52 protein-coding genes, 2 other RNA genes and 1 pseudogene (1 of these 55 running past the window's edge) are annotated in these 57,671 nt (G+C 55.6%); 22 read left to right on the top strand and 33 right to left on the bottom strand.

All coding sequences use genetic code 11. The features are described 5' to 3' along the window. The 5 genes from AB3175_RS11520 to AB3175_RS11500 all read left to right on the top strand — a co-directional run. Nucleotides 1-178: the final stretch of a J domain-containing protein gene (locus AB3175_RS11520; protein WP_367361084.1), read on the top strand. 536 nt of this gene lie to the left of the window's left edge; the window shows 178 of its 714 coding nt (coding positions 537-714); its start codon lies off the left edge, out of view; it ends in the stop codon at nucleotides 176-178. 268 nt (nucleotides 179-446) lie between these two features. Then, complete coding sequence (speD, locus tag AB3175_RS11515; protein WP_367361083.1) at nucleotides 447-1,523, top strand: adenosylmethionine decarboxylase; 1,077 nt, start codon at nucleotides 447-449, stop codon at nucleotides 1,521-1,523. Nucleotides 1,524-1,552: 29 nt separating this feature from the next. Next, the gene (gene uvrC / locus AB3175_RS11510) at nucleotides 1,553-3,397 is read left to right on the top strand and encodes an excinuclease ABC subunit UvrC (protein WP_367361082.1); all 1,845 of its coding nucleotides are present in this window, start codon (nucleotides 1,553-1,555) and stop codon (nucleotides 3,395-3,397) included. Nucleotides 3,398-3,475: 78 nt separating this feature from the next. Next, nucleotides 3,476-4,330: a flavodoxin family protein gene (locus tag AB3175_RS11505; protein WP_367361081.1), complete on the top strand. Its 855-nt coding sequence runs from the start codon at nucleotides 3,476-3,478 to the stop codon at nucleotides 4,328-4,330. A gap of 24 nt (nucleotides 4,331-4,354) precedes the next feature. After that, nucleotides 4,355-4,702, top strand: a complete 348-nt coding sequence (locus AB3175_RS11500) for a hypothetical protein (RefSeq protein ID WP_367361080.1) — start codon at nucleotides 4,355-4,357, stop codon at nucleotides 4,700-4,702. A 22-nt stretch (nucleotides 4,703-4,724) separates the two neighbouring features. Here AB3175_RS11500 and AB3175_RS11495 read toward each other — a convergent pair whose 3' ends face one another. From AB3175_RS11495 to AB3175_RS11455, 9 genes are all read right to left on the bottom strand, one after another. Continuing rightward, nucleotides 4,725-6,893 carry an acetate--CoA ligase family protein gene (locus tag AB3175_RS11495; protein ID WP_367361079.1) on the bottom strand — a complete coding sequence of 723 codons (2,169 nt, stop codon included), beginning with the start codon at nucleotides 6,891-6,893 and terminating at the stop codon, nucleotides 4,725-4,727. 14 nt (nucleotides 6,894-6,907) lie between these two features. Next, a complete protein-coding gene (locus AB3175_RS11490) occupies nucleotides 6,908-7,324 on the bottom strand; it encodes a hypothetical protein (protein ID WP_367361078.1) in 417 nt (138 codons plus the stop codon). Between the two features lie 656 nt (nucleotides 7,325-7,980). After that, complete coding sequence (locus AB3175_RS11485) at nucleotides 7,981-9,156, bottom strand: DUF3322 domain-containing protein (RefSeq protein WP_367361077.1); 1,176 nt, start codon at nucleotides 9,154-9,156, stop codon at nucleotides 7,981-7,983. Beyond that, nucleotides 9,153-12,518: an ATP-binding protein gene (locus AB3175_RS11480; RefSeq protein WP_367361076.1), complete on the bottom strand. Its 3,366-nt coding sequence runs from the start codon at nucleotides 12,516-12,518 to the stop codon at nucleotides 9,153-9,155. Before AB3175_RS11480 ends, AB3175_RS11485 begins: the two co-directional genes overlap by 4 nt. Continuing rightward, nucleotides 12,511-13,146, bottom strand: a complete 636-nt coding sequence (locus AB3175_RS11475; RefSeq protein WP_367361075.1) for a DUF4194 domain-containing protein — start codon at nucleotides 13,144-13,146, stop codon at nucleotides 12,511-12,513. Before AB3175_RS11475 ends, AB3175_RS11480 begins: the two co-directional genes overlap by 8 nt. Beyond that, on the bottom strand, nucleotides 13,146-14,591 hold the full coding sequence (locus AB3175_RS11470) for a DUF3375 domain-containing protein (RefSeq protein ID WP_367361074.1): 1,446 nt from the start codon (nucleotides 14,589-14,591) through the stop codon (nucleotides 13,146-13,148). Before AB3175_RS11470 ends, AB3175_RS11475 begins: the two co-directional genes overlap by 1 nt. Nucleotides 14,592-14,603: 12 nt before the next feature. Continuing rightward, nucleotides 14,604-15,614, bottom strand: coding sequence for a Fic family protein (locus tag AB3175_RS11465; protein ID WP_367361073.1), 1,011 nt, complete (start codon nucleotides 15,612-15,614; stop codon nucleotides 14,604-14,606). Next, nucleotides 15,611-16,921 (bottom strand): type I restriction enzyme HsdR N-terminal domain-containing protein, encoded by a 1,311-nt coding sequence (locus tag AB3175_RS11460; protein ID WP_367361072.1) that lies wholly within the window; start codon nucleotides 16,919-16,921, stop codon nucleotides 15,611-15,613. Before AB3175_RS11460 ends, AB3175_RS11465 begins: the two co-directional genes overlap by 4 nt. Nucleotides 16,922-16,929: 8 nt before the next feature. Next, complete coding sequence (locus tag AB3175_RS11455) at nucleotides 16,930-17,124, bottom strand: helix-turn-helix domain-containing protein (protein ID WP_367361071.1); 195 nt, start codon at nucleotides 17,122-17,124, stop codon at nucleotides 16,930-16,932. Between the two features lie 241 nt (nucleotides 17,125-17,365). Here AB3175_RS11455 and AB3175_RS11450 point away from each other — a divergent pair, with 241 nt between their 5' ends. Then, a complete protein-coding gene (locus AB3175_RS11450) occupies nucleotides 17,366-17,566 on the top strand; it encodes a hypothetical protein (protein ID WP_367361070.1) in 201 nt (66 codons plus the stop codon). Between the two features lie 99 nt (nucleotides 17,567-17,665). Here the strand turns inward: AB3175_RS11450 and ssrA are convergent. The 3 genes from ssrA to AB3175_RS11435 all read right to left on the bottom strand — a co-directional run bounded on the left by ssrA (nucleotide 17,666) and on the right by AB3175_RS11435 (nucleotide 19,513). Continuing rightward, nucleotides 17,666-18,022: a transfer-messenger RNA gene (gene ssrA / locus AB3175_RS11445) on the bottom strand. A 121-nt stretch (nucleotides 18,023-18,143) separates the two neighbouring features. After that, on the bottom strand, nucleotides 18,144-18,620 hold the full coding sequence (gene smpB, locus AB3175_RS11440) for an SsrA-binding protein SmpB (protein ID WP_367361069.1): 477 nt from the start codon (nucleotides 18,618-18,620) through the stop codon (nucleotides 18,144-18,146). A gap of 83 nt (nucleotides 18,621-18,703) precedes the next feature. Beyond that, nucleotides 18,704-19,513 (bottom strand): ATP-binding protein, encoded by an 810-nt coding sequence (locus AB3175_RS11435; RefSeq protein ID WP_367361068.1) that lies wholly within the window; start codon nucleotides 19,511-19,513, stop codon nucleotides 18,704-18,706. Nucleotides 19,514-19,825: 312 nt separating this feature from the next. Here AB3175_RS11435 and selB point away from each other — a divergent pair, with 312 nt between their 5' ends. Both selB and AB3175_RS11425 read left to right on the top strand, forming a co-directional pair. Continuing rightward, nucleotides 19,826-21,736, top strand: a complete 1,911-nt coding sequence (selB, locus tag AB3175_RS11430; protein ID WP_367361067.1) for a selenocysteine-specific translation elongation factor — start codon at nucleotides 19,826-19,828, stop codon at nucleotides 21,734-21,736. Nucleotides 21,737-21,822: 86 nt separating this feature from the next. Further along, nucleotides 21,823-22,821 carry a 3'-5' exoribonuclease YhaM family protein gene (locus AB3175_RS11425; protein WP_367361066.1) on the top strand — a complete coding sequence of 333 codons (999 nt, stop codon included), beginning with the start codon at nucleotides 21,823-21,825 and terminating at the stop codon, nucleotides 22,819-22,821. 93 nt (nucleotides 22,822-22,914) lie between these two features. On the opposite strand, the gene AB3175_RS11420 is transcribed toward AB3175_RS11425, so the two are convergent. Continuing rightward, nucleotides 22,915-24,057: a hypothetical protein gene (locus AB3175_RS11420; protein ID WP_367361065.1), complete on the bottom strand. Its 1,143-nt coding sequence runs from the start codon at nucleotides 24,055-24,057 to the stop codon at nucleotides 22,915-22,917. A gap of 397 nt (nucleotides 24,058-24,454) precedes the next feature. Between AB3175_RS11420 and AB3175_RS11415 the strand changes: the two genes are divergently transcribed. Next, on the top strand, nucleotides 24,455-24,991 hold the full coding sequence (locus AB3175_RS11415) for a hypothetical protein (protein ID WP_367361064.1): 537 nt from the start codon (nucleotides 24,455-24,457) through the stop codon (nucleotides 24,989-24,991). An 81-nt stretch (nucleotides 24,992-25,072) separates the two neighbouring features. On the opposite strand, the gene AB3175_RS11410 is transcribed toward AB3175_RS11415, so the two are convergent. The 11 genes from AB3175_RS11410 to AB3175_RS11360 all read right to left on the bottom strand — a co-directional run bounded on the left by AB3175_RS11410 (nucleotide 25,073) and on the right by AB3175_RS11360 (nucleotide 36,844). Beyond that, nucleotides 25,073-25,885 carry an amidohydrolase family protein gene (locus tag AB3175_RS11410; protein WP_367361063.1) on the bottom strand — a complete coding sequence of 271 codons (813 nt, stop codon included), beginning with the start codon at nucleotides 25,883-25,885 and terminating at the stop codon, nucleotides 25,073-25,075. 189 nt (nucleotides 25,886-26,074) lie between these two features. Beyond that, nucleotides 26,075-27,028 carry a hypothetical protein gene (locus AB3175_RS11405; RefSeq protein WP_367361062.1) on the bottom strand — a complete coding sequence of 318 codons (954 nt, stop codon included), beginning with the start codon at nucleotides 27,026-27,028 and terminating at the stop codon, nucleotides 26,075-26,077. Between the two features lie 251 nt (nucleotides 27,029-27,279). Next, nucleotides 27,280-29,325 (bottom strand): CHASE2 domain-containing protein, encoded by a 2,046-nt coding sequence (locus AB3175_RS11400; RefSeq protein ID WP_367361061.1) that lies wholly within the window; start codon nucleotides 29,323-29,325, stop codon nucleotides 27,280-27,282. A 9-nt stretch (nucleotides 29,326-29,334) separates the two neighbouring features. Then, nucleotides 29,335-29,964 (bottom strand): OmpA family protein, encoded by a 630-nt coding sequence (locus tag AB3175_RS11395; RefSeq protein WP_367361060.1) that lies wholly within the window; start codon nucleotides 29,962-29,964, stop codon nucleotides 29,335-29,337. A gap of 30 nt (nucleotides 29,965-29,994) precedes the next feature. After that, the gene (locus AB3175_RS11390; protein ID WP_367361059.1) at nucleotides 29,995-30,447 is read right to left on the bottom strand and encodes a FecR domain-containing protein; all 453 of its coding nucleotides are present in this window, start codon (nucleotides 30,445-30,447) and stop codon (nucleotides 29,995-29,997) included. 393 nt (nucleotides 30,448-30,840) lie between these two features. Further along, nucleotides 30,841-31,983 (bottom strand): glutamate 5-kinase, encoded by a 1,143-nt coding sequence (proB, locus tag AB3175_RS11385; protein WP_367361110.1) that lies wholly within the window; start codon nucleotides 31,981-31,983, stop codon nucleotides 30,841-30,843. Further along, nucleotides 31,976-33,004: a GTPase ObgE gene (gene obgE / locus AB3175_RS11380; RefSeq protein ID WP_367361058.1), complete on the bottom strand. Its 1,029-nt coding sequence runs from the start codon at nucleotides 33,002-33,004 to the stop codon at nucleotides 31,976-31,978. Before obgE ends, proB begins: the two co-directional genes overlap by 8 nt. 228 nt (nucleotides 33,005-33,232) lie before the next feature. Further along, a complete protein-coding gene (gene rpmA, locus AB3175_RS11375) occupies nucleotides 33,233-33,490 on the bottom strand; it encodes a 50S ribosomal protein L27 (RefSeq protein ID WP_367361057.1) in 258 nt (85 codons plus the stop codon). A gap of 12 nt (nucleotides 33,491-33,502) precedes the next feature. Continuing rightward, nucleotides 33,503-33,814: a 50S ribosomal protein L21 gene (gene rplU / locus AB3175_RS11370; RefSeq protein ID WP_367361109.1), complete on the bottom strand. Its 312-nt coding sequence runs from the start codon at nucleotides 33,812-33,814 to the stop codon at nucleotides 33,503-33,505. 126 nt (nucleotides 33,815-33,940) lie between these two features. After that, nucleotides 33,941-36,433: a TIGR03960 family B12-binding radical SAM protein gene (locus AB3175_RS11365; protein WP_367361056.1), complete on the bottom strand. Its 2,493-nt coding sequence runs from the start codon at nucleotides 36,431-36,433 to the stop codon at nucleotides 33,941-33,943. 15 nt (nucleotides 36,434-36,448) lie between these two features. After that, entirely contained in the window at nucleotides 36,449-36,844 is a 396-nt protein-coding gene (locus AB3175_RS11360) for a hypothetical protein (protein WP_367361055.1), read from the bottom strand. A gap of 298 nt (nucleotides 36,845-37,142) precedes the next feature. On the opposite strand from AB3175_RS11360, the gene AB3175_RS11355 reads away from it, so the two are divergent. The 4 genes and pseudogenes from AB3175_RS11355 (at nucleotide 37,143) to AB3175_RS11340 (ending at nucleotide 39,499) form a co-directional block, all read left to right on the top strand. Beyond that, entirely contained in the window at nucleotides 37,143-37,811 is a 669-nt protein-coding gene (locus tag AB3175_RS11355) for a hypothetical protein (RefSeq protein ID WP_367361054.1), read from the top strand. Between the two features lie 102 nt (nucleotides 37,812-37,913). Next, nucleotides 37,914-38,432 (top strand): hypoxanthine phosphoribosyltransferase, encoded by a 519-nt coding sequence (gene hpt / locus AB3175_RS11350; RefSeq protein WP_367361053.1) that lies wholly within the window; start codon nucleotides 37,914-37,916, stop codon nucleotides 38,430-38,432. A gap of 35 nt (nucleotides 38,433-38,467) precedes the next feature. Further along, nucleotides 38,468-38,563: pseudogene (locus AB3175_RS11345) on the top strand (zinc-ribbon domain-containing protein); the annotation flags it as partial. Nucleotides 38,564-38,593: 30 nt separating this feature from the next. Beyond that, nucleotides 38,594-39,499 carry a DUF3426 domain-containing protein gene (locus tag AB3175_RS11340; RefSeq protein WP_367361108.1) on the top strand — a complete coding sequence of 302 codons (906 nt, stop codon included), beginning with the start codon at nucleotides 38,594-38,596 and terminating at the stop codon, nucleotides 39,497-39,499. Nucleotides 39,500-39,672: 173 nt separating this feature from the next. Here AB3175_RS11340 and AB3175_RS11335 read toward each other — a convergent pair whose 3' ends face one another. From AB3175_RS11335 to AB3175_RS11320, 4 genes are all read right to left on the bottom strand, one after another. Then, nucleotides 39,673-40,050, bottom strand: a complete 378-nt coding sequence (locus AB3175_RS11335; protein ID WP_367361052.1) for a DUF1667 domain-containing protein — start codon at nucleotides 40,048-40,050, stop codon at nucleotides 39,673-39,675. Continuing rightward, entirely contained in the window at nucleotides 40,047-41,288 is a 1,242-nt protein-coding gene (locus tag AB3175_RS11330) for an NAD(P)/FAD-dependent oxidoreductase (protein WP_367361051.1), read from the bottom strand. Before AB3175_RS11330 ends, AB3175_RS11335 begins: the two co-directional genes overlap by 4 nt. Before the next feature lie 13 nt (nucleotides 41,289-41,301). After that, nucleotides 41,302-42,762, bottom strand: a complete 1,461-nt coding sequence (locus AB3175_RS11325; RefSeq protein WP_367361050.1) for an NAD(P)/FAD-dependent oxidoreductase — start codon at nucleotides 42,760-42,762, stop codon at nucleotides 41,302-41,304. A gap of 217 nt (nucleotides 42,763-42,979) precedes the next feature. Continuing rightward, nucleotides 42,980-44,416, bottom strand: a complete 1,437-nt coding sequence (locus AB3175_RS11320; RefSeq protein WP_367361049.1) for a 4-hydroxyphenylacetate 3-hydroxylase N-terminal domain-containing protein — start codon at nucleotides 44,414-44,416, stop codon at nucleotides 42,980-42,982. An 810-nt stretch (nucleotides 44,417-45,226) separates the two neighbouring features. On the opposite strand from AB3175_RS11320, the gene prxU reads away from it, so the two are divergent. Continuing rightward, nucleotides 45,227-45,949: a thioredoxin-dependent peroxiredoxin gene (prxU, locus tag AB3175_RS11315; RefSeq protein ID WP_367361048.1), complete on the top strand. Its 723-nt coding sequence runs from the start codon at nucleotides 45,227-45,229 to the stop codon at nucleotides 45,947-45,949. Nucleotides 45,950-46,038: 89 nt separating this feature from the next. Here prxU and AB3175_RS11310 read toward each other — a convergent pair whose 3' ends face one another. From AB3175_RS11310 to purD, 5 genes are all read right to left on the bottom strand, one after another. Then, nucleotides 46,039-47,214, bottom strand: coding sequence for a hypothetical protein (locus AB3175_RS11310; protein ID WP_367361047.1), 1,176 nt, complete (start codon nucleotides 47,212-47,214; stop codon nucleotides 46,039-46,041). Nucleotides 47,215-47,291: 77 nt separating this feature from the next. Then, the gene (locus tag AB3175_RS11305) at nucleotides 47,292-47,945 is read right to left on the bottom strand and encodes an L-threonylcarbamoyladenylate synthase (protein ID WP_367361046.1); all 654 of its coding nucleotides are present in this window, start codon (nucleotides 47,943-47,945) and stop codon (nucleotides 47,292-47,294) included. Further along, nucleotides 47,942-48,454, bottom strand: coding sequence for a 5-(carboxyamino)imidazole ribonucleotide mutase (gene purE, locus AB3175_RS11300; RefSeq protein ID WP_367361045.1), 513 nt, complete (start codon nucleotides 48,452-48,454; stop codon nucleotides 47,942-47,944). Before purE ends, AB3175_RS11305 begins: the two co-directional genes overlap by 4 nt. Nucleotides 48,455-48,626: 172 nt before the next feature. Then, complete coding sequence (purH, locus tag AB3175_RS11295; protein ID WP_367361107.1) at nucleotides 48,627-50,198, bottom strand: bifunctional phosphoribosylaminoimidazolecarboxamide formyltransferase/IMP cyclohydrolase; 1,572 nt, start codon at nucleotides 50,196-50,198, stop codon at nucleotides 48,627-48,629. Nucleotides 50,199-50,213: 15 nt separating this feature from the next. Continuing rightward, nucleotides 50,214-51,545: a phosphoribosylamine--glycine ligase gene (purD, locus tag AB3175_RS11290; protein ID WP_367361044.1), complete on the bottom strand. Its 1,332-nt coding sequence runs from the start codon at nucleotides 51,543-51,545 to the stop codon at nucleotides 50,214-50,216. A 217-nt stretch (nucleotides 51,546-51,762) separates the two neighbouring features. On the opposite strand from purD, the gene AB3175_RS11285 reads away from it, so the two are divergent. The 8 genes from AB3175_RS11285 to tyrS all read left to right on the top strand — a co-directional run. Next, on the top strand, nucleotides 51,763-52,542 hold the full coding sequence (locus AB3175_RS11285; RefSeq protein WP_367361043.1) for an NTP transferase domain-containing protein: 780 nt from the start codon (nucleotides 51,763-51,765) through the stop codon (nucleotides 52,540-52,542). Between the two features lie 14 nt (nucleotides 52,543-52,556). Further along, entirely contained in the window at nucleotides 52,557-53,588 is a 1,032-nt protein-coding gene (dusB, locus tag AB3175_RS11280) for a tRNA dihydrouridine synthase DusB (protein WP_367361042.1), read from the top strand. A gap of 181 nt (nucleotides 53,589-53,769) precedes the next feature. Then, a complete protein-coding gene (gene zapB / locus AB3175_RS11275) occupies nucleotides 53,770-54,000 on the top strand; it encodes a cell division protein ZapB (protein WP_367361041.1) in 231 nt (76 codons plus the stop codon). A gap of 24 nt (nucleotides 54,001-54,024) precedes the next feature. Beyond that, nucleotides 54,025-54,306, top strand: a complete 282-nt coding sequence (locus tag AB3175_RS11270) for a cell division protein ZapA (protein WP_367361040.1) — start codon at nucleotides 54,025-54,027, stop codon at nucleotides 54,304-54,306. Between the two features lie 4 nt (nucleotides 54,307-54,310). Beyond that, nucleotides 54,311-54,508, top strand: a non-coding RNA gene (gene ssrS / locus AB3175_RS11265) — 6S RNA. A 226-nt stretch (nucleotides 54,509-54,734) separates the two neighbouring features. Continuing rightward, on the top strand, nucleotides 54,735-56,297 hold the full coding sequence (rny, locus tag AB3175_RS11260; RefSeq protein WP_367361039.1) for a ribonuclease Y: 1,563 nt from the start codon (nucleotides 54,735-54,737) through the stop codon (nucleotides 56,295-56,297). Between the two features lie 94 nt (nucleotides 56,298-56,391). After that, entirely contained in the window at nucleotides 56,392-57,183 is a 792-nt protein-coding gene (locus AB3175_RS11255; RefSeq protein WP_367361038.1) for a TIGR00282 family metallophosphoesterase, read from the top strand. Between the two features lie 68 nt (nucleotides 57,184-57,251). Then, nucleotides 57,252-57,671 (top strand): tyrosine--tRNA ligase (tyrS, locus tag AB3175_RS11250; RefSeq protein WP_367361037.1); only part of this gene is annotated, 420 nt, incomplete at its 3' end.

The following is a 57,671-nucleotide window of genomic DNA, read 5'->3' as shown; positions in this document are numbered from 1 at the left end:
TAAAATTCATCATCCCGATCTCGGGGGCGACGCGGAGATGTTCCGGAGAATACAGACAGCCTATGAATCGCTGATTCTCTGGGCTAAAAATCCAACCTTCGTCAAGCGCCGCGGTTTTCCGGACAAGTGGTTCTACGACGGGAGCACGAACAAGTGGCTGCAACCCATCTCCCTGTAATTCGAAAGGGGGTCTGCGCCACGGTTCTTTCATCCCGCGCGTAAGGAGACTCTTTTCTTCAAAATCCATTTCGAGGCCACAGCCAGCCCGCAGGCTTCCGCCCATCAGGCTCCCGTTTTTCTATTGACAGGGCAAATCGTTTTTTATATAGATAGCCTTCTACGTGAGAATCCTCTGTATAACTATTTGAATTTCTTGATGTATATCTGAGCTGATTGCCGTGTCACAAATGTGACGTGGGGATTCATTGAGTAATGAAGGGACAGCCATGAAACCCACGGGTACCCAAATCCTTGCAGAATTTTTTGATTGTTCTGTCAATATCCTGAACGATCCCGGTGCGCTGGAGACAATCCTCGCGGAAGGCATCGAAGCCTGCAATCTCGGGCTGGTCGGCATCAACAGCCACTGTTACGATCCTATCGGTGTTACCTCCATCGCCGTTATTCAAGAATCCCACGTTGCCATCCACACCTACCCGGAAGCCCGCCATGCCTCTGTGGACGTATTTACCTGCTCCCGGGTCAGCCACAAATCGATGGACCTGCTGCACTATCTCGAAGAGAAACTTCTGCCGGGGACCACGCGGGTCGTTGAGGTGTCCCGTGGAAATCCCATCGAGGTGGCCAGGACCAACTGGATCACCGATGATAACAGTTCGGCCGGTTTTGATGTGCGGTACCGCATCGATCGGGAACTGTATTCCGGGATTTCAAGGTACCAGGACATCAAGGTCATCGAAAACCAGGATTTCGGACGGATGCTCTTTCTTGACAACGATCTGCAGATTGCCGAACGGGATGCCCATCTCTACAACGAAGCCATGGTGAATCCTCTCCGGGAAAGAGGGGAAGGGTTCGCCTCCGTGGCGATTCTGGGAGGAGGCGACGGCGGCGTCCTTTATGACGTCTTGAAATTGAATCCAGGCCGCGTTTCTGTCATCGACATCGATGAAGAGGTCATCCACGTGGCGAAAACCTACCTCAGGAGCATCTGTCATTCCGCCTTCGAGGACGAAAGGGTCGAGATTGTCATCGGCGATGTGTTCGATTTCCTTGACGGAAGCCACTGCTTTGACGCCATGATCTACGACCTCACCATGCACCCGGAGTCCTTTATCGTCATGGACCGGAAAGCCTACCTGGACCAGCTCTTCACGAAGATGAAGGCGGATCTGAAACCCCGGGGAGTCCTTTCTCTCCAGTGCGCTTCCGAATATGACCACAGGACGATTGAACTGGTGGACAGTCTGCTCAAGCGGCATTTTGATTCCGTGAAACTGGCAAAGAAATTTATCCCCTCCTATGGCAGCATGTGGATGTTTGCCTCCTGCATCAAAGCCTGAAAAAGCTCGCACCTTTTCGAAAGCCGTCTATGAACAGGGAATTGGAGAGCCGCATTTCCTCTGCACCAAGAGCCCCCGGCGTCTATCTCATGAAGGATTCTTCCGGCAGAATCCTCTACGTGGGAAAGGCCAAGGATCTCAGAAGCCGGATCCGCGCCTACTTCGGCGGGACCGATTCCCGCGCGATGATTCCCTTCCTCGTTTCGCGGATTTCCGATCTCGAGTTTATCGTGACGGAAACGGAAAAAGAGGCCCTTCTTCTTGAAAACAACCTCATCAAGGAACACCGCCCCAGGTACAACGTCTATTTTCGCGACGACAAGGCCTATTTCAACATTCGTGTGGATCTGAACGAACCCTTCCCGCGTTTCCAGATGGTGCGGCGCCCCCGGAAGGATGGGGCGAAATATTTCGGACCATACCCTTCCAGCGCCTCGGCCCGTGAAACCCTCCAGTTCCTTCAGACCCTCTTTCCGCTCCGGACATGCCGGAATGGGGAGCTCAGCGGGCGCACCCGCCCCTGCCTCGAATACCAGATCCGGCGATGTCTTGCCCCCTGCGTCGGCCGCGTTCATCCTGAAGAGTATCTGCGACTGGTTCGCGATGGGATCGCCTTTCTCGATGGCCGCGGAAAAAGGCTCCTCGGCGAGCTGAAAGCGAGGATGATGAAGGCGGCACAGGAGCTGAATTTTGAAGAGGCGGCCCTGTTGCGTGACCGGATCGCAGCGATCGAAAGGACGCTGGAAAAGCAGCACATGGTCTCAAGGACGGCCAGGGATCAGGACATCTTCGGCCTTTACCGGGAAGGGGCGCTCATCCAGGTCTGCGTTCTCCTGATCCGCTCCGGGAAAATTCTGGGAAGCCAGCCCCTGCCGATGCTGAAATTTGAAGGCGAAACAAAGGACATGCTTTCTTCCCTTCTCATGCAGTATTACGATTCCACCGCGGAAATTCCCCGGGAAATTCTGATTCCCGATCTTTTTGAAGACCAGGAACTCATGAGGGAGTACCTTGAGGAAAAGCGGGGCAGGGCCTTGTCGCTTCTCGCTCCCCGCCGGGGCCGGAATCTGGAGTTACTCCGGATGGCCGGGCAGAATGCCGAGCACCGTCTGAAGATGGAGCGGAAGTCTCTGGAAGATCCCGCGGAGTCTCTTTCCCTGATGGCGGATAAACTGCAGCTTCGCCGCTTTCCAAAGAGGATCGAGGCCTTTGATATCTCCAACATCGGTGGCCGGCTGGCCGTTGCCTCCATGGTGACCTTTCTTGAAGGCCGACCCTGGAAATCGGGCTATCGGCGCTTCCGCATCCGCACGGTCGAAGGGGCTGATGATTACGCCATGATGTACGAGGCCCTGAAGAGAAGGTATTCAAAAGGGGAGAATCTGCCGGACCTGATCGTCGTGGACGGCGGGAAGGGTCAGCTTGCCGTGGCCCTTTCTGTGCTGAAGGACCTGTCTCTTCCGGGATTGGATGTCATCGGCCTGGCCAAGGAACGGGCCGAGGACCTGCCACCGGGGGGGGGAGTCAACAGGAGTGAGGACAGGGTGTACCTCCCTCACAGGAAAGAGGCGCTGTACCTGAGCCGCTGGCCTTCAACCCTCTTCCTGCTCCAGCGCATCCGGGATGAAGCCCACCGCTTTGCCGTTTCCTATCATCGCCGTCTGAGGACGAAGCGTGACTTCCTGTCCCTGCTGGATGAAATACCGGGGGTGGGGGAAGTCCGCAAAAAGGCCCTTCTCCTGTCTTTCGGAGATCTTCAAACAATCAGGGAAGCTTCCGTCGACGAGTTGGTGGCCGTCAAGGGAATCGGCAGGGACTTGGCGGAAAAGATCTCTGCGTTTTTCCATGACGGGAAGGGCGAGGCGGCCGGGTGATCCGGGGAAAAGCGCTTAAGCATGGACTCAACATCCCGTTCATGCTATAGAAATGTTCAAAAAAACGAGGGAAACGGCATGAAGATACTGGGGCTTGTTGGGAGTGTTCGAAAGAGTGGCAATTCGGAAATTCTGACCAAGGAAGCGCTGATGGGGGCTGAAGAAGAGGGCGCCCAGGTCGAAATTCTGCGCCTGACCGATTATCGCGTGGAACCCTGCACGGGATGCGCTGCCTGCCTTCTTCAGGAAAGGGACTGCGTCATCAAGGACGATGCCAATTTTATTTTCGCCAAAATGGCCGAAAGCGACGGCATCATCGTAGGCGTTCCCTGCTATATCCTGGAGGCCACGGCCATTGTCAAACAGCTCATCGATCGCGGATTCGCCCCCATGCAGCAGAATACCCTCCGGGGAAAGGTGGGCGGCGTGATCGTGCCTTACGCCACCCGGGGCTGGACCCAGAACGCCTTTCAGCAGACCAACACCTGGATGCTTGCCATGGGGATCCACGTTGTCGATCAGCTGTTGATCCATGTTCAGGGTCTCAGTGAAGCGCCTCTGATCCAGGATGCCCTGGAGAAGTCCCGCAACCTGGGAAAGCAGGTCGTCCGGGCCATACAGACCGGCGATACCTCCTTCCAGGGGGAAGAAGGGATCTGCCCCATCTGCCATGACCGGAATATCCGGATCCTGAAGGACATGGAAACCGTCGAGTGCCCTGTCTGCGCGGTGAGGGGCAGCCTGAAAATCGAGGACGGCAAGATCAGTGTCGTCTTTACTCCCGAGGCCATTGCCAGGCACCGCTGGACCGTGGAAAACCTTCAGCGCCATTTCTCCTACCATCTGAAGCCGTCCAAGGATTTCTTCATCAAGACGAAGGAGCAGCGAAAGGAGATGGCCCAGAAATACAAGGATTATCTGAAGAAGTCCTGAAAAAGAGGATCGAGGAGGCGAACCATGCAATATCGAGTCAAGCTGAGATACTACCCCGGAGACGCCCTCCAGGCGATCCGGAAAGAGGACCTTCAGACCATTGCCGCCAAGTGGTCGCTGCAGGTGAATCTTGAGAACATTGAGGGGGAAATGACGCCCAAGGGAGAGAAAACCCTTGACAAGAATATCGAAAGCATCAGTCAGACCGTCATCTCCCTGGAAACCGATTCGGAGGATATCCTGAAAAATTCCCTCAGGGATGTGATCCGCAGGTACCGTTCGCCCCGCACGGTCTTTTCCCTCTGGGGCAGCAGCCAAGAGGGGGAAAAGGTCGCCTGGCGGGTGATCGAGGAACTGGACGGCTGGTGGTAGGGACGGCAAACCCAAAGGGCCATCAACTGCGGTTGCGCCGGCGGGAGCCGTACCATTCCATTCGGTCGAGCGCGAGCGCCGCAGCCTGGGGCGACGAGAGGACAATCGGGCTGTAGCGCCTGCCGAAATCGAACACCGAACCCCGAATCGGGGAGTCGGGCACGTTGAGGATCGGTTTGCCCGTCGACTCCATGAGCTCCGCCACGGACAGCAGGAATGAACTCTCCCAGGGGATGAGCCCGGCAAACTCGCCATCGGCGGTCATGGCCCGGTCATCTGTGGCGCTTGTGGGAACGCCCAGGAAGGAAAGCACGATGACCGCATCCACGGCGTCGCACTCGGCCACCGCCTTGATAACCCGCGGGCCCACATCCCCCCCGGCGGAGGCCACCAGATCCAGCGGGTTCCGCCGGCTCCAGAACGGGGGAAGCATCGCATCGAGAGAGGCATAGAGCTGGGCGGGGAGTTCGGCCAGGTTCAATCCATGACGGGCGACTTCATCCGCCGCCATGACGCCGGCTCCGCCCCCCTGGGTCACCACCGCAATCCTCCGTCCCTCGGGCAGCGGCAGGCAGGCCAGGCAGCTTCCGAGATCAACCACCTCCTGCGCCGTGGTGCAGGTGACGACTCCCGCCTGCCGGGCGGCCGCCTCCCATACGGCCGCGGAACCGGCCAGGGCGCCGGTGTGAGATGCCGCCGCTTTGCCGCCGAATTCGGTCAGGCCGGCGCGCAGAACCACCACGGGCTTGACCGCTGAGGTGCGCCGGGCGACCTCCAGGAAGCGCCGTCCGTCGTCGATGCCCTCGACGTACATCATGATGCACGCCGTGTTGGGATCGTCGCGCAGGTATTCGAGAACGTCCACCGCGCCGATCTGGGCTTCATTCCCCACGCTGGCGAACTTGTCGATGCCGATGCCGCGGCGCTGGCAGTTGTTCGTCGTCATGACGCCGATGTTGCCCGACTGCGACACAAAGCTCAGCTTTCCCCTGGGCGGGTGAAGCGAGACAAAGCCCACGGCATGCAGTTGAACCTCGTTGGAGATCAGGCCCATGCAGTTCGGCCCCATGAGGGTGATCCCGCCCTCGCTGGCGATCCGGGCAATCTCCCGCTCCGCTTCGGCTCCTGAGGCCCCCGTTTCGGAAAATCCTGCGGCGATGAGGATCGCTGCAGGTATCCCTTTACGGGCGCACTGTTCCAGCATGGGGGCCCCCTGTTGGCTTCCAACGGCCAGCAGGGCCATGTCGGGAGCCTCGGGCAGCGCCTCCAGGCTCTCAGATGCCTGGAGACCGAAGAAAACGCCTCCCCGCGCATTGACGGGATACACCTTTCCCGAATAGCCTCCGTCCAGGATGTTGCGCAGGGCCGATCCGCCCCATTTCGTCACATCTTCCGATGCTCCCACGACGGCTATCGAACGGGGGGCGAGAAGCGCCCGCACATTGCTCTTGAATGTCCGCTGCCCCTGATCCGATGAAGGGGCCGGTGACAGGATGATCAGGGCATCGGCTGCGATCGGCTGATCGCCTTGCACGAGAACCGGGTTGGCATCGATCTCGGCGATTTCGGGATGATCCAGGGCCATTTGACCGATCGCCCGGATCATCTTCGTGAGGGCCGCCCGGTCCACCGGGGGATAGCCGCGGAAGGAGCCGAGCAGGCGCCTGGCCCTGATCAGGTCCGGCAGTTCCGCCGCGTCCCGTTCGTCAACGGGTGCAATGGCCAGGACCACGTCGCCCAGGGCCTCCGTCAGTACGCCGCCCAGTCCGAAGGCCACAGCCGGTCCGAACACCGGGTCGCGCTTCATTCCAACCATCAATTCCCTGTTTCCGGCGATCATCTCTTCCACCAGCACCGCCTCGAGAGAGCCTGCCGCCCGCCCTGCCAGCAGGCTGTATGTCGCGGCGGCGGCCTCGGCCCCCTCGACGCCGAGCACCACGAGCCCGGCTTCGGTCTTGTGGTGAATCTCTGCGCCGATTCCTTTCATGACAAGCCTGCCCCCGCTCCGCCGGGCGGCGGCAGCGGCCTCCATCTCGCTTCTTACCAGCACGCCGGCTGGAACCGGGATGCCATAGGCCGCGAAGAGCGCCTTTGATTGCCATTCATCCAGGGCCGGTTTCCCTGAGGCCAGGGCTTCCTTGATCCATTGTGCGGCGGCAGCGCGGCCGTTTGTCTTCAGAGGTTGGTCCATGGCGTTTTCCTTCCCTAAAAGATGCCGAACAGGCAGGGTTTGATCCGGATCCCAAGATGCTCGCAGGCCGCGGAAACATCCATGGGAGGGATTTTTCTCTCTTCCGCAATGCGCCAGGCCTGGGCACAGGGCAGGCATCCATCCTGCAGGGACTTCCGAAGCTCCTCGGCAAGTTCCGGGGATACCGCTGGGGCGACTGAAACGGTTCTGTTTTCCGGGTGAATGCATCCCAAAAGCCCCAGCTGGCATGTGCCGAGACGGATTCCCATCTGGTCGAGCATGCACCCAACTGCCGATTCCGGCTCCCCAAGCCCGGCGGCGATCTGCATGGCCTCGGCGCAGCTTATCCGGCCGTTTTTGGCGAGGCGTGCAATGGCTTCTTCAAGAAGCGGGTTGTTTTCCTTTTCACCTTTCCCACCGGGATTGTTCATGCCTTTCCTCCTGTTTACCAAAAATATTGAAAACTTTGCACAACTCCAAAAGTTGGTTTTATAATTTCTGGTCAAACGACCAGCAGTATACTGCATTAACTATCCGATAATACTTGATCAGTTTTGATATTTCTGCTGGTTTTCCGGTTCAATTCAAGAGGATGAAGGAGACCGGCATGTCATTCAAGGAGTATGATTCTCACCCCTCGTTTTTCGATCCGGAACTGAAGCAATCCTTCGGAAATTAAAGAACACAGAAATTCCTCATTGAAGCAATGGATACCATCAACTGGAAACCCGTCAGCACAATCCTGACGGAACACGATCCGTGGCATGGATCGTCGGCCTCTTTCCGGCTCGGTTTGCCGGAGGGCCGAAACCGGGTCTTTCCTTAGGGGTGCGGAAACATATGCACCCGTTAAATTGTATGAATATCGAGAGGAGCGGACCGAACTGCTGCGGCTGGGAAATGAGATCAACCACAACGTCACCGATGTCATGCTGGTTGTCAAGCCGCAAACCTAAAATAGCAGCTCTCTTTATTTGAGGTTCGGGCCGCTTCCGGAAATAAGAGCCCCTTTTGGTTGATCCACAGACAGCAATCGAGGCAAGGAGCGACGCTGGTGAACTGTCAAGGATTCATTGATCGTTGTGATTCATAGCCTCCGGAGAACATTACACAGAAAGTCGAACCCAATCCTCTCTTGCTCGAGGCGAATTCGCTCCCCCCAATGGTTCCGGCGCAACTGGTTGTAAAGCGCGCTTTCCTCGGAGTTCAACCGCGCAAGGGTCCCTGTTTCAGGCTGCGTTTCAACTCCCCAGAGTGCCCTGTGGGCAAGGAGTGTCTGCTGATCCATGAGAAAAGAAACGGCATGAGGCAAGAACCCGCGCAATTGATTGAGAATGGCAAAGCCGTGAGTATCGATATCCCCCCAATAGTAGATTTCTTTTTCGTGCAGCCAGGGAGCGGCCGCGAGATTGTCAAACCCGTATCCCGCCCCAAAGATCACCATCGCATCAGAAATATCAGGGAAAGCCAGAAAGTTGATCTCATTTTCGGTGATAAACACTTTCGATACCGGCAAAACAAGTGAGGCGAAGGCTGACTGTGTCAGGGTGACATCCTGATCGGCTTCCACTGGCAGCAGGCGGACAGTCGAGTCTAGCAGCCGGAAACGCACCCGTGAAGGTTTATCCAGAAAACCATAACGGCGACAGAACCCGCCGATGCCCGTGTGAGTCCCATCAATAGAATCCTCCGGCATAACGAGATCGAGCAGTGCCGCCAGCACGCCGCGGTGCCCTTCGATCAACTTGGTATGGACACCCGGCAGGTCGATCTGACGCAGATAAATCGCGGGGCGAGGATGCTTAAGCAACCAAGCGACAATCTCCAATAGTCGCGGCCAGTCTTCGGCCAGTTCCAAGGCTCGCAGCGGGCGCCTTGTTAGCCAGGGGATCAATTCTGGCTGTTTGTCTCTGGTCAGTTCAATCAGCGCAGCAAACTGATCCGCTGCCCGGCGCTTGCCAAGCAGTCCGAGGGCGTCCGAAAGCCGGTCGATCCAAATCGCAGCCGGAATTTCATTGGTCCCAAGAATGCGGTGGTTGACACTTCGCCATTCAATACGATAGGGACCGGCGGCTGCGGACAACCCGGCGATCCAGTCCCGCACCTCGGGGAACCGTTCGCTCAGTTCACGGGAGTCAGGGCCTTTGAGGGTCAGACGACGAGGGAAGAGCGACTCTCCGCCAGCCACGGAGGCGAGCAGCAAGCCGCGATCCCAAAGCTTCTGCACCTGAGTTTTGAGGTCAGCCGGGGTCGTCCACGTCATCCCTGCATCCTCTGTTTCTCGGCCCGGTACTCCTCAATGCTCAGGTTGCGCAGGACGGAGTTACGGCCGTCTTCATTGTGAACAAACCCGACACCGGCGACAAAAGGTTCAATAATATGGATTTTCTGCAACGGCGTGACGATCAGCAGTTGCAGATTGAGCTGCGCGAACAATCGTAAACCATATTGGGCTGATTCATCGGAACCGCGACCGAAAGCCTCGTCAATAACCACGAAACGGAAAGAACGCGAGCGCACCGCTCCCCATTCCAGGCCGAATTGATACGCCAGACTGGCGGCAAGTACGGTGTAGGCGAGCTTTTCTTTCTGGCCGCCCGATTTTCCGCCGGAATCCGCATAATGTTCATGCTCGGTGTCGTCCTCACGCCAGCGTTCACTGGCGGCAAACAAAAACCAATTGCGCACATCGGTTACCTTGGCCGTCCAGCGTCGATCCATATCCGAATGTTCATCCCGGCCTCGGAACCGCTCAATGATTCGCTTCACCTGAAGGAATTTTGCCTCCGAATATTGCGCATCCTCCGAGCCGGTGAGCGCTCCTTCGGTACAGGTGCGCAATTCGGTTTGGAAGTCGCGGATGTCGGCGTCGAGATTCATCTGTGCTTCGAGACTGATGTATCGGCCCGGGTTGTAATCAATCCGGGTGAGCGATTTGTTGATCTGATCGATGCGCTCTTTGATGGTTTCCCGTTCACGTGCCAATTGTGATTGAAAATTCGCCACCTCTCGGATGGTGTTCTCGTTCAGGAGTTCCTTGAAACGTCCTTCAAAACGGGGCAGGTCATCGGCCCGCAGTTGATTCAGCATCGACTGGTACTCAGGGGCTGCAGCCAGATTGGCATCGACATCCTTTGTCTCCAGATTCCACTTCCCTTTGTATTCGGTCATTGCCTTGACGATCTTTTCAGACAGACGCTTGATCTTCAAATCTTCGGCATCGATCCTGGCCTGCAGCCAGTCGCGCATGTCGCGCTCACGATTGTCGCAGGTTTCGACCGCCAGCACCTGACTGCCAAGCGCCTCCTCGCGCATCTCGTCCAACATGGAAAATCGCCGGACCCTGTCTTCCGTTGTTTCCGACAACAGGGCTTTTGCCTGTTGCTGCAGCTCTTGAGCGGCGCTGATTTTTTGCTCGGTTTTCGAGCGTTTGTCCTTCCGTTCATCAAGCTGACCCTCCGTTTGGTTCAACTCCTTTTCAAGCGCGGACAATTGCGCCGTAAGGGTCCTGAGCAGATCGGAGGCCGCTTCAAGCTCACGCTTCTCGGCTTCCAACCTGGCGATAACAACCGCCACGGGTTTCCAGTCGAGATCACGAAAGTCGGTGTATTCGCCCAGCTTCGAGAGGATCGAGAGCCGCTCCTTGAGGGCGGACTGTTCCTTCTGCAGCGTGCTGATGCGACCGGCAAGTTCAGCAAGGTGTGTTTCCTGCCGTTTGGCGTCTTTTTCCAACGCCGCGATTTTTTCGGCGTTGCTCCAGCCGAGGACATAACGCCGACGATCATCAAGCCGATGTCGGTCATCTTTTTCATGCCGCTCACCTGGTGCCTTGATCTGTCCTGCCCGCGTGATGGCCCGGGCTTCGCGGCGAAACTGTTCCTGAGACCGGCAGCAGGCCAGATCAAAGCGGTGAACCACCTCCCGTTCGATCCAGTCGTAAAAGGGCGAATCGGGCTTGACTTGAAGCTTGCGCACCAGGGAGTCGGAATGGAGCGACGGCAATTCGCCACGCATCCCCTCCCGCACCCGGAAATAAACCAACCGCCCGCGCAGGTGGGTTTGGTCAACCCACTGCGCCACCTTGACGTAATACCGATCCGGAACCAGCAGAGACAAGCCGAAGCCGTGGAGCAGCCTTTCGACGGCACCTTCCCAGTCACGCTCGTCCGCGCGCACCTGCAGCAATTCGCCGGCAAAGGGCATCTCTTCTTCGGCCAGATTCAGCGCCGAACAGAGTGAACGCCGCATGGCAATCTGTTTTTCGTCGATATTGCTGACCCTGGTTTTCAACCCCGTGATTTCAGCTTTCAACTGATCGTATTCAGCCCGCCCCTGGGCGAAGAAGACGCCTGCCTCATTAAGATCGTTCTGTGTACGAACTTCGCTTTCTTCTGTCGCTTCGCGCCAATTGGCGGTTTCAGACCGCTGTCGCAGAAACTCCTCCCCGGTTGCGGCGGGGTGTTGCTCTAAGGCGCGTACCAGTTCCTCATAGCGGGAGGCCTTCTGCTTCCGACGCTCCAGCTCATCCTGTTTTTGGAGGATTTCCCGACTGATGCTTTCGATACGGTCACCGCCATTTTCCGCAATGGTGCGGCGAAGCTCACGCTCCTGTCCCTGCTGGGCACAACGCTGCTCCTCCAGCCGCTCGATGGCGACTCGGTGCCGGGTCAACTCTTCATTCAGCGAGGTAAGACGCTTATCCAGAAGATCGAGTTTCAGGGTGGCGAACCAGGGGCGCAAGGCATCGCGGCAAGCCCGCAGATTATCCGCCGTTTGCGCCAACTCCCGATGCCGATCGCAATCGGCCACCAGAGGCTCCAGCATTTCGATCTGACGTTTGGCCTTGAGAACCGCCTCGTGAGCTCGATTGAGATCCTCGAAGTGGCCGATCAGGGCGGAGATACGCGGCGCGACATCAAAAGGCTCAAGCATGTGGCTGCGCACAAAGTCGGTCAGATTCCCGACCGATTTGAGCGAAACGGTTTGATGGAACAGATCCAATGCCTGTTCGTTATCGATGCCGAAACGACGGCGGAACCAAGAACCGTAGGGTGGAAAGCTGTCGAACAACTCGATACCGCTTGACCGCAGCTGTTTGCGAAGGCCGACCATCTCGCTGCCGAATCCGGAAAAATCAGCCGCAATGGATAAATCGCGTTCACAGGCCGCATACAGGCGTGCCGGTTGCGCGCCTGCTTCCTTCATCCAGAAAACCTGCGCCAGGGTGACGGTCTTGTTGTATCCGGCGTTGTGGAAAACGCCGAGGATCACCGAATAACTATTGAAGTCGCGCAGTGCGACCGGCTTGGCGCTGCCCAGGATTTCCTGCCGCTCCGATTTGTAATAGCCGAGCACATAGGACTTGAGCGAACGCTCGCGGCTGTCGGCTCCGGCCGCTTTGTTGTAAGCAACGCGATGACTCGGCACCAGTAAGGTAGTGACGGCATCGACCATGGTCGATTTTCCGGAACCGATATCCCCGGTGAGAAGGCTGTTTTTCCCGCCCAGGTGCAGCATCCAGACCCGACCGTCAAAGGTTCCCCAGTTAAAAACCTCGAGCCGCTGCAGGCGAAATCCAGCCAGCCGGTCATCGGCCACAAACTCCAGTTCAAGCGCCTCAGCCATTCATCCCCTCCTGCCGTTGCGCAAGCTGCCGTCGATATTCCGCCAACCGTTCGTCAAAATCGGCGAGCCACTGCGCATCGACAAAGGCCTTGATAATGCGCCGCACTTCAATCATCTGACCTTGCCCACGCAGGCGGCGGACAAAACCAAGCTCGGCAATCTTGTTTAAGGTGGCATCGACCTGGTCGATGAGTTTCACCTCGTTGCTGCCCGCCGGCAGAAAAATCCGGATCAACTCCACCACCTCATCCCGGGAAAGAATCAGACGCGTGTCGCCGCCAGTGGCATCGAACTCGGCCAGCTTTTTCCGCAAGAGCGCGAGCAGCAAACTGACCGGATAGGAGAGCTGCCTCCGGGCAACCAGGCGCGGCATGACTGCCTGACCGTCCTCATCGTCATCCCGCCGGGAACGCAAAAAAGCGTAGCCTTCCGCCTCGTCGAGCATCAACTCCAGACCGAGGACGGCGACGTAATCCCGAACGCTTGCTTGCAGATTCAGCAGCAAGCCCCACAATCCCGGATTCTCCTCCTGATAGAGTACGCCCTTGAGCAGAGGCACAACCACGGACGATAGCTCGTGAGTCGGCTTGGCCGACTGGTTGGGGTTGGTATCGGCGACGTTCATCATCAATTCCTCAGCAAAATGATGCGCGGCAATGTCGCCCGGCGCATGACGCCAGTCTCCATCTGCCAGCTCACCTGCTCCTGCACCTCGTCGTCCACGGCCGTTTTTGGCCATTCGCCGGCTAGCTGCAGATAGGCAACCAGTTCGGCCAATCCGTGGCGCAGTGGGTGGCGGGTCACCACCTCGGCAAGGCTGATCTGGCTGCGACCCTGGAGTTCCTGTCGGATATTCCGGGTCAACTCGGCCCGGTCAACCACCACCTGCGCGTAGAGAGCCGCCGTATCCACATCCGCATCCCCTTCTTCCAGGGCCATCTCGGCAATGAGGGGTTTGATCGGCGGCCGGTAAAAAGGTCGCTCCAGGGGAAGTTCGATCGTTGCGGAGGTCTCGGCCAAGGGCATGAAATCTCCCGACGGCAACTCCCCGCGCAACGCCAGTGCGTGGTTTTCGATGCTGTGCAGGATGTCCATGATGCGGCGGTTTTCCAACCAGGCCTGATCGTCGAGAAACCTCCGTAGCTGCTCGGAAAGCCTGGCCACCGTTCGCTGGGTGTGCTCTCCTGCTTCCAGCCAGTCGTAATGCACACGCTGCAGACGGGTTTCAGGGCGCATGGCGAGGATCGGAGGAAGAGACAAAACCTGTTCCAGCAGGCGGCTCAACTCTTCCTGTCGGGACTGGGACATCAGAAAATCCCAGAAAGCGCGAAAGCTTTTCCCCTGATCGGAATCGGCAATGGCGTCGCGTTCTCCCATGATCTCTTCGAGCAGCGCCCCTTTGGCCCCCTCCCAAAGGGCAATGCGTTCGCGCACCCGCCGGTCGAGTGTGCGAAAATTGTGTTCCACCTCGCGAAAATCGGTCAGCAGCTCCCGCGCCAGTTGCAAAAACTGCTGAAAACGGTCCTTCAGAGCCGTGTCGTCCAAAAGCGGAATATCACCCGCCAGAATGCGGTCGATCTCCGCGTCGATATCGCTGCGGCGTTTTTGCAGTTCGGCGATTCTCACTTGCGGATCGGTCTGGCTCCCTTCGCTCATCTGTCGCAGCAGCTCGAACAAGGTAAGCAGGCGGGATTCCGTGCCGACAAAGGAGCGTTCTATCAGCCCTTCCAACCAGGCCAAGGCCTTTTCCGTCGCGGGAGTCAGGTCAAAGTGAGGTTCGTCCGTCCCTGGCGGATAGAATTTCCGCAGCCACCCTTTGTCGTTTTCGGCCCAATCGTTGAGGTAGCTTTGCGCGGTTCCGGGAAAGGTCTCGGCCCCCAGTTGCTCACGCAGGGCGAAGAGCTCGTCTTCCAATGCCTCGACCAGGTCTGCCTGAGACAAATTGCGGACATTGGGCACGATAAACACCCGGTACAGAAAACCGGCCACCAGCGGCGCGTGATGAGCGCACAGCAACCGCCACGCAGGGTGGTTCTGGCGGAGCAGATCTAATGTGGCGTAGTCCAGAGCCATATCCCCCCCGGGTTACCCGTCTCTGTTCTGCGCCAGCCACTGGCGGCCCTTGTCGGTCAGGCGGTATTTCTGCAGGCGGCTGTTGGGCTTGTCGGGGATGGTCATCTCGATCAGGTCGTCGGCCAGGGCCGGTTTGAGGTAGCGCTCGCGGAAAGATTTACGGTCCGAAAGGCCCAGGGCGGATTGCAGCGCCTCGCGGCCCATCTCTCCCTGGATCGCCGCCAGCAGTTCACCGACTTGGGGGGTGACTTGAGGGCTGACTTGGGGGGCGGAGCTGGTCACGGTATCCAGGATCATCCGCAGCATGAAGGTGATGAAGGGCGCGGAGTCGTTCTGGCGGGTGCTATCCTGCAGGGCCTGGTAATACTCGGCCTGATGCGCGAAGATCAGGCTTTCCATCGGGATGTCGGCGAACAGGGGATTCCAGCGGGCCAGAATCAGGTTCTGCCACAGCCGCCCCATGCGGCCGTTGCCGTCAGCGAAGGGGTGGATAAATTCGAACTCGTAGTGAAAGACCGAGCCGGCGATGAGCGGATGGGCGTCGGTGACGGCCAGCCAGCCGAACAGGTCACCCATCAGGTGTGGCACCCGGTCGGCGGGTGGGGCCATGTGGATCACCTGCTGACCCGCCATCACCCCCACTCCACGATGCCGATACCTGCCCGCCTCGTCGATCAGGCCCGACATCAGAATCCGGTGTGCCTCCAGCAGGTCCGTTTCCGCCTCGGGTGCCAAGGTGTCGAAGCGGTCGTAGGCGGCCAGGGCGTTCTTCACCTCCTGCACCTCGCGAGGCGGGGCGATGACCCGCTTGCCCTCCAAAATCGCGGTGATCTGCGCCTCGCTCAGGGTGTTGCCTTCGATGGCCAGCGAACCGTGGATGGTGCGGATGCGGTTGATGCGCCGCAGCCGCAAGACTTTCGCCTGATCGGTGAGCACGGTCAGCCGCCCGATGGCCTCGCTGATCGCGGCGACCCGGTTCAGGATCTCGGCGGTGATGGTGTAGGGCGGCTGGTAGGTGCTCATGCGGCGGCCTCTCCAGCGGTAAACAATGCCGACTCGAAAGCGGTCCAGGCGGATTTGCGGAGGGTGGCGGCTTCGGTGCGTTTGCTGTTAGCTGCAGCGATCTGGCTATTTAACCCGGAGAGAAGTTTCTCTTGCTCAGTGATTGAAACATCAGGGACTGGAAGTCCAGCCACCTCTTTGCTGTTGATCGATGCCAGATTTGTTGTGCGCTTGGCCTTGCTGCGAAAGTAGCCTTGTCCGCGGCCACTGTTGATCACAGCCAACACGAACTCGGGTAATAAGCGACTCCGATCAACCCGAACACGTAAGACATGGTTCTGATGAACGCAATCTTCGATCTCACCGCGCCAGATTGCCCCTCGCCCAACCAGATCGGGGCTGTTGCCTTCGCAAAGAAGAACATCCCCTACTTCCAGTCGTAGCTTTGGCATTTCTTCGTCAGGTACATTGATGTGCTTGATCTCCCGGAGATCCAGAACACCACGCTGAACATTGGCAACACGTAAATAGGGACGCGCATGTGTACCTGGCCTATTGGCAGGACACTTCTGAATGCCGTAGCTTACCTTTTCGAGCTGATCGAGGGGGATCATAGTTATGTCGGACTCGGTCTCAGTCTGTTGTTTAAGAGAACGAAGTATGCTGTCGTGACTCCACCGCTCCACATCCCTGAAACGCGCTAAAAACACAGGCCGGTCAGGCAGAGGGGGCGGCGGGACCACGCCCAGCGCCCTTTCGAAGGCCTGCCAGCCCGCCCGCTCGATGGTTCCTGTCTCCTGTTCCAGCGATTCGCGGATCTCCTTCAATCGTTTGGCGTCGCCCCAGTCGGTGGCCTTGGGAATCTCGTTGATGGCGATGAACTCGCCGGGTGCACCGGGGACGAGTTTGAAAATGGCGGTGTGGCGGATGTTGGTGGCGATAAAGAATTTGCATCCGGTAGCACGGGTGTAGGACTCGCCCTGGCAGTAGTCCCGCTCCTGAATCTCGATGGTGTCGGTTTTGCACTCGACCACCAGAGCCGGACTTCTGTTCGCGGTCTTGTCGTCCAATAATTGCCAAACCACGATATCGGTACGGGGGCTCTTATGCCCATGCTGTGTCCGGCGCTCCTGATCCATCTGCTCCAGAGAGTAACCATAATGCTCCACCAAGGCACGGATGAATTTCTGACGGACCCTCTCTTCGGGCTTGTTGGTGACGTCCCGCCATTCTTTACGTAACGGGATCCACAGCCAGGTTCCCTCCTTGTGCAGTTCATCGGCTGCAGGCGGAAAAGGCAGGCTCGATTGGTGTGTCAGTTTTTTCATCTTTGTTATTATCGTTCTACCCCCTTCCCAGTCGCGTGCGCCCTCATCCACTGATCGATCTCTTCCCGGTCGAAACGCCACTGGTTGCCGATCTTGGAGGCAGGAACCTCGCCGCGCTGGGCCATACCGTAAAGCTTGGTCCGGCTCATCTTGATGTAGCCCGCCAATTCCTCAATGGTCAGCCATTTGTCGATTTTATCCATGACCTCACCGTTCGGAAGAGATTCGTAGTGAAAGATTGATAAAGAAAGATAATCCTGGTCACCCATAAAGACAAGAAGAAAAAGGAAAACAGGCCAGTTGCGGGATTTTTCCGACACATCCCAACGCCACCCGGCAAGAAAACCCTCAGAAAGCCAGCACAAAAAAATTCGACCGACACCCGACGCTTTTTCCGTCTCTCCGGGAAGTAAGCGCATAACCCAAAATGAGGAGTGACCGACCATGGACATCAACGACCTGTATGACGGAATCATGAAGAGTATCAACCAGTTTGCCGACGAGATCGCCGAGCAGCGGTTGCAGGCAAAGATGCAGGACACCGGACGAGGTCCGGAGAATGGTGGTAAGAATGCGGAGAATTTTGAGGCGAAAGAGAAGCGGGGTATGACCGATTTCCCGCAAAGGGAGAGATCGGGGCGGTAGCGCCGGAGCCCTGAAAGCGACTCAAGTCGCTGACAATACGCAAAAAAAACCCGTCCAGTAACCGGATGCGGCTAATGAACGGGTGTGTCTTGTGTCTCATGGTGGAGGCGGCGGGAGTCGAACCCGCGTCCGAAAACATTCCACTGCAGTTTCTACGTATGTATCCTTTGATTTGTCTTTCGCATCCCGTAACGCCCAAAGGCAGGCTTGACAGGCTGCTATCCCGTGTTGAATTTCGCCCTTTTCCCCGCAGGAGAAGGTAAGGACTATCCTGCCTGAAATGACGCCCTCTCTGATCCGGCAGGCGGAACCAGAAAGAACGTTAGCCGACTAAGCGGCTAAAGCGTACTCGTAGTCGTTTGCGAGTATTGTTTTCCTACCTGTTTAACGAGGCCTGTAGGAACCTCGATACGCTGCTACAGCTTCAACTATCCCCGTCGAAACCGTGACGCCCCCTATTTTTCTCTCAAAGAACAGATGATCCGCAAGGAATCTTTACTTTCCGTTATAATAATACCGGCGATATCATAAGTCAAGGGCTCTCTGTCAACCGATAGGGTGAACCAAGTTTTCACTCTCATCCTTCCCGGCTGCGGCTTCGCAAGCCGCGCTCCATGGCCCGGCGGTCCTCCTTCAGCTTGAGATCCTCTCTTTTGTCGTAGAGCTTCTTGCCGCGGCCCACCCCGATTTCCACCTTGATCCGGCCGTCTTTGAAATATACCTTCAAGGGAATCAGGGTAAATCCCTTTTCCCGCGATTTCCCGTAAAGCCTCTTGATTTCCCGTTTGTGCATGAGCAGCTTGCGGACCCGTTCCGGTTCGTGATTCAGGCGATTGCCATGGGAATAGAGGCCGATGTGCATTCCGTAAAGAAAGATCTCTTCATTTTTTACCGCCACGTAGCTGTCTTTCAAATTGCCCTTGCCGTCCCGCAGGGCTTTCACTTCCGTTCCCACCAGCACAATTCCGGCCTCATAGGTATCGTCGATAAAATAATTGAGCCTGGCGGTTTTGTTTGTGCAGATGATTTTTTCCGACGTTTCCTTCTTTGCCACTTCGATTTTACCTTCGGGTTTTTGTCCGTCCTTTTCGCCGCTTTTTCTGCATGGCCGTTAACGATGACGGATGGCTGATTTCCTTACCGGTCCAGGCCGCAGTCGTTCACGACCATTTCCATTCTGTCTGAAACCGGCCGCCGCGAGGCGGGCAGGCCGGGCAGATAATCCATCTTGACGTGGCCCATCGCCTTGAAAATATTGGCGCGGATGTCCTTGTTGTCCCGCTCCAACTGGTTCAGCAGGTCTTTAATGTAGCGTCTGCGGGAGACGGGGCCTGTTGGGCATGCCGATTCTAGAATCGGAAATTCCCGTTCACGGCTGTACTTCTTGACCAGCTCCTCCCGGATATAGGCAAGGGGCCGGATGATGTGCTTCGTTCCGCCGAAAATCGGCTGATCAGGCATCATGGTGCTGATTTCCCGGCCATAGAACATGTTGATCAGCAGCGTTTCAATGATGTCATCCTGGTGATGTGCCAGGGCGATTCTGTTGCAGCCCTTCTCCTGGGCGATCTCGAAAAGCCGTTTCCTTCGCAGCCTCGAACAGAGAAAACAGGGATTCTTTTTGTTGTAAGCGCTGTGCGACAGGGGTCCGATCTCCGTCCTCTCCAGGACGCAGTCATATCCTCCCTCCTTCAAAAAGCGATCCAGCCGGTCATAACCCGCCGAGTCCTCCTCAAATCCAAGGTCAATGTGAACGGCGACAAGGTGGAATTCGGGGACGAAAACCATGGGGGAATTAAGCAGATCCAGCAGGGCCAGGCTGTCCGCCCCGCCGGAAACCCCGACAAGGACCCTGTCCCCCTTTTCGATCATGCGGTAATCCATGACCGCCTTCTCGATCCATTTTTTGAGATGATAAAATAGTCTTGTTCTTTTGATGTCCGTCAACGGGTATGGAATCTCCTCAATGTTGAATGCTGTTTTCATGTCATAGCGAAGAACGGTTTTTATAGCAAGGAAGAACAGAAAGGGAAAGGAAGACCTTTGCGGAGACCGGAAGATTTCCCTTCCGGGCCGGGAAGGAAATTCAGGGAGCGGACCCGCCTGAAAATTCCGGGAGGAGATGGGATGCTTTTATCCGTTGTGAAAATGAAGGGACTTTGTTAAGAAGAATTTTCCCGGAGAAACTCTCCAGACAGTCTTTTTTTTTCAACAGGGAACTTCCTTCATCGAAAAGCGGGTATAAGGTAGTAACATTCCATGAAGCACATTGTTCTGGGCACGGCAGGGCACGTTGATCACGGCAAGACGGCGCTTATCAGGGCGCTGACCGGCGTGGATACGGACAGGCTCAAGGAGGAGAAGGAGCGGGGCATCACCATCGAACTGGGCTTTGCCTCCCTGCGTCTTGGCAGCGGCCGGATCTGCGGCGTTGTGGATGTTCCGGGCCATGAACGGTTTGTAAAAAACATGGTGGCCGGGGCTGCGGGCATCGACATGGTCCTGATGGTCATTGCCGCGGATGAGGGCGTCATGCCGCAAACCCGCGAGCATCTGCAGATCTGTTCCCTCCTCAATATCCGCAAGGGGCTCGTGGCGCTGTCCAAGATCGATCTTGTGGATCGGGACTGGCTGGACCTCATTCAGGAAGACCTGGCCGATTTCCTGAAAGGATCGTTTCTCGAAGGCGCGCCCGTCATCCCCGTTTCCGCGCAGACGGGCGAAGGGTTGCCCGAGCTTCTCGCCGCCCTGGAAACGGTGGCCGCCGGAATTGAAGAGGAGCCCGATACCGGGGTTTTCCGCCTTCCTGTGGACCGGGTCTTCACCATCCGCGGATTCGGGACTGTTGTCACCGGGACGTTGCGTTCCGGCCAGGTCCGTGTGGCGGACACCGTGCAGATGCTTCCGGGAACCGTAACAGCGAAAGTGCGGGGGCTTCAGGTTCACAATGCCGCGGTGGCTACCGCGGAAGCCGGCCAGAGGACAGCGGTCAATCTGCAGGGGCTGGAGAAGGCGGAAATCCTGAGAGGGCAGGTGCTGGTCCATCCGGACACCATGAGGCCTACCGTGCGCGTTGACACCTTCATGGAATACCTTCCACCCGACAAGAAAAAACTGACGCACCGCTCCTTGGTGCGGCTTCATACCGGGACCAGCGAAACCATGGCCCGGATCCTTCTGATGGACCAGGAAGAGCTCCAGCCGGGTGAAAAGGCCTACGCCCAGTTCTTTACATCGGAACCGGTGGTAACCATGGCCGGAGACCACTTCGTCATCCGCAGCTATTCCCCCATCACCACGCTTGGCGGCGGGCTGATCGTGGATCCCCTGCCGCGGAAACATAAGCGGAATGACCCGGCTGTCCTGGAGTCCTTCGAACAGCTTCATCACGGCAGTGACGAGGAGAAAACCAGCGCCATCATCGAGCGGTCCGGTGCGGAAGGCGTTGCTCTTGCCCCGCTGGTCATGCGCACGGGGATTCCGGCAACGAGGCTGAGGAAAATCCTGGATCACCTTCTTTCCCGGCATGCGCTCGTTCTGCTGGACAAGGATAATCTCACGGTTGTTTCCGCTTCTTTCCATTCGCAGCTTCAGAATAAAATTCTCCAGGAATTAAGCGCTTACCATAAAAAATATCCTCTCAAGGAAGGTTCCCTCAAGGAAGAGCTGCGATCCGTTCTGGGACGCCATGTTCCGGTTCGGCTGTACCTGTCCTCCGTCCAGGCCCTGGAAAAGGCGGGGAAAATCGTTTTGGACCGGGAGATTATCCGGCTTGCCGATCATACGATTCAGTTGAAGGAAGACCTGGCGGAGCTGCGGGAGGCCCTGGATCGCCTTTATCTGAAGGCGGGCTTGACTCCGCCCACGATGCGGGAAGTGATGGAACAGTTCGCCGCCAAAAAGGATTCGGCGCGCAAGGTCATGGACGTCATGCTCCGCGACGGCGTCCTGGTCAAGATCAGTGAAGACCTCTATTTTCATCAGGAGAGCCTCAATAAACTCCGGGAGAATTACAAAAAGCTTCTCCTGAAGGAGGGAAAGGCGACGCCCGCCAGCTTCCGGGAGCTGACAGGATTGTCCCGGAAATTCATCATTCCCCTGATGGAATATTTCGATCTGACGAGACTGACGATCCGTGCCGGGGAGCATCGGCTCCTCCGGGAAAAATAATCGTTAAAAACTTTATTGAATTCAATTTCTGCGATCCGATCATGCCGCCTTTTAAATTTCCAATGAAAAGTGTAATGGGGGACCTATTGAAAGTTAAAACCGTATACATCAAGGATATACAGCCGGGTGAAAAGGTGATGGACTCTTTCCTCGTGGCGGAGAAGAACATGGCCTTTTCCCAGAAGGGTTCTCCCTACCTCAACCTTCGCCTTAAAGACAAGACGGGGCAGGTCGATGGCAAAATATGGGACAACGCACAGGAAATGGACAAGCAATTCCGGAAGGGGGATGTCATCCAGGTCAACGCAAGGGCGGTGAGTTTCAAAAACTCCCTTCAGCTTTCAATCCACTCCCTGACGGCCCTTGATGATTCCGATATTCTTCTCAATGATTACCTGCCCACCACCCGGGGGAACGTCAAAGCGATGTTCGGCGAGCTGCAAACCTATGTTAACCGGATCGAAAACCCGCCGCTGAAGAAGCTGCTCAAAGCCTTTTTCGATGACCGGGAAACCGCCGAGCGTTTCAAGCGGGCTCCGGCGGCCAAAGGATTCCATCATATTTACCTGGGGGGGCTGCTGGAGCACACCCTTTCCGTAACCCGGCTGCTGGACCAGGTCGCCTCCCACTATCCAGGCGTGAACAGGGATCTTGTGCTGGCTGGAGGCATCCTCCACGACATCGGCAAGATCAAGGAATTTTCCTATGACCGCCTGGTTGAGTACAGCGCTGAAGGGCGGCTTATCGGGCACATCATCATCGGCGTGGAGATGATCGACCAGAAGATTGCCGGGATCCCCGATTTTCCCGATTCCCTGGCCATGGAACTCCGTCACCTCATTCTGAGTCACCATGGCATACTGGAATACGGCTCCCCCAAGCGCCCGAAAACCCTGGAGGCCCTGATGGTCCATTACGTGGACGACCTGGATGCCAAGGTCAACGCCTTCCAGGAATATCTGAACGACTTCCGGGACGAAGAAACGGGATGGACCCCCTATCACCGATTCCTGGAACGGTATCTTTACCGGGGAAGAGTGGAGGAGGGAAGGGTGGAAGAGGCCCCGATGCCGGAGGAGCTATAGGGCCACTGTACTGATCTCGGCTATCAACCCGGCCTGGAAGGAAAATTCCCCGCAGAAGAAGCCCATCCTCCACGGGGAATCCGAGTGGCTCTCCTAATAGCGGAACACGGCGGCCATGCGCGCCCCGGCGGGCAGAAGGCCCGGCTCCACAACAAAGACCATGCCACCGTTCAAAAATGTCTGGATGGCGGCAAAATCCGCAAGATCCTCATTTCCAGGCTCCTGCTTTTCATCCAGGGAAATCGTGTCATTTGCGGGATTGTAAGTCCCCCAGTATTCATATCCCTGGACAACAAACAGGATCCCCACCCGCCCATGATAGGCTGCAGGGATGATTTCCTGGACATTATCCGATGTCAGGCCCGTTCCCATGGATTGGTTGTACTGCGAGAGGGCCTCGTTCACAGCTTTCTGAAAATGGGGGGTGACAATGTCGTACGCATCACGGTGCAGCTGCTCCGGGCTTAACCCCTTGGGGTTGCCGGAAATGCCCCCTTCCATGAGGAAGGGATAGCTGTTGGCTTCCCGGTAAATGGGGAACTGATATTCCACCCCGGCGAGAACCAGGGGGACATTGTTCTCTTTGAGGAGGTCATGAAGCCCCTTGTCGACGCGCTGGAAGTACTGTAACAGGTTGCCTTTCACATCTTCGATGTCGGCGCCATGGCCGGACATCATTCCCCCTTGCCCGACTCCCCTTCCCGACCGGAATTTGACCTGTCGTTCGGGATTGTCCGTCTGCAGGGCTTCGGCAAGGCTCTTCGGCATCGTTTCGACGTTCACCTCTTTAACGGCCTGGGACGTCCCTTCAAAGAGGGTGATTTCATTCTGGCTTAAAGCGAGAACATAAAATCGTTCGTCCCCGTGCAAAAGCGGCATGAGCGGCTTCAGATGAAACCGGTCCGTGATGACAAGAATTTCGTCAAAAGAAACGGGCAGGCAGAAATAATGGAATTCATCCTTGGAAAGAAAGATGGCCAGACCATCACTCTGATTTCGCCAGAACAAGACATTGTTGACCAGTTCCTGAACCGGTTCGAGAAGTTCCTTGACCTCCAGCGTCCGCAAACTCGAATTTGTCAGTGTTTCTTCCGCACGGCGAACGATATTGCGCAAACGAATTGAATTCTGCTGGCTCTCCACACCGGACCTGTAGGTCGGCATAAACATGGATACGCACCAATCATTCCGCCTCTGCATCAATGTTTTCAATTCTTCTTTGGACAATGCATTCATACGGCTCTTCTCCCTTCGCAAACATTTTTCTTGTGGTTAACATCCCTCGAACTTCCCGCTGAGCAATTCACCATGAAAAGATCCTGCTTTCCGCGCGTGGAAATGTAACATAAACACTAAAACCGGGAGCATTTTGAAACATTATACCTAAAGAAAAAGCAAAAGTCATTTAAAGGATGATTCAAAACAAAGAGATGCCTGTGTGTTGCCTGTGGGCTCCCCTCTGTTCCGTCCTGCCCTCCATGGCCATGACAGGCATTGCGGAACGGAATCCTGTCGGCGGTTTAACGTCTGAAGAACCATTGCTTTTTGCTCCAGGAACTGATATTCAGCTCTCCGGCTTGAATGTCTTTTGTCCGTGCAGGAATATCAAAACATTATAATTTCAGGATCCCTTATGCTTATTAACGAATTAGGAATTTTCACCCAGTCCTTTACCCGGTTTCTTCAAGAGCAGTGCGAAGAGGACGTCTGGTATGATCTGCGCATCAAGATCGCCTTTGTCAATGGTCAACTCGAGGCCCGACTGGACACGCCGCCGCTTGTAGAGACAACCTTCCTTCCCTATGAACCGCTGGAGGGAGAGAACTCCATTGCAGAACCGGTAGCCTGGTCTATGGCTGCGGAAGCGATTCCCGAATATCAGAATCTTTCCGGGGAAGAAGACGAACTGCCGGGTACGAGGAAGATCGCAGGCAAAGGACAGATCATCACCTGTACCAACGGCCATGAAATATGCGAACTATCCAGGGATTATTATGAAGACCAGGATGTCAATCCCGACCTTTTTGAACATTTCCGTCCCCCTCAGAGAATCATAACGGATAGCGACCGCATCAACGAAATCAGATGCCAGATCTGCGGCGCCCAATGGATTTCGGGAGGCGCATGGAATATCCGCTTTTTCAGTGAAGGGCACTGGATTCCAGAGTAGTGCCGGAAAAGATTCTTGGGGTTACGGCATCGGCAGAGGGGCTGCTGGACCCTCGTCGGGGTGCCCCCGCCGGGCCATTGTTCAGAAGTTTCCGCCTCTTCCCAATCCCAGCAGATGGGCCGCATTGGAAAAACAGATTTTTTCCTTATCCGTCTCTGTGAGGAAGGGAAGCTGAAGTAAAAATTGAAGCTCCTCTCCCTGATCCGTCCAGGGGCTGTCCGATGCAAACAGCAGCCGGTCCGGCGGATGCCCCTTGAGAATGCGCTCCAGGAGCGGCATGGGGGTCTTGCGCAGTACGAAGGCCGTATCCATGTAAAGATTCCGGCCCAACAGATGGGTTTCCGCCTCTTCGTAAGCCCCTTCCCCGCCGAGATGCGCCACAACCATGCAGAGTTCGGGAATGTCCGAATGGACCGCGGCCAGCCGCTTCGGTGTCGCATGAACCGGATGGGGCAGCCCTCGATCCACCCCTGCGTGGAAAAGAACAAACATTCCTTTTGCCGCAGCCGCTTCATAAAGAGGATACACCCGGGGATCGTCGACGAAAAAATCCTGATAATCCGGATGAAGTTTGAACCCCCGGAACCCCTCGTTCATCAGCATTTCCAGCTGTTCTGAATCGGGGGGGGCGGCTGGGTGCACCGTGGCCAGGGCTTCAATCCCCGGCTGCCGGATGGCCGTCAGCCAGCTTTGAATCGAAGGGACCTGTTCCGGTTTTGTGGCCACAGCCGACACAACGGAAAGGTCGATCCCGGCGGCCTTCATCGATTTTTTCAATCCCGCCAGCGTCCCGTCGGTGTAGGCGTCAACACCTGCCCGTGAACGGATTGCGGCAACCGTCCTGGCCGCCGCATGATCCGGATAAATATGGGTATGAAAATCAATCTTCTTCATGGTCATCCCATAAGGGATTACACGTTTCTTTTCAAGTGCAAAATCGGATCGCTTCCATTGACAGAACGGCAGGCCTGCCGTTTTTCTCCCGCCGCTTTGAAGGAATGAACCGCTTTCGTTAAAAGAGCCGGCCAGGGCCTGACGGGATGGCCGGCCGGAAGAAAATGGTTTCGCTGGATCCTGTACCCTTCATCTGCCTGCATTGGCGGGCCGCCTGTCGGGCCCACCCTCCGATCGTTGCGGTGCCTCCCCCGGTGTTGACGCAGCGCGCCATGACGAGGCCCCTGGAGATGGTTGACCCGATGGCCGTGCGTCTTCTCCCTGTCTTAGTGACGGCCCCTTTACCTTTTTCTGCGCCTGTTTCTGTACCTGCTGTCTTGGCGGTTGGGTGTTCTTCTGCCCGGCGGGTTCGTACCGCTTAGGATTTTTCACTGTTCCTTGAAGATGCTTTCCCGGCTGCTCCGCGCCTTGCTGCTGGAATCCTTTATGGGAAGCCGGCTTCTGGACTTTGTCCCTGGGGGGCGGCTCGGTCCGCTGGACAGCGGGAGGAATGAACCTTTCAGCCTTTTCAGGCTTGCGCTTCTCAACGTCAGGCAGCTTCCCCGGGTCACGGGGCTGCCAGGGAACACTTTGCTGCCCCCTCTGCTCTTTCGTTTGAGGATGGTGACGCTCTAGCCCCCAGCTCTTTTCCTTCTCCCAGTATTTATTGCCCTGCCAGGTTCTCCAGTTATGCTGGAGGCGTGCGCTTGGAATCCTCTCACAGTTCCATCGATACCCCTGCCAGTTGCGGTCTCGATAATTTTTCCGCCAGCCCGGATCCACTCCGGAATAGAAACCAGGTACGGAGTTGTAGGGTCTCCAGCCCTGTTTGTAGTTTTCCGACCGATACCAGCGGCCATTCCATGGGCGCCACCACCATCCGTTCCAGAAAAACAGGTCTACATCAATGTCCGGAACCGCGTAGACATCATTTGTGTAAGGCATCACGATGACATCCGGAGGGGCCGATAATGCAATGGGAGGCGGTTCATAACTTGAGGGCTCTCCGTAGTAATCCGTTGGAGGCTGTTCGAAACCGACATAGCAACCCTGGGTGAGCAGAAACAACACAGCGGCTAATCCGATCCGTAGAAATTTTTTCATGGCTTGTCCCTTTTCTGAGCGTGATGTGTTTTTTGAACGTTTTTTGAAGTGTACAACAGGTATAAATCAAAGGATGTGCCAATCTTTCTGAATGGCCCATGGATTCACAATATCAACGCCTTGTGGCGATTCCGAGTCGGTGGTACGGCTTTTTCGTGGGCGTTGGACTGGGTACGAAATGCACAGCCTGGATAATAAGTATCCATAAAAAGAAGGGAACGCCGCAAGCGAAACGGCAGAAGAAGCTGGATTTATTCCCTCGGGGTTTTCGATCGGAGTGATTCATGAATGCCGGCATCGGCAAACTGTTCTGCTATGGATTTGAATGTTCCGTGGATCTCTCCGAAAGCGTCAGTGAGCCCGGGGTCGAATTGCGAGCCCCGCCCGGCCAGAATGATCTCAACGGCCTTTTCGTGAGGAAATCCCTTTTTGTATGGACGGTCCGATATGAGGGCGTCGTATACATCCGCTATCGCCATGATTCTGCCTGACAGGGGGATCTCCTCGCCTTTGAGCCCGGTCGGGTATCCCCTGCCGTCCCAGTATTCATGGTGGTATAAAGCCATTTCACCCGCCAGATTCAGGAAGGAACTGTCTCCGAGTTTGGCCTGCGCGTCGTCGATGACGCGTTTGCCGTATACGGTATGCTTTTTGATCTCCTCTGTTTCTTCGGCCGTAAGCTTATCGGGTTTGAGCAGGATGTGGTCCGGCACTCCGACCTTACCGAGGTCATGGAGCGGCGCCGACTGGAAGAGTTGTTCGATATAGGCGTCATTCACCGTTTCTGAATAGGCATGCTTATTCCGGATGTGCTCAGCCAGAGCCTTCACATAGCTGCGTGTTCTTCTGATGTGGCCGCCTGTTTCCGAGTCCCGCGTTTCGGTGATATTGGCAATCGTCTCAAGCATGGCATCCTGCGTTGCCAGCTGCAGCCGGGCCTTTTCCTTCAGGAGCCGCTCTCCGTGCCAGAAGTCCAGAAAGGATAACAGGGAAAAGTTTGAAGCATAGGCCAGTGCGGGGTAGAGGGGGGAGATATAGATCCCCTTCCGGAAGAGGTAGACGGGAAGGAAGACCGCCGTCAGCGCGGAGAGCAGCAGAAACGTCAGATTGACAACAGCCTTGCAGTGGGCAAAGAGAAGAGCTGAAAGCAGTCCGAAAAAAAGGAGGGCGATAAACTCATAAAAGACAGCAGCCTTCGGCCGCAGAAGGAAGTCGCCCTGTAGGATGGAGTCGATGATGTTGGCATGCACCTCCACACCGGCCATGGAAGGGTCGGTCGGCGTCGCACGGATATCAAACAAGCCGGGGGCTGTCGCTCCGACAAACACGATGCGCCCATCAATCTCCCTGTTTCCGATGGTGCCGTTGAGAATGTCCGCAGCCGACAGGTGGCGGTATGTACCCCGTGGGCCGCGAAAGGGGATCAGGAACGATCCCTTGTCTTCCAGGGGGATCTCGAGGCCTCCCAGCGAGAGGCTTTCCGCCCCTGCCTGACCAACGCTCAAAACGAGCTGGTCCATCCCGGCGACAGACAGAAGCACCGCTAGGGAGAGCTGTGGATAGAATCGGCCTTCATATTCCATGATGAGGGGGACTCTGCGAATAATTCCGTCGTGATCGGGCTTTATGTTGATAAAGCCCGAAGCCGGTGTCGCCTCGGAAAGCGGCTGGAACAGACCGTCGACAGAGGACGGCTTGAAAAGGCCGTTTTCGGAATCAGACACCCCTTGCTCCCTCTTGAACAGCAGATCAACCGGATGAAGACGGGTTCTTTTTTCGATGCGGTCCCCGAATACAAACTGGTACCCCAGAACAAAAGGACCTTCTTTCAGGGTTCCCGCAAGCAGCGCATCATTGTCGAGATAGTGAGGGGGTATCCCCGAGAGGCTGATGGCGCAGTGGAAGTCTGATCGAATCTCCCTCTGGATATTCTGCAGAGAGCTTCGGTCCGGTTCTGTAAACAGGATATCGACGCCGACACTTGCTGCGCCCATTTCGCGCAGTTTTTCCAGCAGCTGGGAGATCCTGTATCGCGGCCAGGGCCATTGACCATACTGGGCGAGGCTTTTTTCATCGATATCGACAATAACGATGTGGCCTGAAGGATTTCCTGCGGAGCGCAGTTTGAGCAGGGTGTCATAGAGCTTAAGTTCGATGGAAGACAGCACAAGGGGCTGGAAAACATAGAGAGAAGCGACGGCGCAGGTCAAAAGAATCCCGCAGAAAATAATCAGGGTGTCCTTCCTGATCTTCCAGATCCCGTGGAGGCGGGCGGATAATCGTTGCAGTGCGCGCATGATGACGGGCTATTTTACAACAACTTCAACTCTGCGGTTAAGCGGTTCTCTTATATTTTTCCCTGTTTGAACGGCGGGGTCCCACGCCCCGTGGTACCTGAGCTCCATCGATTCGGAGCGAATGCCGTGGGAGAGGAGCACATCCCGGACCATCTCGGCGCGGGCGTAGGACAGTCTCATATTGGTCTCGTCGTCCCCGGTGGCATCCGTGTGGCCGATAATGCTTATTTCATAGAACATCCTCTTGGCATCCCTATCGCGGATGACGGACAGGAGTCCGGGGATTTGGCTCTTTGACCTGGCCGTCAGCTCTGTTGTGTCATGCAGAAAATAGAACACAAACGTCATCGGCTCTGAGGGAAGGGCCTTCATGGAACTGCCGAAAAGCAGATCAATTTGGCCCGGGTCCATTCCTTTCGGGTCCGACAGGCGCTCCCCGGATCCGGTGACTTCCAGCGCGGCATTTGGAATGTTCAGTATCCTGGTTCCGCCTTTTGCGGCAACAGTTATTGAACCAACCCCGCCATCGGCATCCTGAAGCAGGACAATGGTCTCCCGTGGAGTTGCGCAGCCGGATAGAAACGTCAAGGCCAGGAGAACGAAAAGAGATCCCCTGATTTTCCTGCATGCTGTGTTCATGGCGAAAAACGGTAATGGGGGATCCTGGTCTTAATCGACTTTAATGTTGTATGTGGTGCCGCGGACGCCGATAACAGACTGGGGAGTCTCAAGGACGACAGCCTCCGGGGAGAGCTTGGTCATTTTTCCGGAGACAAAGGAGGCGACGCCTTTGGCCAGTCGGTTGACCATGGAAAATTGTCTGAGGGCCGGCTTGAAGACAAACTCCTTCAGTTCCAGGCGGGAATTCGGCCCAAGGCTTATTCGTGAATGATCCTTGAAAATGATGCCCACGGAACCATCCGCCCCTGTCCGGACGGTATCCCTGGAGTAGACGGGAGCGCCTTCCAGGGCCGTGACAACGGTCCCGTTCCGTTCGATGATAACCTCACCTTTGCACTTTCGCAGGCTGCCGGAAGCTTCATCTGAAGCATTGACGGTCCATGTAAAAGAAAGCATTAGAAAAACCGCAAACAAAACCCGCAGAGATACCGTTCTGTTCATACAAGCCTCCGTTTTTTATCGTCAATTTCTAAAGGTCCCTGAAGCGCACCATGCTATGGTGTGCGCATAAGATGCATAAATTGAACCCTGATCAGAGACGGCGACGGCTTCGGAGGAGGTCGATTTCTTTCCAGCGGGTGTTGGGGATTGATGAAGGGGAAGGGGGACCTGGCCCAGATTCCATGTCCTGCCGCAGCGGAGGCAGCGGGGATTGCTCCTGGATGTGTCGGGGCAGGGAGTGTTTCTTGAGGCTTTGGAAACCTGGGCGGCCTTTTAGCCATCAAAAAAGCCGGTCCTCCCGGCTGAATCGGCATCATGAAGGGGGGGCAATCTTGCGGGAGGAAAGGCCCAGCAGGGCAGACTCCTAGCGTTGCCTGCGCCGGGCCCTTTTTCCTATTTGCGGCTCCGCCGCGTCACTGCCAGGTTGTCACGGTGAATGACTTCGTCATAGTCCTTGTGTCCGAGAACCTGTTCGATTCTTGACGTTCTGAGTCCCATGATCTTCCGGATATCGCCGGCGCTGTAATTGACCAGGCCCTTCGCCAGGGGAATACCGTCCCTGTCGACACAGGTGACCGGATCTCCCACGACAAAGTCTCCTTCCACACTGACGATTCCTGAAGGGAGCAGGCTTTTCCCTTCTTCCAGGATCGCAATGCGTGCACCGTTGTCGATGCTCAGGATGCCCCGGGATCTCAGGGTGAAGGCGATCCAGTATTTCCTGCTGTTGAGGTGCTCCTTCATTGGCAGAAAGAGGGTGCCCACTTCGTCTCCGTCAAAGATCCGCGACAGGACGTCCTTCTCTTTGCCCGGGGCAATGATGCAGGGGATCCCGAAGGCTGTCACCTTTTTGGCTGCCATGACCTTGCTTTTCATCCCTCCCGTTCCGACGGAGGTTCCCTCCTCTGAGGCGGCCGTCTCGATGTCCTCAGTGATTTCCCGGACAAGGGGAATGAGGCGGGCGTCCTTGAATTCAGCCGGATTGCGGTCATAGAGCCCGGGCGTGCTGGTCAAATTGATCAGCATCTGGGCTTCGATGATGTTGGCGATCATGGCGGCAAGGTTGTCGTTGTCGCCGAACTTGATCTCGTCGATGGCCACCGTGTCGTTTTCATTGATGATGGCGATGACGCCCCATTCCATCAGCGTGGAAAGTGTGTTGCGCACGTTGAGGAAGCGCCGGCGATCGGTCAGATCGCTCATGGTGAGGAGGATCTGCGCGACATAAAGGCCGTGCTTCCCGAAGTCGTTGGAGTAAACACGCATCAATCGGCCCTGCCCGATGGCGGCCGCCGCCTGCTTCTGGGGGATGCTCCTCAACGCCGCGGTTATGCCGAGGCGATGTTTTCCGGAGGCAATGGCTCCCGATGTGACCAGGACGACCTGAAAACCCTTCCGGGTCAGGGCGGCAATCTGATCCACAAGATGCTGGATGATCTCCAGGTCCAGGCCGTCAGCCCCTGTGAGTACGGCGCTGCCTATTTTGATCAGGACTCTTTTTACATTTTTCAGCACATCTTCCCTGTTCTCATTCATGTTCTTCTGCCTGTTTTCTAATATTTCCAAGAGCTTCTCCGATCTTGTTCAGCAGGGCGGGGATGCCGTCGCCGGTCGCGGCGGAGAAAGGATAAACAGCGATGCCATGTTCCGCAAAGATCATAAGGGTATCGTCCAGTTTCTGTCGGGTGGCCGGCAGATCCGTCTTGTTGATGGCTACAATCTGGGGTTTCAGGATCAGGCTGGCGCTGTAGGAGGCCAACTCGGAATTGATGACTTCAAAATCGCGCCAGCCGCCGTCGGATTCCTCCCGTGAAATGTCAAGGATGTGAAGCAGCAGGGACGTTCTCTCGATATGGCGGAGGAACTGGATTCCCATGCCAACTCCCTCGTGCGCCCCCTCGATAAGACCGGGGATATCTGCCAGGACGAAGGTTTGAAAATCGTCGCCGAAGCGGACGACGCCGAGATGAGGTGTCAGTGTGGTAAAAGGATAATCGGCGATTTTCGGGCGGGCTGCGGATACTCTGGAGATGAAGGTGGATTTCCCGACATTGGGCAACCCGATGATTCCCACATCGGCAAGCAGCTTGAGCTCCAGTTGGATCCAACGCTCTTCGCCGGGGATTCCAGGCTGGGCAAACCGGGGGGCCCGATTGGTCGCGGTGGCGAACCGGGCATTACCGCGTCCGCCGATGCCTCCGTGAGCGACGACATACCTCTGGCCCTCCTGGACGAGATCGGCCAGCACCTCTCCGGATTCGACATCCATCACCAGTGTGCCGACCGGAACGGGAACGATGAGATCGGGAGCGCTCCGACCCGTCCGGTTGCTTCCTTCGCCATGGCCTCCGCTTTTGGCCACGTGGTGCTGGTTGTATTTCAGGCTCAGCAGGGTATTGTGGCTTGCGGAGGCCAGCAGAACCACGTCGCCTCCCTTTCCGCCGTCGCCGCCGTTTGGGCCACCGAAGGGAACGTACTTCTCTCTGCGGAAGCTGATGCAGCCCCTGCCTCCGTCTCCGGCCCTTACGTAGATCTTTGCTTCATCAATGAATTTCATGAGGAATTCTGGCTTTTCTGCCTGAACGTGCCCTGGAGCGATGCGAACGGCTTCAGGCTGCCGGGGCAGCTCCCGAAAATAAAAAGGCACTGAAACAGTGCCTTCATCTTCTTTGCGCGGCAACCAGCCCGTTATCTATTCCTGCTGACAGACTATCTCAAACCTTTACGGCAACCTGCATTCCGGATTCCGGAAACGCTCGGGACCCTCCAGCACAACAACGGGCTTTCAGGCTGCTTCGTAAACACTGACTTTCTTTCTTTTCTTGTCGTACCGTTCAAATTTCACCACGCCATCGATCAGAGAATAGAGGGTGTAATCCTTGCCCATGCCGACGTTGTTGCCGGGATGAATTTTGGTCCCCAGCTGACGAATGATGATGGACCCTGCATGAATGCTCTGGCCGCCGTACACCTTGACCCCGCGCCTCTGGGAATTGCTGTCTCTGCCGTTCCGGGAACTTCCCTGTCCTTTCTTGTGTGCCATGACGCCCTCCGCTTAAACCGAAATTTCCTTGATTCTCATCTGTGTCAGTTGCTGGCGATGCCCCGTTTTCTTATGGAAGCCCTTTCGCCTTTTCCTCTTGAAAACATAAATCTTCGGACCTTTGGTCTGGGAGACGATTTCACCGACAACTTTCGCGCCTTCCACAACAGGCGTTCCCACCCGGACCTCTCCTTCCCTTGCTACCATCAGCACACAGTCGAAGACCACGCTATCTCCTTTGCCGCCATCGAGCTTTTCAACGGTCAGCAATTCTCCTTCTGAAACCCTGTGTTGTTTCCCGCCTGTCCTGATAACTGCATACATATCCATGTCATCCTTCTTATCAGTTAAAATTTGAATTGATGATTATAAAAATATTGCCGTATTTGTCAATCCTTTTGTTGAGGGGCCAGTGAAAATTTCCGGAAACGCCGGATGATTTCCATCCCATTACGGGGAAAACAAGGTTTCCAGCTTTCGGAGCTCCATCAGCGGTACGATGTCTCGCTCGAATTCGAGCACCTCGGTGAGAATTTCGCCCGGCTTGACCCCCCCCTCCGATCCGAAGAGCAGCCGGAGTCTCAGCGTTCCGCATTCTTTTGAAAGTTCAAGAGCCTCCACCAGGGGACGGATGTCACGGACGATCTTCCGGCCCTTTTTTTCTCGAAGGATCGAAAAGGAGGATGCCTCCCGGAATTCAGCCGCTTTCTGCTCCACCCGGGGCCATGGAACGTCAGCCGCCAGGCGTTCCGGTACGGTGATTTCGTAGACGAACCCGCGAATGGTGTCTGAAAGGGACGGGGTCCCCGGAAGGATTTCAGTCATTTCCACCACTTCCAGCCCTTCGGGAAGACCGGAATTGATCGCTCCGGCAAGGTCCCCCGGCCCTGAAGAGAGGTTCCGAAGATGAATATCGGCATACTCCCCTTCGCTTTCCATGCCGACGGCCGTGGCAAAGGCAAAAGAAATCTTCGGATGAGGATGGAAGCCTTCGGTAAAGACAAAGGTCGAACCCGTTTTTTTGATGGCCCGGATCAGGGCTTCCGTGATTTCCAGGTGGGACAGCAGCCTGGCCCTTCCCAGTTTCCGGAAAATCATCCGGAGGCATGAGGCCGGAACATGCGGCTCCGGTTCCTGGCCGGGCCGGCCGGTAGCGGCTTCACAAGGCTTCTGCTGTTCGGTGTGCGCCTTTTCGATCCGGAATTCCTTGAAATCGCAGACGCCGCATTGGCGGCAGGCCCCGTTCCGGCAGTCCTCCGTCAACGTGCCGGAAAGGGAATTCTGGAGTTCCTGGAGCAGAAAATCCCTGCTCACGCCGCAGTCTATGGAATCCCACGGCAGGGCCTCGTCGAAGGTGCGCTCCCTGAGATAGGCGTCCGCCGAGATGTCCAGGTCCTCCATGGCCTGCTCCCAGAGATCGAACTGCAGTTGATCGCTCCAGCCGTCAAACCGCCCGCCGAGACGAAACACCCTTTCGATGAGATTTCCCAGGGACTGGTCCCCCCGGGAGAAGAGCCCCTCAAGCAGGCTCATCCGGCGGTCGTGGAGCTTGACGCTGATGCTGCGGCTGCGGACGGCTTTTCTCACATACTGCTGCCTCTCCGCAATTTCGTCCATCCCGATCTGTCGGTGCCATTGAAAGGGTGTGTGAGGCTTGGGAATGAAGGTCGAAAGGCTCAGGGTAACCTGCCCCCGGTTCCGGGCCTGCCTCAGGACCCTGTGCCCCAGTTCGACGATGCCGTCCAGATCCTCTTCCCGTTCAGACGGGAGGCCGATCATGAAATACAGCTTCACAGCCTTCCAGCCGGCGTCAAAAACCTGGGCCGTCGTGGCCAGGAGGTCCTCTTCCGTATTGCCCTTGTTGATAACGTTCCGCAGGCGCTGGGTTCCCGCCTCCGGAGCCAGGGTGAAACTCGTCTTGCGCACCTTGCGGATGCCTTCGATGAGCGTCCGCGTGAGGGTTTCCGATCGGAGAGAGGGGAGGGACAGGGCAATCCGGCGGTCGTAATACCGGTTCATGAGCCGGATCAGCAGATCCTCGATCCTGCTGTAATCGCCGGAGCTGAGAGAAAGAAGGGACAGTTCGTCATAGCCCGTGGAGGCGAGCTGCTCCTCTGCTGAAATCTCCAGGGTGTGCAGATTCCTCTCCCGGACGGGCCTCCAGACCATTCCGGCCTGGCAGAACCGGCATCCCCTGGTGCATCCCCTGGCGATTTCCAGGGTGATGCGGTCATGAATGGTTTTCATCAAAGGGACCACGGGAGCTGACGGCATCCGCCATGAATCGAGATCGGACACGATCCGTTTGCGGATCCTCCGGCCTGAAACATGCGTGGGAACATAAATGCCGGGAATGGACGCGAGCTGCTCCAGCCGTCGGTTCCGGTCATATTTCCCGGCCTTTGCCTGTCTCAGGGCTGCGGCGATTTCGGAGATCACCTCCTCGCCTTCGCCGATCACGAAAGCGTCAATGAAAGGTGCCATCGGGGCGGGATTGAATGTGCAGGGTCCGCCGGCGATAACGAGGGGGGCGTCCTGAGAGCGCTCGGAACACCGCAGGGGAATGCCGCCGAGCTCCAGCATATTGAGGACATTGGTATAGGACAATTCATATTGAAGTGAGAATCCGACCAGATCGAACGCCGACAGGGGCGTTCGGGATTCCAGCGTCGTCAGCGCAAGCCCGTGGGTGCGCAGCACTTTTTCCATGTCCGGCCAGGGGGCGTAGCATCGTTCGGCGGCCACATCGGGGTAACCGTTTAGGATTGCGTAGAGAATCTGAAGGCCCAGATGGGACATGCCGACCTCGTAAGTGTCGGGAAAGGCCAGCGCGATGCGGACGGAGCAGGAGCCCGGATCCTTTCGGATGGAATTGACTTCTCCCCCGAGATAACGGCTCGGTTTGGAAACCAAGGCAAGAAGCTCTTCCTGGTTTATTGACAATTCTCGATGCTCCCTTCAGATTCCCTTTTCAAGGTATTCCCGGTACCGATAGGGATTATTGAGAATTTCCCTGTGTTTTGAACGGGCGAACTGTTCCGGAAAGGTGGCCCGGGAGAGATAGGACAGGGCATCGGCCTTGAAGGTTTCCAGGAGCTCCTGGAATACGGTCCCGGCGTCCCGCGTCTTGACGAAGGTCCGTTCCTTTCTGTATTCGTACGGCATTTCCTTTCCGAAGACGGAGGTCGTCAGTCTGTAATGGTCCGATTCCAGAAAATAGTCCGCCTTCAGCTCCATCTGGATCGTCACGATCAGGATGACGCTCGTCGTATCAGCCGCAATGACCCGCGAGGCATCCCAGATGTGCATGGTCAGTCCGTTGGGCAGGTTGATTTCTTCAATTTGTCGTTTCATGGTTGATGGTGTCCTTACGTTTCCTGTTTCGAAAATACTGGAATTCATCTTTTCCGTTCTTTTCGAGAGCTGACTCCTTATCATCTTTATGCTTGACCTGCAAATCCATTCCTCTTATAGTCCCTTTTCATCCATGGAAGCCGAAAATTCGAACCCAGACAACACCTTTGTTCATCTTTGTCAGCCGGATTCCTGCAAGTCCTGCGGCGCCTGCTGCGGATTGTACAATTATGCCGAAAGCGGCCGAGAATCGTTGATTTGCCGGTTGCGCTGGCGAACCGCGCTTTTTCCCGAGATCGTGAAAAGTCCGGGCGATCTGGAACACTATTCGAACCTGGTCCGCAGCTCGGAAGACCAGGCCCGCCGCTATGAGGTGATTTACTGCTGTGAATACCTTGGTTTTCTCGATCCCGGAGAGAAGCGGGTCGGTTGCCTTCTTCACCCCCTTCAGAACGGCGGCGTGGATCTTCGGGGCGTTTCATTCTACGGCCGGGAGCTCTGTGACGGCCATTTCTGCCCCAGTTACACGTATCTGACGAAAGAGGAAAAACTGGCGCTGATTTTCGTCCTGGACGACTGGTATCTCTACGGACTGTGCGTGACGGATATCGATCTTGTAAAATCCTACTTCCGCATGGTCGGTGACCGTCTCCTGGAGACGCCCCACCCGGAAAAAATGAAATCGGAACCCCTGCGGAAGATCGTTCGGGAGTTTTTCGAGCTGAAGCTGGCCTGGCCGTACAGCGATCCGGCGGTGAACCGGCTGGGAAAGTATTTTTTTGACGGATCCGAGTACAGGATTGATCGCATAGATTATGAAGCCCTGGGATGCAAAACGTCACGCTTCGATTCCATCCTTCTGAGCCTTTCCTCCCGTTTTACAGGCAGGGACGAACTTCTGGCCGCCGAGAAGATTCTTCAAGGACACATCGATGCCTTCGTCGAGGCTTATTCCGCCTCGCGCTGACATTCCGTTGCGCCGTCTTCCTGCGGACAGAATAAAAAGGAGTGGGCTGATTCCTGAGTGATATGATTTTTGCTTGAGAGCTCTATTGTAATTATGGAAACCATGAATAAACAGATCCTGATCTCGAAGGATGCCATTGACCGGCGCGTCGGGGAACTGGGCGAACAGATATCACGGGATTACGCCAACAGCGAACTCATTGTTGTCGGCGTTCTCAAGGGGGCTTTTATTTTTATGGCCGACCTGATCCGGGCGCTGCGCATTCCCTGCCGGGTTGATTTTGCAAGGCTGGCCAGCTATGGTTCAGGGGCGTCGAGTTCCGGCAAGGTGGTCATGACGAAGGATATTGAAACCTCCATCAAGGGGAGGGATATCCTGATTGTCGAGGATATTGTGGATACGGGACTGACCTTGAAATTTCTCGTGGACTGGTTCCTGGAACGGAATCCCCGCTCCCTGAAGGTTTGTGCATTTCTCGATAAGCGGGGGCGGCGCAAGGTTCCTTTTGAGGCTGACTATGTCGGATTTACTGTGGACGATGCCTTTGTAATAGGATATGGCCTCGATTTCAACGAAAAAGGTCGATTTCTGCCGGATGTGTATCGTGTTGACGAACTGTAAGGTCTTTAATCCGGAATCCTTGAAGGGGAATAACTATGATTATCCAGTGTATTAAATGTTCTACCCGGTTCCGCTTTGATGAGTCTCTGATGGAGGGTGACGGTGTGTGGGTCCGCTGCAGCCGTTGCCAGGAGGTCTTTTTTCAGGAGAATCCTGTCAGGATGACGCGCAGTGAAGAACCTGCCGCCTTGACGGAGACCGGCGCCGCGCCTCCCGAAGCGGACACGGGCCCCGCCGATTTTGACAAAACCCTCGAAATCAGCGCGAACAAGGAAGAGCTTGATACCATTCTGGCCAAGATCGAAGAGACGAAGAAAACCTTTGAGGAACATCATCAGCCGGAGGCCCTCGTCACGATCGAAAAAGAGAGCGGCCAGCAAGGGGTCGTGGAGGCGGAAGACGTTCAGGAGATCCTGAAATCGGAAGTTACAGGATACAAGGAATTCGAGCAGGTGGAGCTGGAGACGGAGGGCCCTGTGGCGACGCCGCCGGTCAAACGGGGTTTCTGGAGACCCTGGCGGATCATTGTCCTGATCATTTTCATCAATCTTCTTTTTGGGGGCGTGTATGTGTGGCTTTCCCCGGGAATGAGCGAGCGTCTGATCTCCAACCTGTCCTCAATGGTTCCCGCCCTCGGAAACCTGGTGGGAACGGAGACGAGCCCGGCTGAATTTCATTTGAATCAGATCAAGCTTCAAAATGTCCGGCAGCGGTTCGTCGACAACGTGACGGCGGGTCAGCTGCGGGTCATAGAGGGGGTGGCGCTGAATGCATCGAGCTACCCGGTCACGCGGATACAGGTCAAGGGAGAGCTTTATGACGGCAACGGAGTGATCATCACGGAGCGGCTGGCATACAGCGGCAATCTGCTCAGCGATGATGAATTGGCGGCCTTGTCCGAGGAAGCCCTGCAGAAGGAGCTGGACCTTCCGATGGGCAGTGACTCCCAGAATATCCGGGTGGAGCCGAAGGGGCAGATTCCCTTCATGATCATCTTCCCCCATGAACCCCCGGGGGTAGCGACGGCGAGGGTTTCAACCGTGGGAGGAGAGAAGCTGCCGAAATAAGACAGTTGTTGAGCCTGTAAGAGCGGGGGCCGGTGACGGATTTCAGTCATTGGCCCCCGTTTTTTGTTCGTCCCGGAACGCACGCCAACCGGGTTGCGCCATCTGCCCCGCTGCGTTCGCAGGTCTGCGCCGCCATCACCCCGCCCGTTAGTTCCTACGAGGCGGGACTGGAACTATGAAGCGGTCCGCACATGGCGGGTGGCGATGATGTTGCAGGATGTATCCGCCGGTTTTGAAATGAGGATGTCTCCGATACGCACCGGCGCCTTTAAACGGACTGCCTTGATGGCCTCCATGACCTTGGCGATGCTGGCCAGCGGGATGGCGGAATCGGTTCGAACGCTGACCAGGGGAAAGTCTCCGCCTTCCACCAGGATACTGCTGGCAATGGTTCTCATGGGGTTGATGAGTTCCTGCTCCGCCCATTCCGGACCCCTCTTGCAGTGATAGCCGACAACCTCCTTGATCACGGGCGTCGGCCCGTCCTCCAGGGTAATCTCCAGCGGGCAGCCGTTCGGGCACAGGACGCAGGTCAGTTCTTTTTTGATCATGCCACGGACACCTCCAGTCTGCCGGCTTCGGAAATCTTCTCCGCCTTGACCTTGATGTGGATCATTTCCGCAGGGTGAAGCCTCAGCATTTTCTTGTTTGCCACCAGCCTTTCGCCATCGTTTACCTTGACGACGCGATTCCGGGAGGGAGATGCCACCCGGAGGGAAAGGGTCACGTCCCGCCGGCCGCTGACGCTCTGCGGGAGGACATAGCGAACCCCTTCTCCGGCCAGAATCGGAATGGATTTTTGGGGCGGGGAAATCTCCCCGTTGAGGTATTGAACGGCAAACTGCCCGGCCAGGGCGGACTCCTCCGAAACCCAGTCCGCCAGGTCATGGACATGAAGAACATTTCCGCAGGAGAAAACGCCGGGAATGCTGGTCATCAGGGTATCGTCCACGGAAGCGCCGCTGGTCCGCGGCTCGATGGCAATGGAGGCGTTCCGGGAAAGCTCGTTTTCCGGAATGAGGCCCACCGAAAGCAGCAGGGTGTCGCAGGGGACGAACCACTCCGTTCCCGGAATCGGTTTGAAACTTCCGTCCATGCGGGCCACGGTCACCCCCGTCAAGCGCTCTTTCCCATGAATCTGGACGACGGATGTGGCGAGGTGAAGGGGAATCCCATAGTCGTTCAGGCACTGCTGAATGTTGCGGGGCAACCCGCTGGAGTAGGGGAGAAGCTCGAAGACGCCCTCCACCCTGGCCCCTTCCAGGGTCATCCGGCGGGCCATGATCAGGCCGATATCCCCTGAGCCCATGATGACCACCCGCTTACCGACCATGATATTCTGCAGGTTGATGAAGTTCTGGGCCGCTCCCGCCGTGTAGATCCCCGAGGGGCGCGTGCCGGGAAGGGAAATCGCCCCGGCTGTGCGTTCCCGGCAGCCCATGGCCAGGATCACCGCCCGGGCGTCAATCTTTGTGAAGCCGTTCCGGGAGCTGACGAAAAGGTTCCGCTCGGCGTCCATGTTGAGGACAATGGTTCCCAGCATCACTTCGCCCTTCATCTTTTCGTATTCGTCGATGTAGCGCTGGGCGTATTCCGGCCCGGTGAGTGCTTCGCCGAAGCGGTGCAGTCCAAATCCGTCATGGATGCACTGATTGAGGATCCCTCCGAGGATTCGGTCCCTTTCGAGAAGGAGGACATTGTCGCAGCCGTTCTGACGGGCGGACACCGCCGCCGACAAACCGGCCGGTCCTCCTCCGATAACCACCAGATCGCGTTTTAGAGTTTGCATCGTCTTGTCTTTCCTATCGCACTCGACCGGCAAAAAGCGGGGAAGCAGCGTGCTGTAATAAATAGTCTTCGGGCCTGTACCCGAATTCCTTTTCCAGGATCGCAACGATCCTGGGCAGGCAGAACCCGCCCTGGCAGCGGCCCATCATGGCCCGGGAGCGGTATTTCAGCCCGTTGATCGTGCGGACGCCCAGGGGGTTCTGGATGGCGTCCAGGACCTCTTTGCGGGTGATCTGTTCGCAGCGGCAGACGACCTCCCCGTAATCGGGGTCCTGGGCTACGAGATCCGCCTTTTCTTCCGGGGACAGCTCGAAAAAGAATCCTGCCCGGCCCTCCCGTTCGGCAATAAAGGAGTCCTTCAGCGGAAGGGGCAGAAGTTCCTCCACCAGATTCCGGACCATCAGGCCGATGGCCGGCGCGGAGGTCAGGCCGGGACTTTCGATGCCCACGAGATTGATGAAACCGGGGATGTCTTTGCGGCTCTCGATGACAAAGTCCCGGAACCCACCTTCGCTGGGCGGGGCCTGCTTGGCCCTCAAGCCGGAGAAATTGCGGATGAAATCCGCTGCTGAAATCCCTGGCAGGAGTTCGTGCCCCTCTTTCTTGAGGAGGTTCATGATCTCCGCCGTAGAGGCGTAATCGTCCGCTTCATCGACGTATTCGTTGCTGGGACCGATGAGGATATTGCCGTCCACGGTGTTCGTCAGGTGGATGCCGAGTCCGGCGCCTCCCTTGTGGGGAGCCGGATAGACAAGCAGCGACAGGGATCCGGCCAGCCGCTTGTCCAGGATGAGGTATTCCCCGCGGCAGGGGTAGATCCTGTATTCGTCGATTCCCAGCATCCGGCAGATCGCATCGGAGTAGAGGCCGGCGGAATTGATCAGGACCCTGCTCCTGAAGCGTTCTCCTTGGCGGGTGGAGATGTCAAATCCTTCTGCCGTCCTGCTGATCGCCGTCACCTGCTGTCCGAGATGATAGGAAACCCCGTTGGTGTAAGCGTTTTCAGCCAGGGCGATGGTGAGGCCGTAGGGACAGATGATGCCTGTGCTCGGAGAATGGAGGGCCATGATGCCTCCGATGCCTGGCTGCAGCTTCTCCATCTGTTCCCTGTTCAGAATGGACAGACCGGGAACGCCGTTGGCCTCTCCCTGCTCCTTGAGGGAATGGAGCGTTTTTATATCCGCCTGCTCCTGAGCCACCGTGAGTTTTCCGATATACTGGATCTTGACTTTGAGGTCTTTGCAGAGGGCTCCCATCATGGCATTGCCCCGGACATCGAGCTCCGCCCGAAGCGTGCCGGGTTTGTAGTGGATGCCGGAGTGGACCACGCCGCTGTTCCGGGAACTGGTCCCGCCTCCTACATCAAGCTCTTGTTCAAGCACTGCCGTCTTGATATCGAATCGGGAAAGTTCCCGGGCGATGGCATTGCCCACCACCCCTGCGCCGATGACGATCACATCGTAGAAATTGGTCATGTCAATTCGAATGTTCCTCTGAGAGTTGTTGCTTTCAAGGATTTTTATACATCCCGGCCAGATACGTCTGATCCGAAACGTACGCGAAGCTCATATCAGAAAACGTTCAGTCTTTCAACGAGGACAAGAGGATAAAATCAAAAAAAGAAGGCCGGCCGCTTTTCACATCCGTGAGCTGCAGAACCGGCCTTCCTTGCCTTCAGTGATGGAGAAGTAATCAGTCTTTAATTCCAGCTAACCGCTTCGCGGCCTTCTTCTTGCTTTCGGTGTCTGTCTCACGGAAAATGGTCACCCGATGCGCTTCGGCAGATCCGCCGCCATGGATGTCGGAGATGGTGTCGGCGCTTTCCAGGGCCATCTTTTCCACCAGGCGGAACATCCTGATGCGATTTTCCACGGGGACACTGTCAACGCCCTTGAGATATTTCTTCAGGAGCCCACCGATTTCCGGATTCTCGAAATCCCTGTCGGAGGGAAGATCTGCAACGAAACCACCGGCGATGTCTATCATGAGCCTCGTTGCCTCGGCCATCTCTTTACCCTCATGGATCTTGGAGGCGTTGGCCAGGACTGTATCAATGAAGTAGTTTCCCGATGGCTGCTGTTTTCCTTCATAAGACGATGCCAGGCAGCAGCCGTACAGCGTCTCCGCCCTGTGGATCATATCGATGACCTTCTGTTTGAGATGGCTCAACTTTGCGGTGCCGTTGTAGTCCATCATGGTGAGGGCGGCGCCGGTCATGCAGTCGATCTTTCCGGATTTGCAGCCACCGTGGCTCTGGCGGTGGAACGAGGAAAACTTGACCACCATGTCCACTGCGAATTCCGTTTCGCCGCACATAAAAACACGGTTCCAGGGAACGAAAACATCGTTGAAGATCAGGGTGGGGCAGTACTTGGAATAATACATGTTTCCGCAGTCATAGCCGTCAAGCTCTCTCTTGTCGAGGCTGGAGCGGCCGACCACATGGATGAGCCCCGGGCTGTCGGCGGGAATCGCGAAGGCGACGGCGTAGTCTCCGTCGTTCTTGCCCATGGCACGGGTGGGCAGCACGATGATTTCATGGGAGGAAAGAGAGCCCGTCTGGTGGGACTTGGCACCCCGGACCACGATCCCGTCTTCCCTCTTTTCCACGATGCGGAGAAACATATCCTTGTCCACCTGCTCGTGGGGCGCCAGCGAGCGGTCGCCCTTTACGTCGGTGACTCCAGCGTTTCCCGTGAGGTCGTTTTTCTGCATGTGCTTGAGGAATTCCAAAAAGTTTTCATTGTAGTGGGTGCCGTATTTCTTGTCGATGTCATAGGTGACAATGGCCAGGGTGGACAGACAGTCCAGGCCGGTGCACCTCTGATGGCAGGTTCCCACGTAATTGGCCACTTTGCGGTTGATCTTCACCCGCGCTACGAGATCCGTTATGCTGGCCGGCGGCAGGGTGAAACGGCTTACCGGTTCGTTGATCAAGGGGCTGATCGTAACGAAAAGATCCTTATTTTCCGGCATGCTGGCCAGCTCATAGGTCGCGCCCGTGGCTTCGATGCCGGCGCGGATCCGGGGATTGTCGACGACGTTGGTGATCTTTTCTCCAAACATATAGACCGTGGGTTTGAGAGCCCGCAGCGATTCAATGTACTCTTCCTTTGTCTTAAGACCCATGAAACTTTCCTCCTAGAAACTTCAGATATTGTCAACTATAATCAAACGGAAGGGATCGCGATGGTCGGCAGGTTCCGTTTAACTGCTGAGGCCCTTTTTTTTCCCAGCGGCCACGGTGCTGATCCAGCCGGAAAAGATTCCGGTGACTGAACACACTTTATTTTTGATGATTCTAAAAAAAACGGCTGCTGAAGGGCTTTCTTATGAAAATAAATTTTTAATTTAAAATTTGATTTTCTCTCTATCTCTTTTTCAGTTTTCACGTCAAGCATTTTTTATGGCCATCAAGACGCCTCAATGGAAATCGCAGGCATCACAATGGCCGGGGCACAGGCATCGTTCAGGATTATTATCATACAGATCTTAAAGATTATAAGTACTTAATGGTCAGAAGAATCATATTTCAATATTTAATCAGATATTCAATTTATTTTTCTGCTTTAATTTAAGGATCCATCCAAGTTTTTTCATGTCAGACCGCCGCACTGCCGGCATGGACGCTCTGCAAATCCCTGGTCCGGCGCCTTCTGTAACAGGGGGCCCCGGCTGAGCGTCGTTATTTGCTTTGACAGGCAGGATCCCCTGGATTATTCTATTCCCGAATTGAATGGAAAACGGGCAGGTATTCCATCCTGAATAAAGCGGTTAACCCAGGAGCCCGCCTTGTTGTGTCAAAGGGGGATCCTTTCTACCCCACGTTCCCTGATGCGTTGCGACCGCCAAAGCCGAAAAATGTGAAGCAAGGAGTGTTTTTGAGCGGTTCATGAGATGGAGATAGGGGAGATCACCATTGGAGAAAGGAGGTTTGAGATGGCGGAAAAGGCCAAAGTAGGATGCGCCCGCCCCACGGGCGGGTTGGTCGGACAGTCTAAGGAAACAGTAGCGGAGACAAAGGGGGCGCAGCCGTCCCAGGAGGTGAAGAAGATGATTCAGGTAGGAAGACCGGCGCCGGATTTCGTTGCCCCCGCGTATCACAAGGGGGAGTTTACTTCGGTAAAACTTTCAGATTCTCTTGGCAAGTGGGTGGTCCTCTGCTTCTATCCGGGAGACTTTACATTCGTTTGAGCGACCGAAATTTCGGCGGTCGCCGATCATTATGCGGAATTTCAAAAGCTTGGAGCCGAGGTCTTTTCCATCAGTGTCGACAGCGTCTTTGTCCACAAGATGTGGAACGACTACGAGCTGGCGAAAATGGTTCCCGGTGGTGTTCCTTTCCCCATGCTTTCCGATGGAGGTGGAAAGTTGGGAATGGCATACGGTGTTTACGACGAGGAGGCTGGAGTTGAAAACCGGGGCCGGTTTATCATTGATCCCGATGGCGTGATTCAGGCCTATGAAGTGCTCACGCCTCCTGTTGGGCGCCTGGTAGCGGAAAACCTCCGCCAGATCCAGGCCTTTCAACATGTCCGGGCAACGGAGGGGGCGGAGGCGACTCCGTCAGGCTGGAAGCCCGGCAAGATCACGCTCAAGCCCGGTCCGGACCTCGTCGGCAAGGTCTGGGAGGTCTGGAAAACCTCCATGGAAAAAGATTAGCCATTCCAGCTCATGTCCGTCGACCAGCCTTCGGTGCCGGTGCATTGGGGCGGTCGACGGCATGAGGCAGTCTTCCTTGCCTGGAATCCTCAGAAGTGCTTGCGGTTCAGGATATGGACCAGCCCCATCGTTCCGAGCTGGATTGCCACGGCCAAGGCTGAGATGACCCAGTAGCCCGTGGAAAACTTGGCGATCAGCCCGGCATCCACCATGCCCCGGTTGAGCCAGAAATGGGTCATCACCGCCAGTGCCACCCCAGGGCAGACCAGGGCGTAGGAGCCTACCGATGTTTCCCTTCCGAAAATAAACTTCCCTGCATAGCCAAGGCGCCTCAGAACCGCTCCTGTCAGCAGCGCAAAGAGTAACTGGGCTGAAAGAAACTGTGAAAGCATCATCAATCGGTTGCCGCCGCCGCTGGCCAGTTCAAAATGCTCGCCGAGTCCGTGGCTCTGGCGCAGAGACAGGATGCCGATAATCGTCAGCAGGGGGATGAATACCGACAGTGTCGGTGCGGTTTCAATATTGGCGCCGTTTTCCATCATCGAGCGGATGCCCAGAACCAGTGCGATGCCTCCGATGAGGAGCGTAGCGATCAGGAAAAAGGTTGAAAGGACCAGCCCGAGACCAGCCACCAGAGGGGTAGCTGACATCCCGGCAGGTGCGGCCAGCCCCACGCCGATCATGGCCAGGGCAAAGGCTGGAAGTGCCTGGGCAAAGGAGTTGTTGACCGCGCAGCTGAATCCGCCAACCGTCAGCACCCGACCGAAGAATGCTCCCAGCATGCGGAAGGCCATCAGTCCGATCATAAGGAAGGCGGCGATTGCCAGGGGGAAGAGATACTCCACCACGCTCCAGAGTCCGGGGACAAAGACCATCCCAAGGATGAAGATGACGTTGACGCTCATTGCGAGGGCCAGCGGCATAGCCAGCAGTTGGGTTTCCGCGTTGGAGCTGCGGAGTCTGCCATAAGCCTCGGACTTTTTCCAGGTTTGAAAGCGGATCAGGTTCCAGATCAGATACTTGAGATTGAGGAAGGCATAAAAGGCGATACCGGTAACCGCCGCGATGATCACCGCCCGAGCAGCGGTCTCGCCGGCGGAAAAAAGGGCGACCAGATCCTCGAATACAGGCACTGTGCGGCCGGGATGCGGGGTCCAGTGCATCAGCCACATGAAGAATGTGACCGTCAGTCCGCCCGTACCGAGTGAAGCAAGAAAATAGAGCGGGCTGTACGTTTCCGATGGCGTGGTTTTTCCGGATGGCACGGCAACCTCCCTGAAATCTGAATACTCTTCAATGTTTTCAAAAACGAAATAACCGGTATGTCACAGCTCCAAAGGGGTTACTTCAGAGCGCGTCCCCTCAGGACTTTGGTGATTTCACCTTCCGGAATCATGCCGACTCGAAGGAGCTGCGGTGGATCTTCAGCCACGTTGACAACCGTGGATCCTGCCAGCCCGGGGGTTCTGCCCCCGTCAACGATGCCGTCGAGAAGTGAGCCGATTGTCCGGGCGACCTCCTGAGCGGTCACGCACTCCTTCCCTCCGGACAAATTGGCGCTCGTGGTTGTCAGGGGCGCTCCAAGGGCCTGGGCCAGACTCCGGGCGATGGGATGGCTGGATATCCGAATGCCGATCAGTCCGGTGTGTGCCGTCAGCCGCGGGGACAGGGATGGAGCCGCCCGAAACACCAGCGTCAGGGGGCCGGGCCAGAATGCGCCCATGAGCCTTCGCGCTGTTTCCGGGACCTCCTCTACCAGGCTGTCCAGTTCGTCTTCTGCTCCCATGAGAATCGGAATCGGATTACTGAAACTCCTGCCCTTGATGCCGAAAAGTTTTTCAATGGCGGCTTCATTTCCTGCGTCTGCTCCCAGGCCATAAAAGGTTTCCGTGGGATAGGCCAGAATCCGTCCCTGCCTCAGAAGTCCGGCGGCTTCTTGAATCAGGGAGGGGTCAGGATTCCCGGGATCGATCGTTATCACCGGTGTTGAACTCATGCGCGGATTTTTTGAAGAAGGTCTTCCTGCCTCTTTTCAACTTCCTGGGACATCGTGTCGATATAAGTGAGAAGCCTCTGCCGGAGCTCTTCATCATTGAGCGATAGAATTCGGACAGCAAGCAGTGCGGCGTTCTTTGCCCCTGCTTTTCCGACGGCCATGGTTGCAACGGGGACGCCACCCGGCATCTGCACCGTGGACAGCAGGGCATCCAGGCCGTGAAGTGCCGTTGCATCGATGGGCACCCCGATGACAGGCAGGGGGGTCTGCGAGGCGATGACACCGGCCAGATGTGCTGCGGCGCCTGCCCCGACAATGATGGCCTTGACGTTTCGCTGGGCCGCCTTCCGGGCGAAATCGGATGTTCTCGTCGGGGAGCGGTGCGCCGAGGTTAGAAATACCTCATTGGCGATGGAAAATGCATCGAGAATTTTAACCGCTTCTTCCATGACGGGATAATCGGAATCGCTGCCCATCACGACGCTGACAATATCGTTGCTCTTGTTCATTAAAGGGTTCTCCTGCTCCGGAATAAATGGGGTGAAAAACGGATCAAAGCGAAAATACGGGCTGTAGTATACAGCCGATAACAGAGAGAATCAAGAAGGTGAAAGAAGAGTCATGCGGCAGGCGGAACATTTCAGGACTGCCTGCCGCATGAGAATCCGCGCGGACCGCCTATCAGTGCTTGAAATGGCGGGTACCGGTAAAGATCATGGCCATTCCGTGCTCATCGGCAGCCTGAATGGCCTCCTCATCCCGCATGGAGCCGCCGGGTTGAATGATGGCCGTGATGCCGGCTTCTGCGGCCATGTCTACTCCGTCACGGAAGGGGAAGAAGGCGTCGGAGCCGAGCACGCATCCTTTCGTCGGCAGCATGGCCTTCATCATGGCAATTTTGACGGAATCCACACGGCTCATCTGCCCGGCGCCGACTCCGACCAGCTGATCCTTGGTCGTAAAAACGATGGCGTTGGATTTGACATGCTTGACGACCCTCCAGGCAAAATCCAGCGCCTGGTATTCTTCCTCCGTCGGGGTCCGCCTGGTGACGACCCTGGCTTTCCGGACATCGAAGGGATCGCGGTCCCTTTCCTGAACGAGCAGGCCGCCGACGACCCGCCGAAAATCGTATCCCAAAGATCCTGCCGTGAATTCGCTGGGGATTTGCAGCATCCTCAAGTTCTGTTTCGCCTTTAATAGATCCAGGGCATTCTCGTCAAAGCCGGGTGCAATAACGACTTCCAGAAACGTCTTGAGGATCTCCTCCGCTGTTGCGCTGTCAACCGTTCGATTGAGGGCCACAATGCCGCCGAAGGCGGAGATGGGATCCGTTGCCATGGCTTTCTGATAGGCGTCGGCGAGATCTTTCGACGTGGTGGCCGCTCCGCAGGGGTTGGCGTGCTTCATGATCACGGCGGCGGGCAGGGAGAAATCGGAAACCATGTTCCATGCCGCATCACTGTCCATGATGTTGTTATAGGACAACTCCTTTCCATGAAGCTGGCGGGCATTGGCGATCGAGGCCGGAAAAGGACGATGCTCCCGATAGAAGATGGCCCGCTGATGGGGATTTTCACCATAGCGAAGGTCCTGGGCTTTCTCGAACTGCACCGTCATGGTGTCGGGAAATTCCTTGGGCGCGCTGCCGTAAGGCGTCAGCTTCCCCAGGTAGTTGGAAATGGCTGCATCGTATCTGGCCGTCAGCTGGAAGGTTTTTACAGACAGGTCGAAATTGGTCGCCTCGGAGATCCGTCCGTCATGCCCCTTCATCTCTTCAAGGATCCGGTCGTAATCCGACGGGTCCGTCACAACACTGACAAAGCGGTAATTTTTCGCGGCGGCCCTGAGCATCGTCGGGCCACCAATGTCAATGTTCTCGATGGCTTCTTCAAGGGAGCACCCTTCTCGGGACACCGTGTCTTCAAAGCGGTATAGATTGATGACCACCATGTCGATCATGTCAATTCCATGGCTTTTGGCAGCCTCCTGATGGCTTTCCTGATCCCTGAGCGCCAGAAGTCCCCCATGGATTTTGGGATGGAGCGTTTTGAGCCTTCCGTCCATCATTTCAGGAAAGCCCGTATAGTCGGAAACATCCCGGACGGACAGGCCGCTTTGTCTCAGCTGTGCCGCCGTTCCGCCCGTTGAGAGGATCTCCACCCCGTAGCTGACCAGACCTCTGGCAAATTCAACAATCCCCGCCTTGTCAGTCACACTGATAAGGACCCGCTTTATTTGATTAAAATTCATCATTTTTCTCCTTCTTTATGTTTTCCTCTTCATATCCTCCATATGGCGGATTCTCTTTTCAAGAAGAGGCCAGGTTCCGATATCCGGGCGATGGTCCACAGGGCCTTTTATGGCTGTTACAGCTTTTTCCGCAATTGTTTCCGCTGCATCGATGCGATCGGCAATCCCGACGACACCAATTGCCCGTGAAGAGGTCATATAAAGCCCATCTGCCTTCTGATCGACGGAGGAATAGTACAAGCGGGCTGCCCCCACATCTCCGATCTCTATCCGGGAGGAGGTGGAGCCTGCATCGCCGTCATCTGCAGGCAGACCGTAAGCCTTGGGGACAATGTACTTGCACACGGTGGCTTTCTTTTCAAATTCGATAGGAAGGCTCCCCAGCGTCCCCTCGGTGATGGCCGTGCAGAGATCGAGAAAGTCTGTTTTTAAAAGCGGCAGGATATTCATGGCTTCAGGATCGCCGAACCGGGCGTTGTATTCGAGAAGTTTCACCCCGGATCGGGTAATCATGAATCCCCCGTACATCACACCCTTATAGTAACAGCCGGTTTCCCGGTAAAGGGCTTCGGCTACGGACTGGGTAATGGACAATCCCGCCGCGATATCCTTTTCCGATAGAAAAGGCAGAAGGTGATTTTCAAAGGAATAGGATCCCATCCCGCCCGTGTTGGGGCCCTGGTCATCGACAAAGCGACGCTTGTGGTCCTGGACCGGTGGCGTAGCCACGACGGTTTTTCCGTCGCAGAGGCACTGGAGAGAAAATTCCTCCCCCTCCAGCTTTTCTTCGATGGTTACTGACGGATGGGTTTTGAGGATTTCCCTGCAGGCCTTCAGAGCCTCGCTTCGAGATTCGAAATGTTCCCCCTGTACGAGGACCCCTTTGCCGCCGGTCAATCCATCGGGTTTGAGAACGATTCCGTCCAGCTTCTCGAGAAAGGCTTCCATGCCTTCCATGGACGAGAAGGCTTTAAAGGTGATGTTTCCCGGAACATTGTACTTCTCGAGGAGATTCCGGGTGAAGGACTTCGATGTCTCCAGCCGGGCCAGGCTTTTCCGGGGGCCGACACAGGAAATTCCCCGTGAGGCCAGGTAATCGACCACCCCTTCGTTTAACGGGTCTTCGGGTCCGATGACGGCAAGATCGGCGGCACAGGCCTTTGCAAATTCCCCGATGGCCTCAAGATCGTCATATCTGCCCAGCTGAATCTGTTCTGAAAAGGAGGAGATTCCAGGATTATTCGTTTTCATGTAGGAAAAGAGCCGAGGAGCGCGGAGAGACCGCGCAATCGTCTCCGCAAGGACATGTTCTCTTGCCCCATTGCCTATCAACAGGATATTCTTCATTTATTCGACCTCCTGCATCGCCTTCCCTCAAATTTCAGGCGGCAGGCATAAATAGCGAAAAAACCATCCGGAGTCAATCAAATCTGAAGGCGGCGGATTTGCTGCCAGACTTCTTCCGGCTTCGCTTGACAGAGGGCATGCAAATTGATAGATGCAGATCCTGCCGGAATGGTTCGTCATCTTTAATGAAAACCATATTCTAACGAAAGAGAACCGTATGAATACATCCAATGGCCAGATCAGGAATAACCGTCTCGGAGTGATCATTCTTGCCGCAGGCAAGGGGACTCGCATGAAATCCGAGAAGGCTAAAGTGCTGCATTGCGTTCATGGGCGGCCCATGCTGTCCTTCTCGATTGAGATTGCCAGGAACGCCCTGGCGGAAAAAATCATCATCGTTGTCGGCCACCAGGCGGATGTTGTCAAGGCAAATTTCAGGGACGAGGACCTGATCTTTGTGGAGCAGCGTGAACAGCTGGGGACCGGGCATGCCGTGATGCAGGCCCGGGGGCCCCTTGAAGATTTCTCCGGCGACATTCTGATTCTCTGTGGAGACGTTCCTCTTCTTTCCGCGGAGACGGTAAGCCACCTTCTTGAGTCTCATGCCAGGGAACAATCCGTTGTCACCGTTCTTACCGCCATGCTGGATGACCCCTTCGGCTATGGACGCATTGTGAAAACGTCCGGGGGAGACGTTCTGAAGATTGTAGAAGAGAAGGATGCATCTGAAGAGGAAAAGAAGATCAAGGAATTCAATTCAGGGATCTATTGCGTTGAAAGTTCATTCCTGCTGCAGGCGGTGGGGGAAATAAAAGATGACAATGCCCAGAAGGAATACTATTTAACCGATATTATTGAAATCGCCTGCAGGAGAAACCTTCCCGTCAGGGCGGTGAAGGTGGAGAATGTTCAAGAAATCCTGGGCATCAACACCCCTGAGGACCTTCGGCGGGCCGAAGATCACATGGCGGGAATCTCCCGGGGAAAAGAGCCATAAGATATTCGGATTCTATGAATAAAATCGATGCAGGGCAGGTCGTGCACAGCCTTTCCCTGGGTTCTCTAAAGATACAGAATAATATGATTTTGGCTCCCCTGGCCGGAATTTCCAATGCGCCTTTCCGGATGATGATGCGGGAAGCGGGGTGTGGCCTGGCCTATACGGAGATGATCAGCGCCAACGGCCTTGTTTGCGGGAATGACAAAAGCCGCCGGTATCTGGTCTTCCACGACGAGGACAGGCCGTTGGGGGTTCAGATCTTTGGAAGTGATCCGGCCATCCTGGCCGAGGCCGTGCAGATTGCTGACGAGCAGGGGGCGGACCTCATTGACATCAATATGGGCTGCCCGGTCAAAAAGGTGGTCAAAAATGGCGCCGGCGCCGCCCTGCTGAAAGATCCCGATCGGGTTGAGCGGATCCTCTGGGCGGTGAGAAGGGCGACTCGAAAGCCCTTAACCGTCAAGATTCGTTCCGGCTGGAGCAGTCAAAATATAAACGCTGTTCTGATCGCTGACATAGCAGAGCAACAGGGAGCGGATGCCGTCATTGTTCATGCCAGGACGGCGGCCCAGGGATTCAGCGGATCGGCTGACTGGCGAATCATTGAGGAGGTCAAGAATTCTGTCGGCATTAGCGTCATCGGAAACGGGGATGTCAAAACAGGTGATGATGCGCGGAACATGATCGTAACGACGGGCTGTGACGGGGTCATGATTGGGAGGGGAGCGCTGGGCAACCCCTGGATCTTCAAGGAGGCTCTTTCGCTTCCGGGCGCGGCGTCAGGCGATGCCAGACCCTCTCTCATGGAGCGTAAGAAAATGATTTTAAGGCACTTGGAGATGGAATCCGTTTTTGAGGGCGGCGACGGTGCGGTTGTCCGGTTTCGAAAACACCTTCTCTGGTATACGAAAAAGTTGAGAGGCGGGGCGGCTTTCCGGGCAAAGGCAACAACCGTGAGCGACAAGGATTCCGTGCTGGGGGAAATCGAACGTTTTTTCGATTCTTTGGAGATGCCGGATCGCACCCGTGAGGCTTTCAAATAAGACCTTGACATTTAGGGCGTGTATTGTAATATTTTTGCCAAATAAATTAACGGGAGTGTAATGATAGAGAAAGATTCTTCCGCAAAGCTGTAAGGGCGATACAAAAAATACTGCCCCGGGATATTTTTCAAGAAACCTGGAGGGACTCTCCAGGCAGGGGCTAACATTAACGGGGTGAGTTGTGGAATTATTAATACTGAAGGAATTGGAAGAAAAGATAAAAGGTCTGGCCCGGGAACATGCTTTGCTAAAGAAGAGGAATCTTGAATTAGAGGAATCGTTGAGAAATAAAACGGTGGAGTTGGAAGAGCTGAGCGCTAAGATAAAGGAATTTGATGAGGAAAGAGTAGCGATTCGCGTAAAGGTAGATTCTCTCTTGGAACTGCTTTCCGATGTTAGCGTGCACGAGTAGGCTGTCATATAGATAAGGTTGTGCATGAAAAAGGATTATTACATCAAGATTCTGGGCCAGGAATTTACCGTTTTGAGTGATTCAGGGGATGAGCATGTCAAGAACGTCATGGACTATATCAATCACAAAGTGATGGAATTGGAAAACAAATCTCCGAACACCAGCACGTTGAATATAGCCATCCTCGTTGCTCTGAATATCGCAGATGAATATATGAAGCTTCTTCATGGGGACAATGGAGAGATTTTCAGTCAAATAGACAGACAGGCACAAAATTTGATAAACCTCATTGATGAGATAAGATAAAAAAGTTCCCCTGCGATGTGCGTGATTAGCTATCTTCTTTTTGAGCCAACACCAAGTAAACGGGAACCTTCCCTTGTTTGCCGTGCGCTAGCTTGACCGGTCCCGCGACCAGCGGGCGTCAGGAAGCCTAAAGCAAATAATAAGGTACCCACTTTGAACCTCGGTTCAAAAGGGGCGTTAACACGGCATATGCGGGGGTTACTTTTTCTGGATAAGCAACGTTCCGCTAGAGATGTATCTCTAAAGTCTCCTCAACAAATCCCGCCATCCGATTTTTGTTTCTCTTAACCACCAGAAATCGTCCTTAAGGTAGTCTGCCTGCGTTCATTCATGTGTAAGTGAATGAATATTAAAAGAAATATCTTTTAGGTGCCCGGCAGGATGTCTTCTGGATGCTCGACAGGCAAGTGAGGAGGTAAAAGGTGTTGTTGAACAATACTATAATCGCATTGACGATATTCGGATTGATTGCCATTGGATTGGCCATCGGTTATTTTTTAAAATTCCGGCTTTCTCAAAAACGGCTGGAGTCATCGGAACATCTGGCCGTGAGGATTATTGACGAAGCGAAAAAAGAAGCTGAAACCATAAAAAAAGAGGCCGTGCTCCAGACAAAAGAGAATCTTCTTCGACTGAAAGGGGATTTCGAGAAGGAAACAAGGGAAACCAAGCAGGACCTGGACAATCTGGAGAGGAGGATTCGCTCAAAGGAGGAAAGTCTCGATAAGCGGATCGATACGCTCTCCCAGAGGGAAAGTGGTATAGAGGGGAGGGAAAAGGCGCTCCTTTCAAAAGAGAGTCAGATTAATGAGAAGCATGAAAAGCTCAACAGGCTGATCGAGGAACAGCAGAACAAGCTGGAGCAGATTGCCGGCATTACCTCGGAAGAGGCGAAAGAACTGCTGACGCAGTCCATGGAGGCGTCCGCAAAGCGCGATGCCGCCATATTGATCCGGAAAATAGAAGAAGATGCCAAGCGGGATGCGGACAAGAAGTCGCGAGAAATCATCGCGTATGCCGTGCAGCGATATGCCGGTGATTATGTTGCTGAAAATACGGTATCGGTGGTAAATCTTCCAAGCGATGAAATGAAGGGGCGCATTATCGGAAGGGAAGGCCGGAATATCCGGGCCATTGAGGCCGCCACGGGCATCGATTTGATCGTGGATGATACGCCGGAGGCTGTTGTGCTTTCCAGCTTTGATCCCATAAGGAGAGAGGTGGCGAAGATATCCCTGGAGAGGCTCATTACAGACGGTAGGATTCATCCGGGAAGAATCGAGGATATCGTCAAGAAAGTTCGGCTGGAAGTTGACAATATCATCAAAGAAACGGGGGAGAGGGTTTCCTTTGACGTGGGGGTGCACGATATACATCCCGAAATAATCAATCTTCTTGGAAGCTTGAAATATCGGACGAGTTTTTCTCAAAATGTTCTTCAGCACTCTATTGATGTTGCCCATCTGACCGGCATGATGGCAGCGGAACTGAAAATGAACATTAAAGAGGCAAAACGGGCTGGTCTGCTTCATGATATCGGCAAGGCCGTGGATCACAAGATAGAAGGAACCCATGCGGCCATCGGCGCGGACTATGCGAAGCGTTTTGGCGAATCGCCCCGCATTGTTCAGGCCATTGCCGCTCACCATGACGACAGCCGGACGAACACCCTGCTGGGAGTTTTGGTGCAGGCTGCAGATACCCTGTCGGCCGCACGACCGGGGGCCCGGAGGGAAATGCTGGAAACCTACGTGAAGCGATTGGAGGAATTGGAAAATATCGCCAATTCGTTCAGCGGCGTTGAAAAATGCTATGCCATTCAAGCCGGGAGAGAAATCCGTATTCTTGTCGGAAGCGAAAAAATATCCGACAATGATGCGGTTATGCTCTGTAAGGACATTGTCCATAAAATTGAATCGGAATTGACGTATCCAGGCCAGATTAAGGTGACGGTCATCAGGGAAACGCGAGTGTCTGATTTTGCAAAATAATGAGCATCTGAACGGCGGGCGGGCTTCGCGGATTTCCATTTCCCGTTGACAGCGGGAACGAATCGTCAGCCTCCGTGCATCAGTGCTGAAGGTCATGGGAATGAGAATCCTTTTTATCGGAGATATTGTCGGCAAGCCGGGAAGAAGAGCCATCCGGGAGCTTCTTCCCGATATGATCACCTCCTACGGAGTTGATTTCGTTATTGCGAACTGCGAGAATGCGGCCGCCGGGTTTGGAATTACCCGGGAAATTGTGGATGAGCTGTACCAGGGTTCCATCGATGTCCTGACCTCGGGCAATCATGTCTGGGACAAAAAGGAGATTCGTGACTTTGTTGAAGATTACGAAACCCTGCTCCGGCCGGCAAACTATCCTGAAGGAACTCCAGGATGGGGGCATGTTCTTGTAAAAATGGAATCCGGCATCTCGGTTGGGGTCTTAAATCTCGCAGGGAGGGTTTTCATGCAGCCCATCGATTGCCCCTTCCGAACGGCGGAAAGGGAATTGGTCGCCTTTTCCGGAATGACGAAGATCATCATTGTCGATATGCATGCCGAGGCGACATCGGAAAAAAAGGCGCTGGGGTGGTTTTTAGACGGTCGGGTGAGCGCGGTGCTGGGAACCCATACCCATGTCCAGACGGCGGACGACGAGATACTGCCGGGAGGAACCGCCTACATCAGCGATGCGGGAATGACGGGACCTTTCGATTCTGTGATCGGCGTCAAAAAGGAAGTCGTGATAGACAAATTTCTGTTTCAGATTCCCAATAGATTCGATATTGCAAAAGGGGATATCCGATTGCAGGGGGTTGTGCTGGACGTTGATGAGAAGGATGGTAAATGTTCGAGAATCCAGCGCCTCAGTGTTCGTCTGAATTCATGATGCTTCATGATCCTGGAGAGAGGATTTCGAGATTCCGACGTTAGAATATCCTGGAGGAGACTTAGAACTTGAAAAACGTATATGATGTTTTTCTGGAAAGAGGCTTTATAGAGCAGGTAACCGATGAAGATGAAGTAAGAAAAGCCCTTGAGCATCCCCTTACGTGCTATATTGGTTTTGATCCAACCGCAACAAGCTTGCATATTGGGAGTCTTGTGCCTATCATGGCCCTTGTTCATCTGCAGAAGAACGGCCACGTCCCAATTGCCCTTGTCGGTGCGGGGACGGCTCTGATTGGAGATCCTAGCGGAAAAACCGAAATGCGCCAGGTTTTGTCGAGAGAAACCATTGACTTCAATGCTCAGTGTCTGCGAAGGCAATTCAGCAGGTACCTGGATTTTGAGGATCGAAAGGCATTAATGCTCAATAACGCGGACTGGCTGACGAAATTGAATTACATTTCCTTCCTGCGCGATATTGGACGCCAC

Source organism: Syntrophus sp. (in: bacteria) (assembly GCF_040768185.1).
Classification (GTDB): Bacteria; Desulfobacterota; Syntrophia; order Syntrophales; family Syntrophaceae; genus Syntrophus; species Syntrophus buswellii.
The sequence above is the reverse complement of the archived record's forward strand: the minus strand, read 5'-3'. Positions and strand labels throughout refer to the sequence as shown.

Coding starts and splice junctions, on each gene's coding strand:
- speD (WP_367361083.1), top strand. CDS start 447: ATGAAACCCACGGGTACCCAAATCCTTGCAGAATTTTTTGATTGTTCT.
- uvrC (WP_367361082.1), top strand. CDS start 1,553: ATGAACAGGGAATTGGAGAGCCGCATTTCCTCTGCACCAAGAGCCCCC.
- AB3175_RS11505 (WP_367361081.1), top strand. CDS start 3,476: ATGAAGATACTGGGGCTTGTTGGGAGTGTTCGAAAGAGTGGCAATTCG.
- AB3175_RS11500 (WP_367361080.1), top strand. CDS start 4,355: ATGCAATATCGAGTCAAGCTGAGATACTACCCCGGAGACGCCCTCCAG.
- AB3175_RS11495 (WP_367361079.1), bottom strand. CDS start 6,893: ATGGACCAACCTCTGAAGACAAACGGCCGCGCTGCCGCCGCACAATGG.
- AB3175_RS11490 (WP_367361078.1), bottom strand. CDS start 7,324: ATGAACAATCCCGGTGGGAAAGGTGAAAAGGAAAACAACCCGCTTCTT.
- AB3175_RS11485 (WP_367361077.1), bottom strand. CDS start 9,156: ATGACGTGGACGACCCCGGCTGACCTCAAAACTCAGGTGCAGAAGCTT.
- AB3175_RS11480 (WP_367361076.1), bottom strand. CDS start 12,518: ATGGCTGAGGCGCTTGAACTGGAGTTTGTGGCCGATGACCGGCTGGCT.
- AB3175_RS11475 (WP_367361075.1), bottom strand. CDS start 13,146: ATGATGAACGTCGCCGATACCAACCCCAACCAGTCGGCCAAGCCGACT.
- AB3175_RS11470 (WP_367361074.1), bottom strand. CDS start 14,591: ATGGCTCTGGACTACGCCACATTAGATCTGCTCCGCCAGAACCACCCT.
- AB3175_RS11465 (WP_367361073.1), bottom strand. CDS start 15,614: ATGAGCACCTACCAGCCGCCCTACACCATCACCGCCGAGATCCTGAAC.
- AB3175_RS11460 (WP_367361072.1), bottom strand. CDS start 16,921: ATGAAAAAACTGACACACCAATCGAGCCTGCCTTTTCCGCCTGCAGCC.
- AB3175_RS11455 (WP_367361071.1), bottom strand. CDS start 17,124: ATGGATAAAATCGACAAATGGCTGACCATTGAGGAATTGGCGGGCTAC.
- AB3175_RS11450 (WP_367361070.1), top strand. CDS start 17,366: ATGGACATCAACGACCTGTATGACGGAATCATGAAGAGTATCAACCAG.
- selB (WP_367361067.1), top strand. CDS start 19,826: ATGAAGCACATTGTTCTGGGCACGGCAGGGCACGTTGATCACGGCAAG.
- AB3175_RS11420 (WP_367361065.1), bottom strand. CDS start 24,057: ATGAATGCATTGTCCAAAGAAGAATTGAAAACATTGATGCAGAGGCGG.
- AB3175_RS11415 (WP_367361064.1), top strand. CDS start 24,455: ATGCTTATTAACGAATTAGGAATTTTCACCCAGTCCTTTACCCGGTTT.
- AB3175_RS11410 (WP_367361063.1), bottom strand. CDS start 25,885: ATGAAGAAGATTGATTTTCATACCCATATTTATCCGGATCATGCGGCG.
- AB3175_RS11405 (WP_367361062.1), bottom strand. CDS start 27,028: ATGAAAAAATTTCTACGGATCGGATTAGCCGCTGTGTTGTTTCTGCTC.
- AB3175_RS11400 (WP_367361061.1), bottom strand. CDS start 29,325: ATGCGCGCACTGCAACGATTATCCGCCCGCCTCCACGGGATCTGGAAG.
- AB3175_RS11395 (WP_367361060.1), bottom strand. CDS start 29,964: ATGAACACAGCATGCAGGAAAATCAGGGGATCTCTTTTCGTTCTCCTG.
- AB3175_RS11390 (WP_367361059.1), bottom strand. CDS start 30,447: ATGAACAGAACGGTATCTCTGCGGGTTTTGTTTGCGGTTTTTCTAATG.
- proB (WP_367361110.1), bottom strand. CDS start 31,983: ATGAATGAGAACAGGGAAGATGTGCTGAAAAATGTAAAAAGAGTCCTG.
- obgE (WP_367361058.1), bottom strand. CDS start 33,004: ATGAAATTCATTGATGAAGCAAAGATCTACGTAAGGGCCGGAGACGGA.
- rpmA (WP_367361057.1), bottom strand. CDS start 33,490: ATGGCACACAAGAAAGGACAGGGAAGTTCCCGGAACGGCAGAGACAGC.
- rplU (WP_367361109.1), bottom strand. CDS start 33,814: ATGTATGCAGTTATCAGGACAGGCGGGAAACAACACAGGGTTTCAGAA.
- AB3175_RS11360 (WP_367361055.1), bottom strand. CDS start 36,844: ATGAAACGACAAATTGAAGAAATCAACCTGCCCAACGGACTGACCATG.
- hpt (WP_367361053.1), top strand. CDS start 37,914: ATGAATAAACAGATCCTGATCTCGAAGGATGCCATTGACCGGCGCGTC.
- AB3175_RS11340 (WP_367361108.1), top strand. CDS start 38,594: ATGACGCGCAGTGAAGAACCTGCCGCCTTGACGGAGACCGGCGCCGCG.
- AB3175_RS11335 (WP_367361052.1), bottom strand. CDS start 40,050: ATGATCAAAAAAGAACTGACCTGCGTCCTGTGCCCGAACGGCTGCCCG.
- AB3175_RS11330 (WP_367361051.1), bottom strand. CDS start 41,288: ATGCAAACTCTAAAACGCGATCTGGTGGTTATCGGAGGAGGACCGGCC.
- AB3175_RS11325 (WP_367361050.1), bottom strand. CDS start 42,762: ATGACCAATTTCTACGATGTGATCGTCATCGGCGCAGGGGTGGTGGGC.
- AB3175_RS11320 (WP_367361049.1), bottom strand. CDS start 44,416: ATGGGTCTTAAGACAAAGGAAGAGTACATTGAATCGCTGCGGGCTCTC.
- AB3175_RS11305 (WP_367361046.1), bottom strand. CDS start 47,945: ATGAGTTCAACACCGGTGATAACGATCGATCCCGGGAATCCTGACCCC.
- purE (WP_367361045.1), bottom strand. CDS start 48,454: ATGAACAAGAGCAACGATATTGTCAGCGTCGTGATGGGCAGCGATTCC.
- purH (WP_367361107.1), bottom strand. CDS start 50,198: ATGAATTTTAATCAAATAAAGCGGGTCCTTATCAGTGTGACTGACAAG.
- purD (WP_367361044.1), bottom strand. CDS start 51,545: ATGAAGAATATCCTGTTGATAGGCAATGGGGCAAGAGAACATGTCCTT.
- AB3175_RS11285 (WP_367361043.1), top strand. CDS start 51,763: ATGAATACATCCAATGGCCAGATCAGGAATAACCGTCTCGGAGTGATC.
- dusB (WP_367361042.1), top strand. CDS start 52,557: ATGAATAAAATCGATGCAGGGCAGGTCGTGCACAGCCTTTCCCTGGGT.
- AB3175_RS11270 (WP_367361040.1), top strand. CDS start 54,025: ATGAAAAAGGATTATTACATCAAGATTCTGGGCCAGGAATTTACCGTT.
- AB3175_RS11255 (WP_367361038.1), top strand. CDS start 56,392: ATGGGAATGAGAATCCTTTTTATCGGAGATATTGTCGGCAAGCCGGGA.